This window comes from Acidobacteriota bacterium (assembly GCA_003225175.1).
Classification (GTDB): Bacteria; Acidobacteriota; Terriglobia; order Terriglobales; family Acidobacteriaceae; genus Gp1-AA112.
The window spans coordinates 1-57,671 of sequence record QIBA01000043.1; the positions used below are offsets into that span (position 1 = coordinate 1).

A 57,671-nucleotide genomic window follows, 5' to 3' on the forward strand; every position below is an offset into this window, starting at 1 on the left:
TCGGAGTCGGACCTAGCAATCGGTATCCCTGAATAGCCACCACACAAATATTTTCGCTGGATGAATCAAGAGACGAGAACCACAACCTGTAGTGGTGCGGTCAGTCAGCTATATTAGTACCCTAATTTGGACGTGCATGCAGGAAGTGTGTCTCCAAGTGTCTAAGCACCGGAACTAGTTGCTTTCAAGACGCACATGGGAAAGCTGCTGAGCAACTCCCGACATAAGATAGTTCCATTCTTAGCCTGCACTCGTTCGCCAGTGAAGATGTTCTCAAACTCTGCGGGAGCCTGGACGGAGAGGCTGATTGCCGCGTCTCCCCAGAGCTCCCCGATCGGCGGCTGAATCTTGCCGCCTGTCAGGGTGTACGAGAAACGGGGGGCAGCGACGATGGCAAACTCCGAATTTCCTTCATGCTCCAGCACGCGAGCGAAGGCGCAGACGTGCTGATTGAGACTTGTAGCTTCAAGCGGAATGTAAGTTCCTAGACGGAACAAGTCCGGGTGCTCACGACGGAATTCAAGGCCGCGCATGGTCAGCCAGAGCTTGATTCGACCATCCTCGTAATTGGCCAGCAGCTCTTTGCATAACTCAACAGGATCGACGCTTCTGCGCAGCTCAGAGAGCAGCTTGCGCCGTAGGCCGAAGTCCACTGGGCGACGATTGTCAGGATCCACCAGACTGAAATCCCACAGCTCGGTTCCCTGGTAGATGTCGGGATTGCCCGGAGCCATCAGCTTGAGCGTCGTCTGTGCCAATGAGTTCATTGCGCCGAATAATCCGATAGACTGCACGAGCTCTTCGAGGAAAAAGACGAAGTTTCTGGCGCGTGGCCGCCCTGTGATTATGCGCGACACGAACTTGCGCAGCGCTTCCACGTACTCCGGATTTGGATTTACCCAGCTCAGGTTTACTTTGGCTTCGTGTACCGCTTTGGTCATGTACTCCTGCACGCGCTTCACGATCTCGGCTCGATCTTTTACATCGCGGCTGAAGCCCCATATCCCAACCAGCGTCTGGTACAGCAAATATTCTTCATTTCCATCCGGGACAACGCGGCCATCGCTGATGGTGATTTTCTTGTTGCGGTTCAGGCGGCGAGCTCGCATTACAAAGGCTGACCACAGCTTCGGCATCTCCGAGAGTACGTTGAGCCGCGCGCGAACATCCTCGCTGCGCTTCGTATCGTGCGTGGAAGTGGCCAACATCGAGGTTGGCCAGCGCTCCGCCCGTTTCCTGTTTTCGGAATGGAACGCAGCCAGACTCATGCCAAATTGCTTTGGTGTGCCTCCCACTTCATTCACCGAGACAAACCGGTTGTAAACGTAACAAACGGTATCCTCCAGGCCTTTGGCCATCACCGGTCCGGTGAGTTGCTGGAACTTCAGAGCGAAGTAAAGACGTCGCCGATACATGATTTCGTCGAGCCGCCCTCCCTTCAGCAGGAGGGTGTCGTGCAGGAAATCAAAGACTCGATCCGACATTCCAGGATTCAGACGCTTAGCCTTGCGGATCGCAACCTGCACATATTCCCGGTCGCGCGCAGTGTACTCGCCGCGTTCATCGATGTAAGAGCGGTAAACCGGGAAGCAAGCGATGGTTTCACGGATACTGTCGCGCAGAGTCTTGAGCGTGAAGTCGCGGGCGCGGCGGTCGCTGGAGGAGAGTTCGCCAAGCAGGTGCGTAAGTACGTTCACCTCACTGGCCAGCGCCGTGTGCATGATCAGTTTCTTGCTTTGGTAAATCAGCGTGTCGACATCCGCGATCTGCCCAACGCAGCGCAGGTAAATGCGGGTAAAGGCACGTTCGCTCTCCTGATTGAGGAAGATGCCGTTTACCAGATTGTTGAATTCATATCCGCTGGTGCCGTCGACCGGCCACTCTTTCGCCAGTTCCTCGCCAGGCTCGAGGATTTTCTCGACCACCACATACAGCGGATGCTTTCTTTCCAGCCAGTCGTGTTGTGCGAGGGTTTGCTGTATTTCCAAGGAAATGCCGTTTTCGCCGACAGGGTCAACCGGCTCTGGGCCGTTTACGCGAGCATCGGAGTAAAGCAGCTGCAGGCGAATCAGATATTGTCGTGGATTCAGCATGCCATCGCAGTGATCCACGCGGACGCCGGTGATCATCTTCTCTGCGAATAATCGGCGGAGCATGCGGTGGGTAGCAGTGAAGACCTGCGGGTTTTCCATGCGCAGCCCGACCAGGTCGTTAATATCAAAGAATCGGCGGTAATTGATCTCCTCGCCTGAGACGCGCCAGTGTGCAAGCCGGTACACCTGAAGTTCAAGCAGCAGATGCAGCAGATCGAAGCTGCGCGGATCCCCGGCCCTGCCGTTGATGTGCTCAAGAGCGCGCCCGGCAAGTTCCTTCACGGTGGGCGATTCCTGGAGAAGTGCTTGCCAGCGTGGGCGTAACTTCTCCCAGGCGCCACTTCGTTCGTTTCGCTGTTCCGGATCGGTACTGCTATGTTGCGGCAGGGTCCGGAGCTGCTCAATGATCCCCGAGAATTTCTGCAGGTCTCCGTTCGCGGAGGCTTCCCCATTCGGGAGTGGCCCAAGTCCTTCGAAGATCAAAGGGAGTGTCTGCGGATCGAGGGGGAATTCGTGGTCGTAATATTTGATCACGAATTCGTCATCTTTGTTGACGACCTGCAAATGACCCTGTTCGAGTTCGTCGCCATACTGACCGCCGAGCACCGGCAGCAGAAGCTTGTTGTGCAGCTCCGGTTTGAGCGGATTCCAATCGATATCGAAGAAGTCCGCATAATTCGAGGTGCGTCCATGCTGGAGCACATCCCGCCACCACGGCGTGCTGGTGCTCACTCCCATGTGATTGGGCACGATATCGAGCACGATCGACATGCCGCGCGCGTTCAGGTCGCGGACCAGCGCGTGCAGTTCTTCTTCTGTGCCGACTTCGGGGTTCAGACGCTCGTGATTGATGATGTCGTAGCCGTGCATGCTGCCGGCGCGCGCCTCGAGAAATGGAGACGAATAGAGGTGTGAGACACCAAGATCGTGCAGGTAGTCGACGAGCTCCCGTGCTTGCTCGAGCTTGAATCCATTGTGGAACTGAATGCGATACGTCGAGAGCGGCCTGGTGCCGATCTCGTTAGCAATCTGTTCGAGCGCTTCGGTGAGACTGTGCGACTCAGGGAAGATAGTACGGTCGGTCACACGCATGCATCCGGTTAGATGCATTTTTCTTGACCAGAACAGGAAGGGCTGTGTGGAAACCGTTTAGAAATGTTGCGGGATCGGAGAACATCCCGATCCCGCATTCAACAGATTAGAAACTGAGCTTGAGGCCCATTCGCATATTGCGCTGCGTCAGCGTGGCGTTGGTCTCCGAGCCATCGCCATTGCTGAAATTCAGGAAGTTCCCCTTGGCTGCGTCGCGAACGATGACGGTGGAGGCTCCTCCGCTGAGGAACGGCGCAAAGTTGAAGTTCTGGTTGTTCAGAAGATTGAAGATCTCGGCCCGATACTCCAGGCCGACCCTCTCGGTGATCTTAAAGTTCTTGAGAATGTTCAAATGCATGGTCACGGAACCGTCGGTGTAGAGGGAGTTCCGGCGGCCAGTACGCGGGCTGTTGGGGTTGTAAGCTGCAACCTGGATCCAGCGCACATCGTTTGTCGTCACACACGCCCCCGTATCAGGATTGATCAGACCCGTGCTGCAAGTGGTGCTGATCTTTGCCCTGGAGTTAAATGGCGCATTCCAATTGCCTACTTCTGGACGATCGCCGGCCAGGGAACCATCAAGATCGCGGTCGGTACCATTGATCACCGTGTACGGCTGACCTGAGGAGACCGGGATGATGGTGGCCAAAGTCCATCCGCCAAAAGCCTGTCCCAGAATTCCGGTCTTTGGCCCCCGTACCTGCCACACGGCCGTTGTCTGCCAAACATGACGGCGGTCGTTGTCTGACGGGCCATAGTCGGCGCGCAAGCCATTCGGGAAGATAAAGGGATTTACCGCCGGGTTCGAGCTGTTCTGATTGTTAGTCACGAAGACTTCGCTGGTCTCGTCCATGTTTCGCGACCAGGTATAGGCGCTGCGGAACTCAAATCCACCCACCAGCGTTGGGATCAGGTGGTTACGGACTTCCAGCTGCATCGCATGATAGTTGGAAGTGGCTTCACTGGCCCTGATGGTGCGCGGCCCGAAAGCCGGATTCAGACGGCTTCCCGTTGAGGTCTTGGTAGCGTTCGGCAGAAAAGGGTTAGTTGAGAAATTGTTGAAGAGATGACGTCCAAGACCGCCGACGTACGAAAGATCAATGACTGTCCCGCCCGCTACTTCTCTTTGAACGCCCAAAGAGAAATGGTTATATCGCGGGTTTGTGATGTTCGGATCAAATTGGTTGGAGCTGCCGGCCAGGGGGTTCAGCGGTCCGACCGTAACCGTGGGCAGCAGAGTCTGGTTCAGTCCAGCCAGCCCGCGAGGAGCCGAGGCACTCTGAGCGCCAATAATGGGTAAGTTCGCCGGGTTATTCGGAGCACCAGCGGCCATGTTCGACAACAGATTGTTGAAGAACGTGTCATAGGTGAGCTGATAACCCCCACGAACGACGGTCTTGCCGGTGCCGCCGTGCCAAGCCAGGGGACCGCTTTGCGGGCTCCAGGCAAATCCCAGCGATGGTCCAAAGTTCTTGTTGGGTGAATGGACCTTGCTCGGCACTGTGAACTTCGCGGGATCGTCTCCCGAGTAGGCCGGGAAGGGGAAGATGTTAGCTGGCTGCCCGAAATTCTCGTAGCGCACTCCAGCATTGAGCGTGAAGGTCGGAGCCAATTGCCAGCTGTCCTGCACGAACAAAGACCAGCGGAACAGGTTTGGACGATAGATCGGGCTGCCGAACTGCTTCGCGATATTGCCTTGATCGCCGGAGAAATCGTCGATGAAGTTCGCGAACGCTTCCACACCGGTGCTTGGGTTGTAGGTCATGATGGACCGGCTATTGATCGGCGCCGACTGCTTCGCCAATTGCCGCAAGAATTCCACTCCGGTACGGATGGAGTGTTTCCCGCGAACCATCCCAATAGTGTCCTGATACTGATAGTTGTTGGAGACGCGTCCCTGGGGGAAGGTGCTCGAGGTGCCGAATGAACTGATTCCAGACACGACGAAGCGTGGCAGCGTCGCGCCTATTCCGGGTTGGATAGGAACGTCGAGGTGAGCGCGTCCGTAGCTGAAGCGGAATTCGTTCGTGGTTTGCGAAGAGATCACATACGTGTCAGTGAAGGCGCCGCTGAGCTGTCGGTTGGTCTGACTGGCGTCGAAGGTCGGAGAGAGTCCAGCGGTTCCGGCCGTTACTCCACCATTGAAATCGATCCAGTACCAGCGGAAGCTCATGAATTGGCGGTCTGACGGGTTGTGGTCAATTCGAATCTGATTGTTGTTCGTGAGCTGAACTGAGGGGAAGGTTCGCGTGACCGGTCCCATGGGTACAGTGAGTCCAGTGCGAGGCGCGCCATTGCAGGACCCAGTCGAGTTGAAAACGGTTGCTGGAAGGGAGATATCGATCGCTCCCGAAGCGGTCGGCGCGGTGAGTCCCTGCAAGGAGTTTAGGTAGAGAGCGACGTTGGGACACTTCGCTGCCAGACCTTGGAGCACCGCGACACCTTGTGCCGTTGGGACATTGCTGAATTGTGCCTGGTCTGCGCCGGCGGAAAAACGATCCCACTGTCCAGCAGCAAAGAAGAACGTCTTATTGCGGCCATCATAAAGATGGGGAATCACCACGGGGCCGCCAATCGTGAATGCTGGAAGATTTTCCTTGAACGGTGGCTTGATTTCGTGGAGTGAAGCTCCCGGACCGGCGCCGGCGCGCTGCGGCAGAGTGGTTGCGTTGAAGACTTCGGAACGATAAACCCACGCCCCCGTCCCGTGCAGAGAATTGGTTCCCGCTTTGGTAATTTGATTTACCACAGCTCCGCCGGCGCGCCCGTACTCTGCGCTGAAATTGGAGGTCTGAATCGAGACTTCCTGAATGGCGTCGTTATTAGTAAGTGTTGCTACCGGCCCAGCCACTGAAATGTCGTTGTTGTCCATCCCATCAACCAGGAAGTTGTTGGAGCGGGCACGCGCACCGTTGATGGATCCGATGCCGCTGTCCAACGATCCTCCCAATTCGGTCTGAACTGCCCCGGGAACGGTGGTGATCAGATTGAGCGAATTCTGCCCAACCAGGGGAACGTCCTTCAGCTCAAGCTGAGAAATTGTCACGGCGCGTCGCTCTTCGGTGCGCTGTAACTCGAGTCCGGCGAGACTCCCTTCAACGTTGACAACCTCCTCCGCTGTACTGGCAAGCTTCATGCCGATCTCGACAGTTGTGGTTTTGTTCGCGGGGACGTCGACGTTTTGCAGCTTGTATGCTGCGAAGCCCTGCATGGTTGCTGTGATTTCGTACGCCCCAAGATCGACGGCGTCGAAGCGGAATGCGCCTTCATTGTTGGTATTCGCCTGACGGACGATACCCGTCGCCAGGCTTTTCAGTGATACTTGCGCGCCCCTGATGACCGCACCGCTAGGGTCGGTGATGGTCCCAGCGACGGTTCCGCGGCTAGTTTGAGCCCACAAGGAGGCTGTGACGAGCAGCGAAAAAATGATGAGCATGGCCGTAGCACGATCCGACCAGTACCTGTTCTTCATGTGAAGGTCTTCTCCTGTTCTCTGGCGAAAAGTTTTTAGTCCGTCGGGAAGAGCCGACGGAATGTGATGGTTTTGCGAGAACAGGTGCAGATGGATTTCCAAATTCGGGACGAATGTTTACGAATGTAATGAATTGTGATGAACAAGGTGCAGTGTGATGCGCGGTCGGGACAAGGTACTACCTTGGGGAATGACGTACGGCTAGTCCAAAGAGTCATTTTTCAGAGGAAATCTAAATGGACGGAGAGGAGCTACCGAAAACCATAGAGAGGTTCTCTACAAAGTATGCAGGCGAGGCTGGGATATGGTGTCTGCCTTCGAGGTCCAATGGCACCGGCGCAGGTGCCACGCATTTTGCTCTAATTCGCGGTTTGGGTTGTTATGTTTTGGGGCCCACGTAGATAACGCTGGCTGCTTTGCCCACCACGTCAATGAGCGGCGTGTTGTTGTTTAAGAGCTCCTGGTTGGTCGTTAGATCGTAAATGCGGACCTCACCGCCCTCGGTTGCATATACGACCTTGCGCGGCGTGATCGCAGTAATTGACGTGACATCGCCCTTAGCCGAATCCACTACTGCCGTGCCAGCACTTGGATCGATGATCGACATGCAGCCCTTGGAGCAGGTGCGCGCGCCAATGATGAGCTTGCTCTGAAACAGAGCGATTACCTGGTGGAATCCATCTCCAATGCCGATTGCTTTTCCCGGGGTTAGCGACGACAGAGGAAGCACGGTGGCGCTGCCGCCATTCGGTCCGGTTCCAGCGATGTACAGATTGTTTGTATCGCTCATGCCGATGGTGGCGGCATCCACGTTCACAGTTTGAGTAATCGTCAGCGCAGACGTGTCGAGGACCGAGACGCTGGCCTGCGTTCCTCCGCATTCGGAGCCGCAATTGAGGATGTAGGCTTTGCTGTCGTCTGCAGAAAAGACTGCATAGCTGGGATGATCAAGACCCGTGCCCGTAACTGTCTTCACAGAGTTATCGGAAGTATTGATGACCTCAAACTGATTCAGGGCTTCATTGAAGACCAACAACTTGGAGTTGTTATGCGATAACACAAGCCGATGCGCGCCGGGCAGGCAGTTGTTGGTTGCGGCACAGTTTGCAGGAGTTGCCGGGATGTTGGTCACAGTGATCGGCGGGCCCGCAGTTAAGGCCACGACTGCAACTTGACTTATCGTCGGAAGGGCCGCGTAGGCGAACTTTCCGTCCGAAGATGCAACGATGCTCTCGGTATCTGCGGACAGAAAGGGAACGCATGTGACGCCAGACTGGCAGCTCGTCTCACTGGTTGCCAGGACTTCCTTGAGGTTGTCTACGATGGAAACGCTGCGGTCACCGGAGCCAAAGACCAGCGTGGTATTGTTCGCTCCCGGAATCATGAGCGAGGGCGCGGAGCCCACGTTGGAAACAGAATTGGCGGAAAGCTGATTCTTGTTTGCATCTGCGATGGGCAGACTCGAGATGCCGGAATTTTGAATGGCTATGAAGACGCGTTCATCAAGACCGCTCGCCGGAGTATTGCCGCTGCCGCCGCCTCCACATCCGGATTGGATTACCAACAAGAGAGCAAAACTCGCGGCCAGGGCAGCGAGGCTAGCGCAACGTCTCAAATGTTTTCCTCAGAGAAGCTGATTTCAGTGCTGAATCCCATTATAAATTGCCGCTGAGGAGAAAGTTGCCACGTACCCAGTGCCCGGCATCCAATACACACGTCATGGCGAAACAGCTTGCGACCTCCGCAGCCGACTTTCTTCCTGAACGCCGAACGCTCCCCAGCTTGCGCGAAGCTGCACAACACTGCAAAGGGTGTGACCTCTGGAAGCGTGGGACTCAGGCGGTATTCGGAGAGGGAAGCCCGGGAGCCGAAGTAATGTTAGTGGGGGAACAGCCGGGTGATCAGGAAGACCTGCAGGGGCGTCCATTTGTTGGGCCGGCGGGGAAGCTGCTGGACCGCGCTCTCGAGGCTGCGGGAATCGATCGCGACGATGTTTACGTAACCAACGTCGTAAAGCACTTCAAGTGGGAGCCTCGCGGCAAGAGGCGCATTCACAAGAAGCCCAGCGGGATGCAAATCGCAGCGTGCCGGCCGTGGTTCGATGAGGAAGTACGAGTCGTCAAACCCAACGTAGTGGTTTGCATGGGGGCAACGGCCGCGCAGGCGCTCTTAGGCCGAACTTTCAAAGTCACTCAGGAGCGGGGAAGAGTGATTTCCGGCCAGGGCGGGCTACGTTTTGTCGCCACGGTCCATCCCTCTTCGATATTGCGCGCACCTGATGATGAGACGCGTCATGCGGAGATGGCAAGGTTCATAGACGATTTGCGGGTTGTGGCCGGGCAGATAACTGGACATCGGAGGGCGGCCTAGCCGCCGATGCTCCTGACATCGAAGATATGGGCGCCAAAGCTCGCTAATTTGATAAACAGCCCCCACCGCTTCAAATCAGCCCCCTGTCTTTCGTAGCTGCGATCGTTGAGCAAGTCATCGAAGCGCAATCCAGTCCCACGGAGAATGTCGTCGCTGAAGTAGATCCGGCCGGTGGAGTTGCTTGCACCCAGATTCACGACCACAAGCTTTTGTCCTGAACTATCCCCCCATGCGTAGGCAATGAGATCGGAGTTCGTGTGATCTCCCGAGTCCTTAACTTCCAACAGTTTCCACGGCCCATTATGAAACTCGGGCGAGTCCGCGATGGTGAGAATCTTTTTGTATATGCGCTGAATTTCAGCTTCGGGACTCTCTTCCTGCGCACGTGAGAGCTGTACGATGAGCTGGTTTTGGAAGCCTTCAAACTGACCGTCATTGAAGAAGTGCATTCCCGGCACGGTTGCCGCTAGTACCGCGACCGCCGGAAGTCTCGACTTACCAAAAACTTTCGCAGCGCGAGCTTCGTCATGATTCTCGAGAAAGCGAATGGAGCGTCGCTGGAACTCCCAATCGGCTTTCAAATGCAGGTACACGTCGCGAACAAAGCCATCGCGCAGGCGATCGTAAAGACGCTTGTCGTAGGTGAAATTAAATCCCAGCTGCTGCAGCGCCCATTCCGAATCGCTGTAGGCCTCCGCGATCCAAATGAAGTTCGGCAATGCCTGGGTAGCTTCGTGCCAGAACTCCTCGCGCGGAGGAGTGGTTGATCCCAGCTGCGATTCCCATGTCTGATGAAAACTGTCATTCAGCATCAACATGGCCATATCGCATCGAGCCCCGTCGCAGATTTCTGCGATCCGCTTGATCTGTTCGATCATCGCCTGACGCAACTCGGGATTGAAATAGTTGAGTTGAGCGGTATCCGTCCACGGAGCGAAGTAGGGATCGCGTCCATAGGCAATCACTTCAGCGCCGCCAGTGGAATTGTCAGCAATAAAAAAATTGCCGGGGTTTTTGCGATACTGCGCTAACGTCCCGCGAATGTAATACTCGGGATGTTCGCTCACCCAATAATGGTCCGGACCAGTATGGTTGGGAATTACATCGAGGATCAGCCGCATGCCGAGGTCATTAAGCTGGCGATGGAGCGCGTCGAAGTCGTCCCAGCTTCCAATGGAGGCGTCAGGTTCGTAAGCCTGAATGGAAAATGGCGAGCCGGGCACATCGTTGAGGGTCCAGCCCGGCAGGCTTTCGTCATATCGTGTGAACAGAGGAATCTGAGTGCGCGAAAGCTTTCGTCCTTCTGGGCTGCGCGTCCACACTCCCATCAAATAAATGAGGTCAATGCCGAGCGCTCTTAGCCGCTCCCACTCAGAGCGCGGCACGTCGGAGATGCCGATTGCGCGGCCGAGCTGTTTGCTCAAACGCAGGAGCCAGGGCAATGTGCTGATCTCATAGAGCTGAGGATGAGGTCTAAGCGGCGGCAGCATGTCTGCACCCGCTTCGGCAGGAACTGTCGCGGTAAGTCTGTCCAGTTGAGCCAAGCAGGTTCTCGCGTTCGATCTTTGGAAGAACAGCGGAGTGTAGAGCTTCAAGTAACGCCCGGTCAAACCATGCTTGAAAGATTTGGCGTTACCTCCCAGCTGAGGCCGAGTCTGGCACACAAAGATGACATCATCTTCCTCACCGTCTTACACTTAAGAAAATGAAGATTGCTCTCGGCCAAATCAATCCCACGGTGGGGGACTTCTGCGGCAATGCCTCAAAGATTATCGACTATGCCCACAGAGCAAAGGTACAGGGAGCTGATCTCATACTCTTTCCCGAATTGGCGATTTGCGGATATCCACCGCGGGATCTGGTTGAAAAGTCTTCCTTCGTCACGCAAAACGCAGAGACGCTGGAAGACATTGCGAAGCAGACGAACGGTATCGCCGTCATTTGCGGATTAGTCACGCCAGCAGAGAGCGAAACAGGAAAATCGGTCATGAATTCCGCCGCGCTCGTCCGCGACGGGCGCCTCGAGTTCATGCAGTCGAAGATGCTCTTGCCGACGTATGACGTCTTTGATGAAGACCGCTACTTCGCGCCTGCGCGCAAGCAGGACGTTGTGAGCCTCAACGGCTCAAAGCTCGCGCTCACGATTTGCGAAGACGCCTGGAATGACAAACATTTCTGGCATAAACGCCTTTACAGCATCGATCCCGTGGAGGAACTTGTTCGTGCCGGCGGGAATCTAGTATTGAACATCTCCGCTTCGCCATTCACAGTTCAGAAACGTGAGATCCGCAAAAAGATGCTGCAAGCGATTGCCGCCGACTTCCGAGTGCCGGTGATTATGTGCAATCAGGTTGGCGGCAATGACAGCCTGATCTTTGACGGCTCTAGCATCGTTGTCGGCCCGGATGGCCGAGTGTTGGCGCAGGCCAAGTCGTTTGAAGAAGATCTGGTGTTCTTTAACAGCGACACTCTTGAAGGAGATTTACATGAGCAGCCGCGTGATACTGAGTCGGAGGCTTATGCAGCGCTGGTGCTGGGCACCCGAGATTACGTTCGTAAATGCGGGTTCAAAAAGATAATCGTAGGCCTGAGTGGCGGTATCGACAGCGCCTTGACCGCAGCCATCGCAGTCGATGCCCTTGGTAAAGAGAACGTAATGGGAGTTTCGATGCCGGGCCCATATTCGTCGGAGGGCAGTAAGGACGATGCAAAGGCGCTCGCGAATAATCTGGGCATTCGCTATGACATCATTCCGATCTCGCCGGTCTTTGAAGAATTCCGCAAAGCGCTTTCCCCAACATTCCGCGGCTTTCCCGAAGACTTCACCGAAGAGAACATGCAGTCACGCGTTCGCGGCTCTACCTTGATGGCTTTGGCGAACAAGTTCGGTGCCCTGGTGCTCACCACGGGAAATAAGTCGGAGATGGCGGTTGGCTATTGCACGCTCTATGGCGATATGTGCGGAGGCCTGGCGGTGATCGCTGACGTTCCAAAGACCATGGTATATCGGCTTACTGCGTACCGAAATGGGATTTCACCCGTCATCCCGGAAGCGACCATCAAGAAAGTCCCATCAGCCGAGCTGCGTCCGAATCAGACCGATCAAGATTCGCTGCCACCGTATGAAGTTCTCGACTGCATCCTCGAAGACTATGTCGAGGACTACAAAACCGCCGAGCAGATTTGTAGCGAACGCGGATACGACTGCAAGCTCGTCAAGTCCGTTATCCGCATGATTGAGCGAAGCGAATACAAACGCCAGCAGGCAGCTCCAATCCTGAAAATCAGTCAGAAGGCATTTGGCCTGGGCCGGCGCTTTCCCATCGCCGCAAAGTACGAGGCTCAGTGCTGATTGCAGCATTTTTCTGTTCACCTTTAAATCGAGGAAATACTTTGAAGAAGAGTCTCGCCCTCATGATCGCTGTTCTGTCCGTCACCGTTACGCTTGCGCAGTCAGCGCCCGCTCCCGCGAAGAAACCCGCCGCTCCAGCTAAGCCAAAGTCGGCGCCTGCCACGAGCGAACGACAGCCGAGCACGGAACAGCTCAGCGGCTTCATGCATTACATGTTTGGCTACGATCCGACAGTCAAGTGGAAGATCGAAAGTGTGAAACCATCGGAGGTTCCGGGTGTGACCGAAGTCGTCATAACGTTCGGCGATCCCGTACAGCAGCGAACACCATTTTATGTAGCCAGTGATCTGCAACATGCTTTCATAGGCGAGATTATTCCCTTTGGCGCTGACCCCTTCGGGCCTGCTCGTCGCAAACTGGCAGAAGAAGCTAAGGGCCCGGTGAAGGGCGCTGCGGATGCCCCGGTTCAGATCGTCGAGTTCAGCGATTTTCAGTGTCCGCACTGCAAGCGGGCGTGGCCGAAGGTTGAGCAGTTGATGAGTCAATCTCCCAACGCCCGGCTCGTGTTCGAGAATTTCCCGCTTTCGAACATTCATAAGTGGTCAGATCGCGCGGCTGGTTACGCGGATTGCATCAGCCGTAAGAACCCTGATCAGTTCTGGAAATTCGCACAGGAACTCTTCGATCAGCAGGAACAGATCAACGATCAAAATGCTGTCGAGAAGCTGAATGCTATTGCTACCGATGCAGGCGCAGATGCAGCGGCAAGCGCGGCCTGTGCCGACTCCTCTGAGACGAAAGTTCGGGTCAACCAGCAATACCAGCTCGGAGTCTCATTGGGCGTGACCGGAACGCCGACCCTGTTTCTGAACGGGCGCAAGATTGGGAATGTGAATGACACACCCATCGAAATCATGAAGCAGATGGTGGATTTCGAAGCTCAGGAGAGCGCGAAGAAGTAAACATCACTGAGCAGGAGCGGATACAAACGCCGTCCCTGCCTCGGGATCGTGAATTGCCTCGCGTACTAAATGCGGCCGGATGGTGACGATCAGTTCAGCGTCATCAATTTGCTTGTTGCGAAGGGATGTTGCCGCGCCGAAGATCGGCAACTTCGAAATCCCCGGAAGTCCCTGCAAGCTGAGTTGTTCGGATTTCGACAGCATGCCGGCTAATATCGCGGTTTCGCCTATGGGGATACCAATCGTTCCGTTGTACTCGCGGTTGGTAATCACCGGAACGCCGTTTAACTGCGTTGCTCCCAATCCGCGCAATTGAAACTCAAGCTTCAGAGAGACATCCCTTGATCCGTGAATGGTTGGCGTAGCCTTCAATGTCAATCCGAGATCTTCATAACTGAACGAGGGGAATGGAGCCCGGAAGCTCTGGTTGCCGAGCACCTGAGAGATCTGAGCGGTGTTGAAAATCGGAGCAAAGCTCGCGTTGAGGATGGGATAACGCGTTCCGTTTCTTATAGTGGCTGCGTCCCCCTGCGCAGCCCGCAGCATCAGGTGTTCGATAGAACGAAAAGATGACTCATTCAATGAGGCGTGGACACTCAGCGGGGGAATGATCACTCCACTCTTGGTTAGCCCGCCACCAAATGTCGCGATTGGTTGGTTAAGAATTGAGCCTTGTCCGGCCGCCAAAGCGCCGAGCAGTGCGGCAATCGACGAGCTGTTCGCCTGGTTGATTGCGCCTGACGAGATAAGCTGATTAATCAGGTCCTGATTGGCGCCGCTCAGCAGTTTTCGAGCTTCCGTGCTGACGTTAAACAGCGTGAACTGCAGGGGAAGCGCAATGCCCAAGTCGCGCGCCAACGTTTGCTCAACCTGATAAATATTGACGTCGAGCAATACTTGAGGTTTTCCGGAATAGAGGTCGGTAAGGATTCTGGTCGCAGCGTCGAGCAAGGCAACCGGGGCACGCACCGTGACCTGGTTGGAGGTAGCGGCGGGAGTCACATACTTGAAGTCAAAGACAGTTCGGAGAAGAGTTACGACGTCATTGATCTCCCCTTGCGAGGTGGCATCGCTGATGTAGAACGTTCGCAGAGCGAGCCGTTCAAAGTTTTTTTTATTCTCCGGGTTGTCGGAGACGATGAGGGCCTGGGTTGCCGATATGGGTACGTAGAAGGTCTTGGTAACTTTGGAGGCGATCTCTGTCGCCGTGGCGAAGTCGGCTCCCTCGACGTCAAATCGCAATTGTTTGCTGACGACAGAATTGTCGATCAATGGATGGATGTTGTAGGCATTCCAGAGTTGCTGCAACAGGCCGCGGCTGTCGCCTTTGTAATGGAAATCGTGCTTGGCGTCACTTGGATAGAGCTGAATATCATCCGCGTCTCGATAGCGGATTTCTGGTTTCGTGTCGCGGGCAGGCGTGGTTTGTGCCAGGGCAGAACGGAGACCTTCCTGCGCAGCCGCATTGGATGCATCGAGAGTCAGCGCCCGGCGAAAGCCGTCGATAGCCTTTTCGGGATGATTGGCCGCGAGCTCCTGATTGGCTTGGGAAAGTCTTTCCTGAATGTCCTCCTGCCGTATCAGCTCGCGTGCCGTTAGCGCGCCCAGGTTGCGAGGATCGAGCTGCAGTGAGTCATCCAGCAGGGCTCGCGCCTTCAGCGTATTGCCCCCGCGAATCAGCTCCAACGCTTCCAGGTATTCCTTTTGTGCGCGCTTCTGATTACGCCGTTCTGCTTTGCTTAACCCGCTCTCAGCCACGGCCGGAGTGAGCAGACAAACAGCGGCGATCAAGGCGAGAAGACTGCGCATAGGTAATGATTCTAATTCGACTCTGAAAGAACGAGTAGCGGGAACGATCTTGCGGGTCAGATTCTCAGCAGGTCCTCGCAGCACTGCACACACATCTCAGGGTCGCAGGCGACAAGTTCCTCAGTCCCGTAGATCCCGGTAGCAATCGCTATTGCAGGCGCGTCATTGGCATGCGCCGACCGAATATCGGCCGGAGTGTCGCCGATGACGCAGACTGTTGTATCTGAGCCTTGCAACCTGCGCGCCTGTTCGATTCCGTGGGCGATGATGTCATCTCGTTTTTCCAGTTCGCCGGAGAAGCCTCCGAAGGAAAAGTATCGGCGCAGTCCACAGGCCTTAAGCTTTGCCCATCCCACACGCTCGAGATTTCCGGAAGCAACGCCCAGCAACTTGCCCGTATCCGAGAGCCTCTGAAGAACGTCAGGAATGCCGCGACAGACCTCCGGACAAAGATCCTCCGCGTTGCGTTCGACTTCTGCGCTCATGAATTCGAGCGCCTGCGGCAAGCGAGAGCGCCATTCCGCAGCGGGCAGGCCGGCTTGCTCAAAGTAGGCACGCAGAATTCCCACATCCGTATTGCCGTGCACGGGAACCCCATCGAGCCGGAATTCGAGTCCGAACACAGTTGCTACAGCACGATGAAACGCATGGTAATGAACCGCGTCGCGGCTGTTGAGCAGAGTGCCATCGATGTCGAAGAGGTAGCAATGCGACGCGGTCCAGTCGAATCCAGGCTGGATGTATGTGAAGGATGCTGGTCCTAAGCCAGTGCGGTCGGCGCTGACCCATCCCATCTTTAACGCGGAAGGCGAGGCTTGCCCTTGAGGGTCACTGAGTTGCCGATCGCTGGTTGCCTTGCTGGCCTTTTCGCGCAGCGTCATTCAATCATCGTACAGCTTTCTTCTCCAGCAGCTCAGGTTCAGGCCGGGCACTTCGGGGCGGGCGGCGGAAGCTGTTACGCAGCTCGCCGAGGTCGAGATTGAGCTCTGAGATCGTCCGGCTCAGAGTATTGCGATGCATTCCAAGTTCGCGAGCGGCTTTGCTCTGGTTTCCATGATTACGATCAAGCACATTCATGATGAAGCGCTTCTTGAATTCGCGAACTGCCTCCGAATAGAGAATGCCGGACTCGTGCATTTGAGCAACGAGCGCCTCAAGCTGGTTCTTCACAGAGCCTCCAAAATCACACAGAAATCGAGTCAACTACGCACAGCCACCAGGGCCGCAGGATATGAAAGGGGCGATGACTACTTAGCTGTTCCTGCCGGAGAGGTCTTCTTCTCCGAGTCGGCGCGTAAATCGGCATTCGCCTGCAAGTTGCTGATCGCCTGTGCCCCGGAGCGCACGCGAGCTCGCAATTCATAAGGCGCAACCCAGGTCGCAGTGCGGGCGGCAACAAGAAAGTAGCCTCCCATACTGGAACGGGCCAGCGCCTGATTGTCAGGAGAGAATGCCGCAATGGCCAGCACGCCAACTGTGACGATAGCGACGCCTCGGACAAGCCCGAAGGCTCCTCCGAGAAGACGGTCAATCGAGCTCAAGCCAACTCCCTTCATTGCCCACCGGGCAATGCGCCCGATAATGCCCGCAACAATGAGCACGGCGAAGAAGATCGTCAGGAAAGCTGCGATATCCGCATATTGGGTTGCGTTTACGTAGGGGCGATAGACGTCTGAGAGGCGATGGTATCCCCAAATCGCGCTCAAGTAACCGAGAACGACTCCGGCCAGTGAGAAGATCTCGTAGAAGAATCCCTGTGCTGCGGACATCAAGATTGAGAGAACAACCACGCCGACAATACCCCAGTCAAGGATCGTCACAGTTCGAGTTCCTTTCCCGAAAGTTGACGAAAAGCCTGGATGTATTTCTCTCGCGTCTTGCGAACAACATCCTCGGGCAACGCGGGAGCAGGCGGGTTCTTATCCCAATGGATAGCTTCCAGGTAATCACGAACAAATTGCTTGTCGTAAGAAGCTTGTCGTCCACCCGGGCGATAACTCTCGGCCGGCCAGAAGCGCGATGAGTCCGGGGTCAGTACTTCGTCAGCGAGAACAATTTCGCCGTTCACCAATCCAAATTCGAATTTCGTATCCGCAACGATGATTCCGCGATTGTTCGCGTGCTCAACCGCAATGCCATAAATGCGAAGTGAGAGCTCGCGAAGCCTGTCCGCGGTCGCGTTGCCAACCAGCCGTGCCATTTCACCGAATGGGATGTTTATGTCATGGCCAGCGTTGGACTTAGTAGCCGGCGTAAAAATCGGCTGCGGCAGCCGGTCCGATTCCCGAAGTCCTGCCGGCAGGGAAATGCCGCAGATCGCCTGCGTTTGTTTGTAATCCTTCCATCCAGAGCCGGAGAGGTACCCTCTAACCACGCATTCCACGGGGAACATCTTCGCCCGACGTACCAGCATCGATCGGCCGCGTAATTGATCCCGGAAGTACCGCAAAGGTTCGGGATATTGTTCTACCTGAGCGGCAATTACGTGATTCGAAATGACGTTCCGTAGATAGTCGAACCAAAACAGAGAAAGTTGCGTGAGAACCTTTCCCTTATCGGGAATCTCCGTAGCAAGAATATGATCAAAAGCCGAAATCCGATCGGAGGCCAGGAACAGCAGATCGTCTCCCGCCTCATAAATATCCCTTACCTTGCCCCTGGCGTGCAGCGTCAACGCAGATAGGTCGGATTGGGTCAACAGTGAGCTCAAGGTCGGATATTTCTACTCAAGAAGTGTAAGGAAGCATTCGTATTCTAACCCTCACAGAAGTTTTGTCAACGAGTGTGAGGGTGACTTCGTAAACATCAGCAGTGAATCCAGCGCACGCCGGAAAAAAAATTCATTGCTTCACCAAAAAAATTCGCTCCACCACTTTTCTTTCAGAGAATCTGCAAGAAGATGTTGCAGTTTCCCTTGAAGAAAAATCCGCGGCTGTTTCTTTTTTGATGCCGCAATCCTCCGGCCAAGCTTCCACAGAATCAACAGGACTGGAAGAAATGCCGGAGAGGAAATTGCCCATTTTTATTGGACACCGGAGAAGCTGTGAGTTTTCCAGAGATGTTTGCTCAGCGCTCGAGAGAGTTGTGGCTTACAGAAGCTGATGAAGAATCATGACTTGTCTCGCATCAGCTCCTCCATAGCGCGTGCGACCGATATCCGAGTTGCGTCGAGATGCTCTGAGTCACGATATTTTTGTCGCGGCCAGAAAAATCCTTTCAGTCCGTCTCCCTTGGTTCGTGGTACCACATGCACGTGAAGGTGAGGCACACTCTGACTCACACGATTGTTGATTGCCACGAACGCGCCCTGCGCACCCAAGCCTGTTTCCATCGCAATAGCTAGCAAGCGGGCGTTTGCCGAGAGCCTCTCCAGGAGAGGCGAGGCAATCTCGTTCAGCGTCTCTACATGTTCCTTGGGTATGAGGAGGCAGTGACCGGGAAAGAGTGGTCGGTGATCCAGAAAAGCGAGCGTTAGTTGATCTTGAAAGACAATCGCGGCCGGAACTGCTTGGCTGACTATCTGACAAAAAGCGCAAGCTGGCATCGTATCGGGAGAATAGATTAGATGAACGTTTGTCGCACCGTAGAGACGCAGCATGCTGCGTCTCTACCAATGAAGTCCGCACCTACTGCTGGACGAGGTCATCCTCTGCAGCAACCGCGGACGCCGGGCTGGGGCAAGCGATCCCTAAGACGGCGCAAACAGTCTTCAACGTATTTTCGTGCTTGTAGAAGTTTGCTGACTGCGCTGCTGGCTTGGCTTTGGGGCCGAAGGCAATCAGAGGCACGCGCCCACCTCCATTGCGGATGTCCGCAATATAAGACTCGTCGAAGGTAATCAAGAGCACGCCGCTCGATTGGAATCGGGGAGTGGAAAGCAACGCACTAACATTCGATTTGAGCCACTGATCTGCTCGCCCTAAGAGATCGTTGTCGCTGCAGATTGTTCCCGAGGGGCACGAATGCGCGTCGTCGATGGCATTAGGCAAGATAAAGATGAAATCGGGCAGAGTGCCGGCACTCACGTCGCTCGCTAGTTGCGCGAAAGGCACGATCTTCGCCGCTTCGGCGGAATTATTCACAACATCGCTGAAATAAGCGAAGGGATTGTGATGCTTTTCGTAATTGCCTACTGTACCTCCCAAATATCCAGGCGATGGGAGATCTTCTGCATACACCTTCCACATCTTTCCGGCGGCTGAGAGTTCACGCGCGAGATTGTCAGCCGAGAGTGGTCCGGGAAAGTTGTTGTCGTTAGTCTGCATTGCGCCGGTTGTGAGTGCGAAATAGTTTCCGATGGAAGGATGTGTATTCGCGTAGTACTGTGTGGCCAAGGCTCCCTGCTGCGCCAGGCTGTTCAAATAAGGCATTGCAGAGTTGCCAATCACTTGTTCATAGGAATGGTTCTCCTCCGCGATCATTACGACTATGCTGTGCTGCGCAGTAGACTGCGCGGGAGTTGGTTGCGCACTCGATGCGGGTGAGCCGGCGCCTGTGCCTCCACACGCGGTGAGAAGAACAAGAGCGGAGTACAACGGCCACAACAGTACGACGGTTCTCGCCTGCTGATTCATAAGCTTGAAAACTGCTCTTAATGCAAGAGGCAGAGAGCAGGTATCGGGTTGGTACCAACAGGCAAATCTTTGTTCAGGATTTCAATTACCGGAACGGCAACTCAGAAATTAGTAACTTGGTGGATGTGACCGCCCTCAAACACTCGCCCGAGAGAATTGTGGTAGCAGATCGAGCGTCTCGATCATGTGCTGCTGATCGAGTACGCGGCTCTTCCCGGCACGGGCAGCTCAGGAGCGCAACCCTTCCCGCGTGGAGTCGCTTCTGAGTTCCTGCTCGCTCGAGCGGATCACCTGCTCTGCGAGATTCAGGTAGCGGCGCGCTTCACCCGGCATATCCCGCTGGAACTTGCGAGAGAATGCGTCTTCGATATTGCGAAAGAATTCCTGGAGCTCAGTGTCGTCGATGCGGGATTGCTGTCGTCTTTCCATTCGCCCTCGATTGATGCAGGTTGGTGGCTGCGGCTTATGTCTTCTCGTGCTCAGATTCAGCACTGATCTTATTATGGTTTGCCCGGCGCGACTGAACTTCTGAGGAGGAGCAGGTGACGATAGATGTTGGTCTAGTCGGTTTCGGCTTCGCCGGCCGAGTCTTCCACGCTCCCATCATCTCCGCCGTTCCGGGGCTTCGCCTCCGAGCCATTGTCCAGCGGAGCGCCGGTGACGCCGCAGTACTCTATCCTCAGACGACGGTCGTGCAGTCCGTTGAGGAATTACTCGCCATCGACGAGATCAGATTAGTGGTCATTGCGACGCCGAATACTTCCCATTATGGTCTTGCGAAGCAATCCCTTCTCGCAGACAGGGACGTGGTAGTCGACAAGCCTTTTACTACAACCTATCAAGAAGCATCCGAACTCATCGGAATGGCGAAACAACATGGTCGGTTGCTCACGGTCTATCAGAATCTACGCAGCAATGGCGACTTCCGCACCATCCGCAACCTGGTGGAAGGACAAAGACTGGGGCGAATCGCCCTTTACGAGGCACATTTCGATCGCTATCGGCTGCAGACTCGTCCGGGAGCCTGGCGGGAGAAAGTTGAGCCGGGGAGCGGGGTATTCTTCGATCTCGGCGTCCACCTGATTGATCAGGCCATGCAGCTTTTCGGACCGCCTGCCACCATCAGTGCCGACATAAGAATTGAACGCGAAGCGGCGGTAGTAGACGATGCCTTCGACGTCGTCTTGCATTATCCGCGCATGCGGGCGCTGCTTCGGGCCAGCATGGTCGCCATAGCTCCGGACCTACGCTTCGTAATTCGGGGCGAAAAGGCAGCATTCGTCAAATATGGAATCGATCCGCAGGAAGAGGCTTTGAAGCGAGGCGAGATTCCGCGCGATGATAGCTGGGGCAGAGAAGCCAGAGAGAAGTGGGGAACATTGTATTGCTCCCAGGATGCAGCCGTGACTGCTGAAACCATCGAGACGCTGCCCGGAGATTACCGGCTCTTCTATGCGAACGTGCGCGACGCGATCCTTGGCAGTGCCAGCGTGGATGTCACTCATGAACAGATGCTCGATGTAATGCATGCGCTTGAGTTGGCTCGAGAGAGCAGTGGGAGGCAGTGCACGCTCAATTGGCGCAGTCTTTAACAACTGAAACTGGATCTGTTGCTCCTGAGAACCCTTACATGAAAGGCTTGTTAATCTGAACTTATGAAATACACCGCCTGGAAAGACGTAGAACTTGAACAGTTGAATCCTCTCCTCGACCGGCAAATGATCACCGGCGACAAGGTCATGCTGGCCCGTGTTCTCCTCAAGAAAGGTTGCGTGGTCCCCGAGCACAGTCACGAAAACGAACAGGTGACTTACGTCCTGGAAGGCGCGTTGAAATTCTGGATTGAAGATAAAGAAATCGTCGTGCGAGCTGGGGAAGTGCTGTGCATCCCCTCGAAGGTTCCGCATAAGGCGGAAGCGGTGGAGGACACGGTGGATCTTGACGTTTTCTACCCTCCACGCCAGGACTGGATTAACAAAACCGACGGCTATCTCCGCGGAACGGCCGCTATTAAAAAATAAGACACAGACGAGGAGCGTGGCGCGATGAAAGCCATTCGTGTTCACCAGTTCGGCGGACCGGAAGTGCTGAAGCTCGATGAGGTTCCAGACCTGCATCCGGGAGAGGGTCAGGCAGTAGTAAAGATTCACGCTGTTGGCGTGAATCCCTTCGATACGTACATGCGCACAGGAACGTACGCTATAAAGCCGCAACTCCCATATACGCCCGGAGCGGATGCTGCCGGCGTGGTGGCCGAAGCAGGCTCAGGCATAAGGAGATTCAAGTCAGGCGATCGCGTTTATGTTGCCGGCACGCTGAGTGGAGCCTATGCCGAACTTGCGTTATGTCAGGAGTCGCAACTTCATCCGCTTCCAAAGAGCGTTACGTTTCAGCAAGGTGCTGCTGTTGGCGTCCCATATGGGACTGCGTATCGCGCGCTGTTTGATAAAGCCCAGAGCTTCCCGGGCGAGACTGTGCTCATCCACGGCGCGAGTGGCGGTGTTGGATTAGCAGCCGTACAGTTGGCACGAGCTCATGGCATGACGGTTATCGGCACAGCGGGTACCGAAAAGGGAAAGGGTGTTGTAAAGGAGCAAGGGGCGCACCACGTTCTGGACCACACTCAGGCGGATGTTCCCGCGCAAGTAAAGAAGCTCACCGGGGATCATGGCGCAGACGTCATCATCGAGATGCTGGCAAACAAGAACCTCGCGCAGGATCTCTCGATGCTTGCTCTCCGCGGACGGGTCGTAGTGGTGGGGAATCGCGGGACGATAGAGATCAATCCGCGTGATGCCATGAGCCGCGACGCAGCGATCCTGTCGATGACGCTGTTCAATCTGTCTGATGCAGATCGAGCTCGCATCTATGCGGCGCTGGATGCTGCCCTGGAGAGTGGTGTGGCGCGTCCTGTCATCGGAAAGGAATTTCCGCTTGCCGAAGCGGCCCAGGCACATGAAGAAGTGATGAAGCCGGGCAGCTACGGCAAAATTGTGCTCATTCCCTAATCGCTTTTCCCACGCAGCATTGGAACGCCGGGCAAGGGTGCCGGGCGCTCCGTTTTATGACTTAGCGCGAACTATATCGGTGGGCCTGCAGGCGCGCCTGAAGGCTTCAGCTTCGGCACATTCTGCTTAGGATCACGCATGAAGGCCTCGATGCGGCGCGCGATATTGCCGGCAGCTCCTGCGCGCGTGGTCTTGATACTGCCATAGATCTTGTTAACGGCCGTCCAGGCATGCGAACGCACTTCTGCTGTGGCGTCGTCGTTAGCAGCCAGAATCATCAATCGGTCGGCCAGTTCGTTTTGCACCACATTCGACAGGTCGTTGGAAGGCGAGCCTGCAGCGCTTCCTGCTCCTCCTGCTGCAGGCGAGGAGAACGTACTGCTGACCAGCATCGAGAGTACTTCTTCGCTGGAAGGTGACGCTGAGACGAAGTGATGGATCGAATCCATGCGGGCCAGACGCTCAGGATCGAGAAGCCCGCCAAAAACGATCTCGGCGATTGACCGCGCCCCATCATAAGGACTGAACACATAGCCGGCGCTGGATTTGTATGCCTCTGGATCGCCTCCATCATTCTCATACTGGACCAGTCCAGCCCAAAGGCGCGCGGGAATCTCCATCTCCGCTGGGCGAAGCGCCTGCAAGCACAACGTGATGGTTTCGCGCTGAGCCTGCGGATTCCATATCTCAAACGGTTTTTGACCATCACCGGCAATGGACGGAGGAATTTTGGCGCTGCCCACTGTGTTGATCGCCGAAGCCAGCGCGTAACGATGGAAGAGGTAGACCAGAGCAAGTCGCGAGGCGAGTCTGGACTGCGGCTCTCCATTGCGCAGCTTTGCGGAACTGTATGCCGCGAGCAGAGCGTTCCGCACAGGCACGATTTGCCGCAACCAGGTCACCGGATCGGGACCATCATCGTATGCGTTCCATCGCGGATCATCGTAGTTGCCCCAGAAGATGCCCTGCTTAAGCGCCTTTTGAACTATGGCATCAAGTCGAGCTCGCTCGCGAGGATCTTGTGCTGCTGGCGCTGGCGCCGAATTGCTGGTGCTATATCCCCACTCGATCGCAAACTTGTCGTAGCTGCCGACGCCCTGCATGTACGCGTCACTCAAGTCTGCGCTGCCGTCGTTCCGGACCAGGATTCGTGGCGCGAAGTAGTCCATCACCGAACCCCGGTCGAAGGTGCTGGCCGCGAAGTTGTGCTCGAGGCCGAGGACGTGTCCCATTTCATGACAGGTGAGCAGAGCGATTCGGCGCACCATCACCTCGTCTTCAGCAAGCTGCGGATCGGCGCTATCGAATTCCGCAAACAGATCCATACCCGAGTCGTCGCGTCCGGACGCAGGTGCGACAACATTCCAATAGTTGTTGACCGTACGCATGCGGTGCGAATCGAGTTGCACGACCGCGTGCAGTATTTCGCCGGTGCGTGGATCGGTTTGCACCATGCCCACAGACCAGCCGCGTCCGCTGCGGTTTGTCCATTGGATCGTCGGATAACGGACGTCCAGGGGATCTGCCCCTTCGGGAAGATCCTCGACTACCAGCGCGTTGCGGAACCCGGCCTGCTCGAATGCCTGATTCCACCAGAGCGCCCCCCGGCGCGCGGCTGAGCGCATCGGTTCAGGAATGGCGCGGTCGAGGTAAAAGGTAATGGGCTTGACCGGCTCGCTGACCGCGGCCGTCGCATCCTTCTTCTCCAACCGCCAGCGATCGATGTAATGCTGATTTAACGATTCCTTGTAGGCAGTGGAAAAATCCTCGAAGCGTTCGCCGAAGAATCCAACCCGCAGATCAGCGACGCGCGGCTGGTATCCCGTTTTGGGCAGAGCCAAAAGCGAGATGTGCTGGTGTACGGTGACCACGCCCGCTTCGGGATTATTGATCGAACGTCCGGCCGAATCGCTCGCAAAGGTGAGGATGTTCTCGATCTCGGTATTCATGGGAAAGCCGCGAGTGTGATCCAGGTCGACTGCGCTGCGCTGCTCGTCAAGCCGCCAGTTCCCAGCGTTCTCGGCCGCAGCGGGGCGAATCATGCCGCCTATCGCGCGCGATGGGCGCCGCAATTGTCCCAGCAATCCGGAGGCGTCACGTACCACTAGAGGGTTGGCGTTCACCATCACGTTCTCGCCGTCCTCCGCTTCAACCGGCAGCGAGGCGAGAACTGAAGTAGGGAAGCTGCGCTCCACAGAGTGCTTTAGCTCGGCGCTGCCATTCTCCGCTCGGAAGCGAGTGTTCTCGGCGATTATCAGTACCTTGGGCCCCGAGCGTACGAACCGGCAAAGCTGCGACCCTCCAACGCTGCTGCGATCGGCGAACATCTCGATGGAGCCAACGCCGCTGCTCAATCCGGTGAAGTAGATGAATTGTTCGTTCAACCGCTGCGGCGAGAGCTCAAAGAGCAGAACGCCTTTTTTGGCGTCCCAATAGAAGGGAATGAAACCGTCGTTCCGCTTCAGCCCCTGAAGGCGGTTTTCATCTTTGTGCGCCTGCGGGCTTTGATTCGTGGATCGTTGACTCTCGCTTTGTGCAAACGCCAGTGAGGAAAAAAGGACTGCTAGCAGGAGGTTTTTCATTTTCGCTCAGTAAGTCTTCAGTTCACCTCAGAGGATTCTCAGCGGCCGACCGCAGCCTTTCCGCAGCGCTCTCCGGCGTGATATCGCGCTGGGGCGCGCCCAGCATCTCATAGCCAACCATGAACTTGCGCACCGTCGCCGAACGCAGAAGTGGCGGATAGAAGTGCGCGTGGAAATGCCACTCTGAATGCTCCTCGCCGTCCGTCGGACGCTGATGGAATCCCATTGAGTAGGGAAATGGAACTGCAAAGATGTTGTCGTAGCGAGAGGTAATGCGCTTGAGAATGTCTGCGAGTCCCTTTTGAGCATCCAGTGAAAATTGGTCCATCGCAGTGACGTGCTCGTTCGCAAGAACCAGAACCTCGAACGGCCAGAGAGCCCAGAAGGGAACTACCACGGTGAAGAAATCGTTCTGGCAAACCAGGCGAGTGGCATGCGCCCTCTCCAGGCGCAAGTACTCGCAGAGCATACATTCGCCATGAGCCTTCTTGAACTCCAGCAGGGCGCTCTGCTCAGTGGCTGGATAATTAGGAACCGTCTCGGTGGCCCAAAGCTGGCAGTGAGGATGCGGGTTACTGGCGCCCATTATCTCGCCACGGTTCTCAAAGATTTGCACGTGGCGAACCCAGTCCGTCGCGCCTAACTCACGGTACTGCTCGCTCCATAGGCGAACGACGGTTGTAACATCGTCGAGTCCCATATTGGAAATCGTAAGATCGTGCCGGGGAGAAAAGCAGATTACTCGACAAATCCCTCGTTCCGATTCAGCGATGATCAACGAGGATTCATTTACCCTGGCGGCTGGAGAATCGGAAAGCAGGGCTGCGTAATCGTTGTCAAAAACGAAAGTACTGCTGTAATTGGGGTTCTTGTGGCCTCCAGCGCGAGAGTTGCCCGGGCAGAGATAGCAGTTTGGATCGTATTTCGGTGTCGGCTCCGCCGCAAGTTTTTCAATGTGCCCTTGCCAGGGTCGCTGTGTGCGCTGAGGAGAAACTACCACCCAGTCGCGTAACAGTGGATTCCAGCGCCGGTGAGGTGTCTTATGGAGATCGAGCATCAAGGCTATGCCACGCGGCTGGCACCATCCGCAGCGGGAGTAATGTACACGTCAGGTGCGAGCCCCGTCGCTTTTTCGTATTCCGAAGCGATGCGTTTGCGGAAGGCGTCGGCCTGTTCACTGGCAACCAGATTAATCGTGCAGCCGCCGAAGCCGCCTCCGGTCATACGCGAGCCATATGCTCCCGCTTGCTTGCTCGCGATCTCCACCATGACGTCAAGCTCGCGAGAACTTACTTCATAGTCGTCTCGCAAGCTTTTGTGGGATTCGCCCATCAGCTTACCGAAAGCGGGAAGATCATTCGCTTCAAGCGCTTCGGCGGCACTCTCCACCCGCACATTTTCGCTTACCACGTGGCGGCAGCGGCGGTAGATGACCGCGGGTAGCGCCTCGCGATGCTGCTCAAGCTGCTCGGGAGTAACGTCTCGAAGTGAACGAACGCCGGGCAGTTGTTTCCGAAGAATTCGGACGCCCTCTTCGCAGGCCGTACGCCGCTGGTTGTACTCGCCGCTGGCATGCTGGTGCTTCACCATGGTGTTGCAGATCACCATGCGCGCACTCGGTGCGAGTGGCAGAAGCTTGAATTGCAGACTGCGGCAATCAAGCATTAACGCATGGTCACGGCGACCATTGCAGGAGATGAATTGGTCCATAATGCCACAGCGCATGCCGACAAATTCGTTCTCGGCTCTCTGACAGAGCAACGCCAATTGCGTCCTTTCGATCGTTGAGTGTTTTGCGCTGAGCAGTGCGAATCCGACTGCAACTTCGATGGCAGCCGACGAACTTAGGCCGGCGCCAATCGGCACATCACCGCGGATCAGAATGTCCGCACCATGCAGGCATTCGCCCGAGCGCCTGATCTGGTCGATGACTCCCACCACATAGTCCGACCAGCTGTGCTTTGGCCGAAGGTCGTGGTCTAGATCAAACGAAACCGTTTCCTCGAAGCTTTGCGAACGAACGTTGACCTTTGTATCGGAGCGTGGAGCGATCGCCACGGTCGTGTAGAAGTCAATGGCAGCCGGCATAACCAAGCCTTCGTTGTAGTCCGTGTGCTCGCCGATCAGGTTCACTCGTCCCGGAGCACGAAAAATCTGCGGTTCCTGATCATAGAGTTTGCGGAAGTCTCTCTGCAGAGCCTCGATGTCCATCGGCCTAAGAGGATCTCGCGCCGGCGAGTTCGGCATACCCTTGAGGATGTTGCTGCATCCACTCCCAGGCGCTGGCAACAATGTCGTCGAGCTTCGGGCGTTTGGGTTTCCATCCGAGTTCTCGCTTGATTTTTTCCGAGCTGGCAACCAGCACCGCCGGATCGCCAGGACGCCGTCCGGTTTCGACCTCCCTGATTGGTTTCCCGGTGACCCGCCGAGCGGACTCGATGACTTCGCGCACGGAGAACCCAGTCCCACTTCCCAGGTTGTAGATGAGCCGATCGCGCGAGCCGAGAGCTTCCAGGGCCAGGACATGAGCGTCGGCAAGATCGCTCACGTGGATGTAATCACGAATGCAGGTTCCATCTTTGGTCGGATAGTCCGTCCCGAAGATCGAGATCTGTTCCCGTTTTCCCGAGGCCGCCTGAAGTATCAACGGAATCAAGTGTGATTCAGGATTGTGCAGCTCACCGGTGCGTCCGTCCGAACCGGCGGCATTGAAGTACCGCAAACTCGCGTAACGCAGGCCGTGGATGCGATGGAACCAGGTAAGCATCTGCTCCACCAGCAGCTTGGACTCGCCATAGACGTTGGTAGGCTGTAGCTCGTCATCTTCCTGGATTGGAACTCGCTTCGGATTGCCATAGAGCGCCGCCGTAGAAGAAAAAATGAATTTCCCTACGCCATGAGCCAACATTGCCTCGAGGAGCGTGAGAGTGGAGGCGGAATTGTTCCGAAAATACCGTTCTGGGACCTGCATCGATTCGCCGGCTTCGATGAGTGCGGCGAAATGGAGCACCGCTTCGGGACGATGTTCGCGAAAGACGGCATCGAGCTGAGCGCGGTCAGCGATCTCTCCCCTAACGAGCTTCGCCTCTGCAGGAAGTGCCTCGGCATATCCTTTGCTTAGGTTGTCGTAGACAACTACTTTATGTCCGCTATCGAGCAGAGCCCGCACGGTGGTTGCGCCGATATAGCCGGCGCCACCAGTCACTACGACCCTCATGGTTTCTCCTCGGCAGTAGAGACGCAGCATGCTGCGTCTCTACCATGCTGATTGCGCGAAGCATCTAGTCTTACACACCGTGATTATTGATCCTGGTTACGGGTTTCAGTACGCGAGACCCAGCACTCCGGAAGCCGGGCAGTTACGAAGCGGCACTTGACGGCTCGCGAATTGTGCACTAGGATGACGAGACTTTGATGAACTCCCGCCGAATTACCATGTCGATGACAACAACAGGGACAATTATGTCCACTGCTCGACCGGCGGAGGGGGATATCTAAGCACTAATAAGTTCTAGAGATACCAAAACCCACCGCCAAAAGGCGGTGGGTTTTTTATTTCCCGGAACTGTGAACCTGGAGTTGCCATGCTGGTAATGAAGTTTGGCGGAACCTCGGTAGCTTGCGCGGAAAACATCGCTCGCATCGCGAGAATCGTGCGCGAACGGCTTCACCTCCAACCTGTGGTCGTCGTCAGTGCATTGGCCGGGGTTACCGACGGCTTGCAGAGGATGGGTGCGCTGAGTCGTGATGGCGAAGTTGAGGAGGCGTTATCGCTTCTTCAAGTCTGCGAAGATCGCCATTGCGAAGCCGCTAGAGCATTGCTCTCGAACAAGAGCGAAGCATTTTTGCAGAACGACCTGCGGCCGCTTTTTGACGAGGCTGGTGCTCTGCTCAAAGCCGTCTTCGCCGTTCAGGAGCTGACTCCGCGTACCCTCGATCGGCTGCTCGGCTTTGGCGAACGCTGGTCGAGCCGTCTGGTTGCGGAAGCATTTCGCGCTGAAGGTCTTCGCGCGGTTCACGTGAATGCCTGCGATGTCGTGATCACCGATGCGAACTATTCGCATGCCGCGCCGCTGGTGGATCTCATCAGAGCCCGCGTAGCCACCAAGATTCGTCCGCGAGTGCAGAGCGGCTGCGTTCCCGTGCTCGGCGGATTCATCGGATCAACTGAGGACGGTATTCCCACTACGCTAGGTCGCGGCGGCTCCGATTACACAGCATCGATTCTCGGCGCCAGCATCGACGCCGATTCCATCGAGATCTGGACCGATGTAGACGGAATGATGACCGCCGATCCCCGCATTTGTCCGGACGCGCAAAACATTGAATCCATCAGCTTTGATGAAGCCGCCGAACTTGCGCATTTTGGAGCCAAAGTATTGCATCCGAAGACGCTGCAGCCTGCCGTGAATCGTGGCATTCCCGTTTATGTCCTTAACTCGCGGCATCCGGAGAACTGCGGGACGCGCGTGGAAGTTGCAGAGCCGAGTGAAGAAGGCCGGGTTCGATCCGTCGCCTGTAAGCGCGGCATCACTCTGGCAGAGGTATTCGCACGCCAGGGACTCGAGGCAAAACTCACCTCCGCGATCTTCGATGCCCTCGAACGGCAGAAATGCCTCGTCGATCTCGCCGCGATGTCGCGCTCGAACCTTTCCTTGCTGTTGAACTCTCGCAGCTCGGCAGACGCGCTTTGCGAATTTCTCGAAGACAAGGCATCGGTCAACGTCGTCGATGGCAGCGCGCTGGTCTCGCTCGTTGGCCGCAACGTCGCGCGAAATCCTGCCATCTGTGCCCGTGCTCTGAATGCCCTCCCCGACCTGCCCCTCAGGATGATCTTCCACGGCGCCTCTGACATGAATCTCAGCTTTGTCGTGGCCGAAGAAGATGCCGATAAGGTTGTGCGCTGTCTGCATGCCGCGTTGTTCCCGCGCCAGCCTGCAGCTCGCCAAGCTGAGGCTCAGGTTCCGCCGAACAAGTCGCAAGAGCCAGCGTTAGTCCAGGCGGAGGCATAGAGACATGGCAACCCAAAGCGTACTCATTGAGAAAAGCGCGCACCTGGTTGCGTCGCTGAATTCACGGAGGGTAGCAATCCTTGGATTCGGGACCGTGGGCAAGTCGGTAGCTCGCATTTTGTCGGAAGGAAGAGTGGCTGCCCTGGAACTCAGCCAGGTCTTCAACCGCAATGTTGAGAGAAAGCGTGTTCCCTGGGTGAACCGCAAGGTTCAGTGGACCGAGAACATCGACGATGTACTCGCGAGCGACGCAGAGTTTGTCGTCGAAGTCATGGGAGGTGTAGAACCCGCGAAGCAATGGGTTGAAGCCATTCTGGAATCCGGCCGATCAGTGGTTACGGCAAATAAACAACTGATTGCGCGCCATGGCGCAGAACTTTTGGAGATCGCACAGGAACACGACTGCCAATTGCTCTTTGGCGCTTCCGTAGCTGGTGGAGTTCCGGTCATCACTGCCCTTGAACACGGACTCGCAGGCGACGAGCTCCAATCTGTTTGCGGCATTCTCAATGGCACCTGCAACTACATCTTGAGCAAGATGGAAGGCGGAGAATCTTTTCGCGTTGCTTTGGAGGAAGCGCAACGGCTGGGTTACGCCGAAGCCGATCCCACTGACGACATTGCCGGATATGACACTCGCGCCAAGCTCGTAATCCTCGCGAGAGTGGCTTTGCGTACGGAAATCGCGATCGAAGAGGTTGTTTGCCAGCCGATCTCCAGCGTCGATCCAGTTGATTTCGAATACGCGCGGGAGTTGGGCTGCACCATCCGACAGATTGGACACGCCGAGCTCGAAGGAGACAGATGCTGTGCCGCCGTCGAGCCGATGCTGGTTCCCGCGAGTTCACCGCTGGCCCGAGCGCAGGGCTGTGAGAACGTGGTTCTTACCCAAGGCAAGTTTGGAGGCAGCACTGCGTTCTCTGGTCCAGGTGCTGGTGGCGACGCGACCGCGGTTGCTGTGATCTCAGACCTCGTAACTCTTGCTTCTGCATCTTCAGCTCCAGTAATTCGCAAGATGCGAGCCCTGCCTGTCTCGGGTGAATATACCGCGCCATATTTCTTGCGGTTCGTCGTCCGCGACCGGCCCGGCATCGTCGCGGCAATTGCTGCGGTTCTCGCGAAGTTTGAAATCAATGTAGACGCCGTGTTCCAGAAGCCGGGTTACGACAAAGCCCACTTACCGTTTGTAGTTACGGTTGAGCCGTGCAGCAGCGCAAAGCTTGAGGCAGCTCTTAACGAAATTGCGCGCTATGAATTCCTGGTTGAACAACCCGTCAAACTGAAGATCTTCGGACGCTGATATGCAACTGCAATGCAGTAATCAACGCTGTGGCGAATCGCTACCCCGCGATTTTGCAGCTTTCGATTGTCCCAAGTGTGGCGACCTGCTGGAGCTTAGCTGCAATGGCTTTCGGCCTGATCCACTGCAGCTTCGGGCCTTGTGGCGCGATCGCCGTCTTTCTAACGATCCTGCGGATCGCAGCGGCGTCTGGAGGTTTCGAGAGTTCCTGCCTGATTACTCCGTTGAGCAGATAGTTTCGCTCGGCGAAGGAAATACTCCGCTCATTGCCGGGAACAAGACAGCGGCATTCGCCGGCTTAAGTAATTTGCGGTTCAAGCACCTGGGTTGGAATCCAACCGGCTCGTTCAAAGATTTAGGAATGACCGTGGCGGTGACCGAAGCGCATGCGCGAGGAGCCAAGGTCGTAGCTTGCGCGTCGACGGGCAACACCGCGGCTTCCATGGCTGCCTATGCCGCTCGAGCGGGTATCGCTGCTCGGGTCTATTTGCCAAAAGGAAGACTCTCGGCTGCCAAGGTTGCTCAGTCTCTCGATTACGGCGCTGAGATCGTTGAGGTCGAAGGAAACTTCGACCAGGCTCTCGCAATGATGACCGAGCAAAAGAGCTCGTCAGAGTACTTCCTGAACTCCATCAATCCATTCCGCGTTGAGGGTCAGAAGACGACGATCTTCGAGCTGATGGAACAGCTCGACTGGAATCCGCCCGACTTCATTGTTGTTCCCGGAGGGAATCTGGGCAATTCTTCCGCATTTGGGAAGGCGCTTCGGGAGCTCTCTGCTGCAGGGTTGATTGATCGCGTGCCGCGGCTCGTGATCGTCCAAGCGCGAGGTGCAAATGCGCTGGTGAAAACACTGGCTGCCGGCAGCGGTGAACTTGAAACGGTTGTCGATCCGAAGACCTGTGCCAGCGCCATTTCGATCGGCGCTCCACGATCGTGGCGCAAAGCTCTCACCGCTCTCAATTTCACGAAGGGCAACGTTCTCGACGTCAGCGACGAGGAGATCCTCGAAGCAAAGTCCGTCATCGGGCTTGACGGCATCGGATGCGAGCCCGCCTCCGCGACTACTCTCGCCGGCATCCGGCGTCTCAGGCGAACTGGAGAAATCGGCGAGCGCGACAGAGTCGTCGCCGTTCTCACCGGTCACGTTCTGAAGGATCCCGACATCATCTTGAAGACGCACAGTGAACGGCTGGCAGCGGAGGTATCAGCATGATGTGGAGCGATTGCCTGGAAGGCGTCGAAATTAGTGTGCCGGGATCGATTGCGAACCTCGGTCCCGGCCTCGATACGTTAGCGGTAGCCGTGCAGCTTTACCTGAGAGTTCGCATTGTAGGGGTTAGCAACGCAAGACGTGGAAAGCTCGAGTTCTATTTCGAATCGCAGACTCCGCCCGGCGAGAATCGCATCGAAACATCATTTTTCAAGCTGGCGCAGAATAACGGCGATTTTCCTTCCCTAAAGATCAGCGTCAGCAGCGACATTCCCATGGGTGCCGGACTCGGCAGCAGCGCCGCCGCGACCATCGCCGGATTTCGTCTCTATGAAGTTCTCTTTGGTAAGCAAAATGAGAATCGACTACTCTCCGCGGCTTTGCAGTTGGAAGGACACGCTGACAATGCTGCCGCCGCGCTCCTTGGTGGGCTCTCGGTCTGCTGCCAAAAAGATGATGGTTCCGTATCTGCTTTCTCGCTTCCATGGCCGGAGTCGCTCTGCCTGGTTGTCTTAACTCCGGAGGTCCGGCTGGCAACGCAGACCTCGCGTCAGGCTCTGCCGCAGTCAGTGAGTTTGAAAGATGCCGTGGCCAACATGCAGCGAGTGTTGCTCCTGCTGCAGTCCATCCAGAGCGGCGACGATGGGGATTTGGCGGAAGCGCTTTGCGACCGCCTTCACCAACCGGCGAGAGAATCGATCGTGCCTGGGTTGAGTGCTGCGCTCAAGCTCTCACATCCCGATCTTCTCGGAGTCTTCCTTGGCGGCTCCGGGCCATCGATCGTGGCCCTGGCGCGCCAGAGTTGCGACGACATTGCCGATGTCTTGGCGGAAACCTACCGGCCGCTTGGCATTCCGTTTCGAACTTCCACGCTGAGCGTTCATAACCAGGTGAGCCTTCCTGCCTGCGCTGCGATCAGTTGCAGCTGAGTTAGACGATCTTAAAGCCGTTATCCTGAGGCGCCCTTGCCCGAAGTTTGAGGATCGAGCAACAAGTCATGTTAGCTTTTGTGTTTGCTCATGAAGAACCTCGCCCTGTGGGTCTTACTGCTCAGTGCCCTATCGTTCGCCTTCGTTCCTGATTCCACTGAAGCTCCAGCCTCGGCGCAGCGCGTGTCGCTGGAAAAGAACTGGCACCTTCAGTCCGCGTGCAAGTTGACTGATGGCGGCGAGAAGATCTCGCGGCCGGGATACAACCTGCAGAGTTGGCTTGCCACTACGGTTCCCCATACGGTCCTCGGCGCGCAGGTGGACGCGAAGATGTTTCCTGATCCGTTCTATGGCATGAATCTGCGGGCGATCCCAGGAACTACCTATCCCATCGGCAAACTCTTTGCCGAGCTGCCGATGCCCGACGACAGTCCGTACAAGTGCTCCTGGTGGTATCGCACCGAGTTCCATCTTGGGTCGCAGCATCAGGGAAAGAATATCTGGCTGCACTTCGATGGCATCAACTACCGTGCGAATATCTGGCTAAACGGAAAGCAGATCGCCAACAATACGCAGGTGGCGGGAGCGTATCGCACGTATGAGTTCAACCTCCGCGAGGCGGTCCACACAGGTGAGAACGCGCTTGCGGTGGAAGTATTCACCCAGACTGAGACCGATTTGGGAATCAACTTCGTCGATTGGAATCCGGCGCCGGCGGACAAAGCTATGGGCCTTTGGCGTCCCGTGTATCTCACCTTCAGTGGACCGGTTTTTGTTCGTTATCCCATGGTGAGCACGCATTTTCCAGATGATTCGCTCACCACAGCTGAGTTGACCGTGATCGGCGATGTGCAGAATGCCGGGGATCGGGAAATATCTGGAACGCTGGAAGCGACCCTCGAGGGAATCGGAACTGTCGAGCAGCAGGTAACGCTGGCCGCGAATGAGCACAAGAGCGTCACATTCCTGCCTGATCAGTACCCGCAACTCCGCGTGAAGAATCCGAAGCTGTGGTGGCCGTATCCCCTGGGCCCGCAGAACCTCGAAACGGTGAACTTGCGTTTTCGCACCGTAGACTCGGCGTCCGACATGGCTACCGGGAAGTTCGGTATTCGCGAGATCACCGCGGAGAAGACTCCGGAAGGCTATGAGCTCTTTCGCGTTAACCACCGCAAGATCCTGATCCGCGGTGGTGGCTGGTCGCCGGATATGTTTCTGCGGGTCAACAGCGAGCGCATGCAGGACGAGATGCGCCATGTCCGCAACCTGGGGCTGAACACGATTCGGCTTGAAGGCAAGCTGGAGACCGATGAGTTCTTTGATCTGGCGGACCGTTATGGGATTCTGGTGATGGCGGGCTGGTGCTGCTGCGATCACTGGGAACACTGGGATAAATGGAAGCCGGAAGATCACGAGATCTCGAAGGCTTCGTTGGCTAGCCAGCTAAGTCGCCTCCGCAGCCATCCCAGCCTGTTGGTGTGGCTTTATGGCAGTGATAATCCCCCGCCAGAGGACGTGGAATCGGATTATCTTGCGGTGCTGAAGGAGCGAAACTGGCCGAATCCTTATGTATCTTCAGCCAGCGCAAAGCCGACCACGGTTACCGGAGCGAGCGGAGTGAAGATGTCCGGGCCGTATGACTATGTTCCCCCTTCTTATTGGTTGCGCGATCCCGGCCAGTGGGGAGGAGCCTACGGCTTCAATACAGAGACAAGTCCCGGACCGGCGCCGCCGCTGATTGCATCGCTGCAGAAATTTATCCCAAAACAGAACTTGTGGCCGCATGACGATGTTTGGAATTTCCATGCCGGCGGTGGCGAATTCAAGCAAACCAATATCTTCGATAACGCGATGACGGTCACGTACGGGGCGCCAATTTCCCTGGCCGATTACGAGAAGAAGGCGCAGGCGATGACGTATGACGACGAGCGCGCGATGTTCGAGGCCTACGCTCGCAATAAGTACAAGTCGACCGGAGTAATTCAGTGGATGCTCAACAACGCCTGGCCGTCGGTGATCTGGCATTTATATGACTATTACCTCGTTCCCGGCGGGGGTTACTTTGGAGCCAAGAAGGCCAACGAGCTAGTTCACGCGCAATACTCGTACGATGACGCCTCGGTAGTGGTCGTGAACAGCCTTTATGAGGCGCAGAAAGGCCTTAAACTGCGCGTCAGAGTGTTCGATTTGGCCGCGAAAGAGCTGTTTAGTGACTCGCGAAGCGTCGATATTGACGCCGATAGCGCGGTCCGAGTGCTCACTATCCCGCAAATTAGTAGTCAAAACGCGCCTTATTTCGTGCGTTTGGAGCTCACAGACATGGCAGGGAAGAGCGTTAGCACGAACTTTTACTGGCTTCCAGCGACGCTGGAAGAGCTCGATTGGGAGAAATCTAACTGGTACATAACGCCCGCGAAGTACGCCGATATGACCGCATTGGCGACTTTACCTGCCACAAATGTCGAGTGGAATAGTCAGTTAGAGCGTCGTAATGAGGAGCAAATCGTGCGCGTAACCCTCCATAACATAGGCACAAACATCGCTTTCCTGGTGCATACAGAGCTCAAACGCGGGCACGGAGACGACGATATCGCGCCGATTTTGTGGGACGACAACTACATTTCGCTGCTTCCAGGCGAGTCCAGAACGCTTACTGCAGTCGTCAAATTGCGCGATTTGGGGGGTGTTGTACCGGTAATTCGTGTGGATGGATGGAATATTAAGGCGCTTGCTAAGTAATTATCTGCGGCCTGGAAACCTCTAAAAGGCACTTAATGAGCGACTCAACAGCAGCAGTTCCAAAGCTTCGCCGCGTTCTTACCCTGTGGGATCTGGTGTTCTATGGCATCGTTTTGATCCAGCCAATCGCGCCAGTTCCGCTTTATGGCGTCGCGCAAAAGCTCTCAAACGGGCACTTTGCGACGATTATTTTGATCGCAATGTTCGCAATGATGATCACGGCAGTGAGTTATGGGCGCATGGCAGCGCTTTATCCGGCCGCCGGATCGGCTTATACCTACGTTGGACGGGGCTTAAATCCGCATTTGGGGTTCCTTGCGGGGTGGGCGATGTTCCTCGATTACCTGCTCCAACCCCTTATTAATACGATTTGGATATCTACTGCGCTGCATGAACGCTACGTCCACGCTGTGCCATTCTTTGTATGGGCGGCGATGATTGCCGGAATAATTACCTTATTGAACCTGCGTGGAATCCGCTCATCGGCGGTTGCAAACAAAGCATTATTAGCCGTTATGTCCGCAGTTGTGCTGCTGTTTATCGCGCTTGCAGTCCGATTTTTACTTAGCGCCAGGGGTGTTACGGGCCTCTTTTCGATCCAGCCTTTTTATGATCCGCGCACCTTCGATTCTCACCGGATTTGGAGCGCAACATCTTTCGCTGCTCTCACTTACATCGGCTTCGACGGCGTAACCACTTTGGCTGAAGATGTAGAGAATCCCAAGCGCAACGTGCTGTTGGCAACTGTTCTGGTTTGCCTCTTTACCGGACTGTTTGGTGGCTTGCTGGTGTATCTCGCACAGCTTGTTTGGCCAGACTGGCATGCATTCCCGAATCTGGAAACGGCATTCATGGACGTGTGCAGGCGGGTCGGAGGAGTCTATCTTTTCAATGGGATGGGGCTAATTCTGATTCTTGCTGCCTTTGGTAGTGCGCTGACTGGTGGTCTTGGGGCGGCGCGTCTGCTCTTCGGCATGGGACGCGATAACGTGCTTCCGCGTCGCGTCTTCGCTTATTTGAGTCCCGGGAGCAGCACTCCGACATACAACATCCTTATCATTGGCGCTTTGAGCTTTCTCGGCGCAGTCGTGCTCAATTACATCGGCAATGCTTACGAGCATGCTGGAGAACTCCTCAATTTTGGAGCTTTTCTTGCGTTTATGGGCGTGAATTTGGCTACCTTTTGGCAGTTTGCGGTGACTCCTCGAGAGGGATATCGCAGGATGATCCTCGCCGATGTTTTGCTTCCGTTGATAGGTTTCGTCTTCTGCGCGCTGATCTGGTGGAATCTGAATGTGCTTGCAAAAAGCATTGGCGGCATCTGGTTCGCGATTGGATTGGCCTATCTCGCTATTACTACGCAGGGTTTCCGCAAGGTCCCGGTGATGATCGACTTCAGCGAATCGTAAGCCACGATGTCGGACTCGCTCAAGCCCCGAAACTACGTCAGTCGATTCTCCTAACCGATTCATAAATCATCTACTTACACCTGACTTTGCTCCCGTTCCGCCATCCCGAACCGTTGAACAACGGTGTCTTTGTTTTGCCGCCCGATATACTGCTCAGTCCGCTTTTCAAACAAAACGCAGCCGGGCTGCGAGCAGGGGAATCTACAGCTCTTCACGAACCAGAATGACTTCGACCGGATCGCCTCGTTTTTCGCGCAGTCTTACCCAATTCCTGCACTCTTTTCTTCTGGCGCTTCTCGTGGGTGCCCTGCAGATTCCCGCTGGCGCGGAGAAACCCGCTCTCGCACAAGATCAAGGTTACATTGCGTTGCAGCAGGAGCTGCAACGGCTGCGAACAACTGCACGCCTGATGCATACAACCGCGCATCCAGATGACGAAGACGGCGGCATGCTCACGCTGCAGTCACGCGGCAAAGGAACAACCGCGCTGCTGTGCTCCCTCACGCGCGGACAAGGCGGACAAAATAAATCAGGCGACGCCTTCTCTGACGAGCTCGGTGTGCTTCGTACTCTAGAACTCCTCGCGGCGGATGAGTACTACGGCGTTGAGCAGCGTTTCACTCGGGTTGCCGATTTTGGCTTTTCAAAGACTCCTGAAGAGACCTTCGAAAAGTGGGGCGGACACGACGTTGCACTGGGCGATTTAGTGCGCGTGATCCGAACCTTCCGGCCCGATGTTCTGGTTGCGCGTTTTTCGGGAACGTCGCGCGACGGACACGCGCATCATCAGGCTTCCGCCATCGTGACTCGCGAAGCATTTCGCGCAGCGGGGGACCCCAATCGCTTTCCTGAGCAGATTAAGGAAGGCCTGCTGTCCTGGCAGCCTAAGAAGCTCTACGTCGGCAACTTTGGAGACCCTGAAGGCTCAACCTTAGGATTTGACATCGGAACTTACTCTCCCCTTTTGGGAAAGTCGTACACGCAGTTCGCCGTTGAAGGACTCGCGAGGCAGACATCGCAAGGCACAGGTGGCTTCCGTGTCTCTCCCGGACATCGCTTCACATATTACAAGCGAGTGGATTCTGTACTGGCGGGAGGAGAGGAGCACGAAAAGGACTTCTTCGAGGGCATCGATACCACACTTCCCGGATTGGCTTCCCGGCTGGGATCTGACGAGAGCAAGCTGCCGGCTCTGCGGAAAAGTTTGCAATCACTGCAGGATCTCGTGAACGAAGCCGCGGACAAGGCAAAACCTCGCGATCCATCAGATGCCGGCGCACCTCTCATCAAAGGCCTGAAGCTGACCCGCGATTTGATTAAACAAGTAGATCAATCAAGCCTTACACCGGCAGAAAAGCTTGAATTACTGACGAATCTCAAAACCAAAGAAACCCAGTTCGAGCGCGCAGCGAATCTGGCTTTGGGCGTGTTGCTCGATCTCAGTGTCGATCCTCCCGAAGCTTCGCAGGGAGGCTTCATCCGGCTGGAGCAAACATTCCAGACAGCAGTGCCGGCTCAGACGTTCACTCTCACGGCGCGTCTCTATAGCCGTGGAACGGCCGATGTCGAGCCGGAACAGATCATGCTTGACGTCCCCGATGGCTTCACCTCGGAGATCGTAAAGCGCGATCTCAAGCCTCTTCACTCGGGCGATATGGCTTCCGTCCAATTTCGCATAACTATCCCTCAGGATGCTCAACCCACGAAACCCTATTGGGGACGTTCCAACGCATACACCGAAACGGTGGACAAATTCAGCAATCCCGCGTATTCAACGTTCGCGCTTCCGCCATGGCCGGTGCAGGCTCATGCGGTGTACAACGTCGCCGCGGGCGAGGGAGTCGCTCGCGCCATCGCCATGGCCAAATACATCGATCCCATTGCGGGACAAGGACAGCATGAGTTGGCGATCGCTCCCGCGCTGTCACTGGAATTTTCCAACACGTCTCAGATTGTGAAGGCCGATGCGGGCGAGCCTTTTCACGTATTCGTGCGCGTTCGCAGCCAGCTGACCACTCCCGCGAATGGCAGCCTGCACCTTGACGTTCCTGCCGGATGGTCACTCAACCCGGATAATCGACCGGTTCACCTCGAGCATGAAGGCGATGTCGCCGAGCTCGAATTTGCGGTTTCGCCCAAAGCCAACGGTGAAAAGCATTACGATTTGAAAGCAGTTGCTGATTATCTGGGCAAGCAGCTCAGCGAAGGATTCCACGTCGTCACCCGCCCAGATCTCGATACTTTTTATTACTATCGTCCCGCGAGCCTCGACGTAAGTGCGATTCGTGTGAATGTTCCGCCTGGATTACGTGTGGGCTACATCATGGGAGCCGGCGACGAAATTCCGGCCACGCTGAAACAGCTCGGTATCAACGTGGAAGTAATCGCTCCTTCAGATCTGAAGCGGATCGATCTGTCGCGCTTTCATACATTGGTGACAGGCATTCGGGCTTATGACGTCAGCACAGACATAAGGGTTCAAAACGGGAAACTCCTCGATTTTGTAAATGGGGGCGGAACGCTCATTCTGCAATACAACTCGAGCACGGGGGCCTTCAATGCAGGCCGTTACACGCCGTATCCTGCCACTGATAGTAATCGACGCATCACCGTGGAGGAAGCGCCGGTGGAAATTCTGGAACCGCAGAATCCCATTCTGAACTATCCCAACAAGATCTCAATGCATGACTTCGACGGATGGGTACAGGAGCGAGGGCTCTACTTTATGAGCGATTGGGACTCGCATTTCCACCCATTGCTCGAGAGCCACGATCCCGGCGAGCAGCCACTCAAGGGTGGGTTGCTCGTTGCCCAGTATGGGAAGGGCACATATATCTACAGCGGCTATGCATTCTTTCGCCAACTACCTGCGGGCGTACCCGGGGCTGTTCGCCTATTCGTGAATCTGCTGAGCGCTGGGAGCGCAAGCCATTGATTCACCACGAAGGCACGGGGTCAGGGAGAACGCAGGGCTAATGAAACCACGAAGGTATGCGAAGGCTAAAAAACCGAAGGTTTGTAGCCGATGCCTGGTTTATCCATTAGATCTTCCTTCGTGCTCCTTCCTGACCTTCGTGGGTGGCTTTGGGAATTTCACCACGTGCCGCGTGTCTCCGTCGTGAAAACGGAACTTCGCTCGGAGCAACGACTGATTCGCGGGATCGGTCTGCGCGAAGGAATCTCGCTCAACGTGATTGAGATGATCGGCATTGGGCCGTTCATTACCATTCCTCTGATCGTCCACGCTGCTGGTGGACCGCAGGCGATGCTGGGATGGATTTTTGGCGCTGTGCTTGCGATGTGCGATGGCATGGTCTGGGCCGAACTCGGAGCGGCGCTACCCCGAGCCGGAGGATCGTATGAGTATCTGAAGGAGATCTACGGACCACGCAGCGTGGGTAGATGGTTATCGTTCTTATACGTATGGCAATTGATGATGAGCGCGCCACTCTCCGCGGCGTCGGGCTGCGTGGGAGTTGCACAGTACGCCGGCTTCATATTTCCATCGCTGCAAAGGGTGATTGCGGCTCACAGTGTCAATCTGGGATTCGGTGGATCACGCTTTTCCAGTGTGGGCATTACGATAACGAATGGCACACTCGTTGCCGTGCTGGCTTGCGTGTTGGCAATTACGTTAGCGTATCGTCGCGTTGATGTAGTTGGAAGAATCTCGACCTGGCTCCTTGCCGGTGTTTTCGGAGCGATTGCCTGGATCATCTGGGCAGGCATTGCGCACTTCAACTCGGCGCGCGCATTCGATTTTCCGCCGGGAGCGTTTCACCTGAACCATGCATTCTTTCTTGGCATGGGTTCGGCGATGTTGATTGCGACCTACGATTACTGGGGCTACTACAACATCTGCTATCTCGGGGCGGAAGTGCGCGATCCCGGACGAACGATTCCGCGTGCAATTCTCTATGCGATTCAGATCGTCGCGGCCATTTACATCATAATGAACGTCAGCATTCTCGGAGTGGTGCCCTGGCGTGAGCTGGACCAGGCAGCTGTTAGTGAATCGCGATTTTATGTGGTTTCCACCATGATGCAACGGCTCTATGGCACCCATGCTGGACAGATCGTCGCCGTGCTGATCATCTGGACTGCCTTTGCATCCATTTTTTCTGTGCTGCTTGGCGTATCGCGAATTCCATATGCCGCCGCGCTGGATGGGAACTTCTTTCAGGTATTCGGCAAGTTGAACCCACGTGGAAATTTCCCTTCCGCTGCGCTCCTGTGCATGGGAGCTCTCACGTGTGTGTTGTGCATGTTTCGATTGGCTGATCTGGTCGCCGCGCTGGTGGTAATCCGCATCATGATGCAGTTCATCCTGCAGGCGTTAGGAGTGATGATCTTCCGCGGACGGGATCCGTCGCATGAACGTCCGTTTCGCATGTGGCTCTATCCGCTGCCCGCGCTCCTTGCTCTGGCAGGATTCGTTTACATCCTTCTGATGCGAGAAAATTTCGAACGACAAGTAATACTTGCGGTAATCCTGATCATTCTCGGAACGCTGGCGTATCTAATGCGCGCTCGCACTCGCCGAGAGTGGCCGCTACTGCCCAACAGCTCTGCCCGTTAGTCCCAGATGATATCCTTTTCGGTTTCCACTTTCGTCCAGGAGAGCTACTGTGAAGAACATTAGAGCGATTGCGATTTTTATTATCGTGTGTTCCGTATCCTCAGTTGCTGCCTTCGCGCAAGCCAATGCCGCGGCGAAGCCGGCTGAGCCTCCAACGATTGCCTCCGTTCTGGACCGTCAGCTAAGCGGCATCGAACGCAACATAATGGGAGCGGCGGAAGCTGTGCCCGCCGACAAGTACGATTTCTCCCCGGCGACGGCGAACATTCCCGGAGACTTCAAGACTCCGACTCCGGTACGCACGTTCGGCGAGCAGTTGAAGCACATTGGTGATGACCTGGAGGCGTTGGGGTCGGGGATCTTAGGCGAAAAGCGGGCTTCCACAGCAGATGAGAACGGCCCGAAGAACGTTAAGACCAAAGACGACGTTATCAACTATCTGAAGGCTGCCTTTGCCAAAGGCCACAGCGGGATCAAGACCATCAATCAGCAAAATGTGGTTGAAGAGATTCAAAGCCCATTCGGAAACAACAAAGTGACTCGCCTGGCCCTCGCTGTGAGCATGGTTGGACACAGCAACAATCACTATGGCCAGCTCATCGAGTATCTCCGCATGAATGGCATGGTTCCTCCCGAGAGCCAGCCGCGTAAGTAGCCGAAATCCGCTTGGGAGGGCGCGACCGTCCTCCCAAAGCTGCCCGAGTACATCTTTAGCTAACGCCGCCAGCGCGTGCACGTCTTAATTTCGGGAACGCTCGGCATCTTTCCGCCGTATTCAGGTATGACGCGCTCCAATTCCGGTGCCGGAATTCGGTAGGTGCATAGCATCTCGCTGAGGGAAACTGATGTTGGAATTGAGCAGAAAAGCGGCCGGAGTTTCCCAATCCGAGATCCGCATCATGTCAGTGGAATGCGAGAAGGCGCGCGGCATCAATCTCGCCCAGGGAATCTGCGACACCGAGGTTCCCGAACCGGTTCAGCGCGCCGCGGTCGATGCCATTCATTCACGGCAAAACTCATACACGCGGCTGGATGGAGTTGCTAATCTCCGCCGCGCGATCGCGCGCAAGATGCGCGAGTACAACCATGTTGAAGCTGACCCGGAACGGGAAGTCGTAGTAACGGCGGGCTCGACTGGCGCCTTTTATTCGGCTTGCATGGCGTTGCTGAATCCTGGAGAGGAAGTGATCGTCTTCGAGCCGTACTACGGTTATCACGTGAATACGCTGCGCGCTCTGGATTGCACGCCGGTATACGTGACTATGCATCCTCCAGAATGGATCTTCAGCCACGAACAACTTCGGAACGCCGTTACGCCGAAAACGCGCGCAATTATCCTGAACTCACCGGCCAATCCGTCGGGGAAAGTCTTCACGCGCGAGGAACTCGAGTTTATTGCTGAGATCGCGGTACAAAACGATTTGTTCGTCATCACAGACGAGATCTACGAATATTTTCTTTATGACCAGAACCAGCATGTCAGTCCGGCTTCATTGCCTGGAATGGCAGAGCGGTCGATAACCATTTCGGGATTCTCGAAAACCTACAGCATAACGGGATGGCGTATCGGATATGCCGTTTGCGATGCACGCTGGGCTCAGTCCATCGGCTACTTCCACGATCTCGCGTACATTTGTGCTCCTTCGCCGCTCCAGCACGGAGTGGCCGCTGGCCTGGATGAACTCAAGCCAGAGTTTTACAAGGAATTAGCGAAGGAGTACCGTGCCAAGCGGGATCTGCTCTGTACCAGTCTGGAACAGATTGGTCTTGCTCCCTCCTGGCCGCAAGGCTCCTACTATGTGCTCGCGGACGCGTCAGCGCTTCCGGGAAGCAACAGCAAAGAAAAGGCCATGTACCTGCTGGCAAATGCGGGCGTTGCCAGCGTTCCTGGAGAAGCGTTTTTCAGCGGAGGAGGAAGAAATCTGCTGCGGTTCTGCTTTGCCAAGACCGATTCCGATCTACAGGAAGCGTGCCGAAGGCTAAGTCGATTGCCGGTGCCGATCGTTTCCAGATAGTACAGTTTCTATTTCTTAGTGGAGTGCTTTCACAAGTTCTTCCAAGTTGCGAGCGATTGCCTCCTCGCTTGTTCCATCCTGGAACTCCGCAGGGCTCCCGACAATCACTTTAATTTCCCCTCTGCGCGCGAAGCTACGATCTTCTTGCTTCAACGGGAATAAGCCGTCGATTCGCATAGGAACAATTGGGATCCTCAGCGTCTGCCCGAGAATTCCAATACCCACACGGAATTGCGACATTTCTCCATCGTTTGTGCGCCGGCCCTCGGGGAAGATCAGGACGCTGTATCCACGGTCCACCGACTCGCCGGCGAAGGCGAAGCTCTCACGGAAGCCGGATCGTTGTGGGAGCGGGAAAACATCAAACAGCGCTGTGACCAGCCAATACGAAATCACCTCTATGGCATGCTGAAAGACATTCATGTTACCCGGTGGTTTGCGCATTGCAGTCAGCATTTCGCCTTGCATTGCAATGGCGAGACGATTTCGGTAGCGAGCGGGCATGGCGAACATCAGCAGTCCTGGGTCGATGTACGTAACGTGGTTGCTGATGAAGAGCAGAGGACCTTTGGCGTTTCGCAATCGCTCGCTGCCGATGACCGTTGGTTTTGCCATCAATAAGGTTGCAGGCCAGGTGAACAGGTAATAGATCGCAATGCGAATCCATCGCACCAGCTCAAGCTGTGCCCAGCGAGGAAAATAGTGATGAGATTCTGGAGGCCCAGCACTTGCCTGGTGCAGAATGCGTTCGATATCTGCGACTGTAGCCGCTTCGGCAAACTGGCTCTCATCAAGCTCCACCTGATAACGCTGCTCAAGAACCGTGAGCAGGTCCACGCGGTCAACGGAACTGAGGTTTAGATCATCATCAAGTTTTGTGTTGTCACCGACAACTTTCCGCCCCAAGCCGGCGATGGCGGCCTCTAAAGCTGTTCTGGGAACCTTGCCATTCGCGGAACTCGTCAGTTCGGCTCGGGCATAAGCCGCGATTAGATCTTGCCGCGGCTTTTGCGTAGAGGTACGCGGAAAATCTGAGTCAGGCCACACAACCCAGCTGCGAATTTGCTGGTGAGCTCCCATTTTGGAGTTGGCTTCGGTCACCGCTTGCGATGCCTCGTCTGCCCCATCGTTGACGACCAATACTGCACACGGTTCAGCGTTTCCCCCGCGATCCACACCGATGACCATGCAATCGTGGATCGCCGGCTGTGCGCGAAGCGCAGCTTCGAGGTCCTCGGGATAGACATTCATCCCCTCAGCGGTGATGATTACGTTCTTCTTACGCCCTTTGAAATAAAGATTGCCGGTCTCGTCCAAGGCACCCAGGTCGCCTGTGCGAAACCAGTCGCCCTCGTGCGCGGCAACAGGCTTGCCATTCACCCAATAGGTCTTCGCGATACTGTCGCCACGGACAAGGATCTCGCCAGATTCGTCGAGTTTGATCTCGCGTCCGGGCAAGGCTTTGCCTATCGATCCGCGACCGAGCTTGAAGGGATGATTCAAGCTCACTAGCGAAGTCGTTTCTGTAAGCCCGTATCCTTGAATAACGGCGAACCCTAGTCGGCGCCAGAACTCTTCGTCATCCTGATCGAGGGTTGCACCGCCGCTGATGATCGCCCAGAATTTCCATCCGAATCGGGAATGAAGGCGTCGGAATCGCCACCAGCGCCAGGCAAAGTGTTCTGCGCCGGCTTTTTCCATTTGTGCGCGTAGTGCCGGCTCCCCGATCCTGGCGCGCTGCTGAATTTCGAGCATCTCTCGCATCGATCCGAGCAAGCGTGGCACGGTGATCAAGACAGAGACACGCTCATCATGCGTTACGCTGACGACTTCCGATGGTTTGATTGATTCGAGAAATAACACTGTCGCGCCGATCAAGGGAGGAACGAAGATTCCCATGAACTGCCCGAATACATGGCTGAGCGGCAGCAGATTCAAGAAGCGTAGCGGATGGAAGATGCGCTCATAGCGCAAGTACTTCTGAATCTCGCGCTCGATGGGCTCGAGATTCGCGAGAATGTTGGCATGGGTGATCACTACCCCCTTCGGTTCTCCGGTAGTGCCTGAAGTAAAGACAATCTGAACTGCGTCGTCATTCGAGGAGGCAGCTGGCGTAAGCCACCGAGAAGAAGGAAGGGAACTGAAATCTTCGAAGTGCAGGCTGAAATCTTCCTTCGCAAGTGCCAAGCCACGAGAGGACGCTAGCATCTTGGCGCCGACTTGCTCATAAACGCGTGCGGCAAATTCCGGAGCGGCAGTGCGATCCATGGGAACCACAACTGCGCCTTGGAGCAGCGCTCCCCAAAACGCAGCAAGCCACTCGCCACAGTTGGCTCCCCAGAGCATGATCCGGTCGCCTTTACCAACGCCACGGTCCTCAAGCAACGTTGCGAAGCGCTGCGCGCTTGCGAGCAGCTCGCCGTAACTCCAGCGGATGGTTCTGTAGCCGCGCGGAAAGACGCAGGCATGGTCACGCTGATAGCGTGAGAAATAGGACAGATACTCAGTTACCGATGTGCGGGGCACGAGACAGTGTAGAAGAATCGGGTGATCGGGTCATCGGGGTGGTCGAGTGACGTAAAGGCGGGCATTCGGGTCTCGTCTGTCGGTGTTCAGTCAATTAGCCCATTGGTTGGTTCCACAAGAAAGCCTACGGCCGAAAACCAACAGCTGGAAGCTGACAGCCGCGTTTCTTTACTTCACCCGATCGCCCGATGACCCGATCACCCGATTCTTCTGGTTCGTTTGATTTCCGCTTGCATCTAGAGCCGACCCCGGTTACCATTTGAGTGTCTTCCGAATGCCGCACACCCAGGTGCCGGCACCCGCGCTAACGGCCGGGAATTCCGAATTGATTCTGCTGAATCTCGAACCGGAGCGCGCTGGAACACTAAATAGATCGCGAGCGATTTCCATAACTTAAGACTCAAAGCGAAGCTGGAGCTCCGCATTCTGACTAGAGACCGCTTGCAGGTGAAAGTAGCGAAGTTACTCGGTGGCATCCGCTTGTTACGGATCCCAGCATTCTCAGGAATACGGCTCTAACGGAAAACGCATTAGCAAGGCCAACCGACAGAGTACATGCGCGAGCCTACAAGGCTGAGCGCCTTCAGTTTTCAAAAAAGAAGCGTTACAGGATATCGATGAATCAAGGACCTAACCAGCCTCAGCACCCCGGCAGCCGGGGACATCGCCGTCATCGCCGCGGCAAGGGACAGCAGAAACAGCAGGGCGGTGCCCAGCACGGAATGCGTGGCCCCGGTCAGGGAGGCGGACAGAACCGTGGCCGTCGACGGCACGGAAATCCACAGTTCGTTGGTCCCATGGATCACAGCTACCGCAATGCCCAGGGAGGTGGCAATGAACTGTACCCGCAAAATGGTCGCTACCGTGGCCAGGTGCGAGGCGGTCTACAACAACCGGCTAACGGCGCTCCAGTAGAGCCGGCTCAGGCAGCAGATTCGCCTACTCGAATCGTTTGCTTCATCGATGACCTGTTCTTCCTGGCCAAGATTCAGGAGACGGCGCGCAAGTTGGGAGTCAAGGTCGAATTCGCGAAAGCTGAAAAAGAGACCCTCGACCGGCTCACGAGCGACGATGAAGACAAGCCATCGCTTATCATCTTCGATCTCAATAACGCCAACGCCAAACCGCTCACGACGATTCCCAAACTGAAAAACAGGCTGAAAAAGCAAACGTCGATCGTCGGCTTCCTTTCGCATCTTCAGGGTGACCTCAAGGTAAAGGCCCAGGAAGCGGGATGCGACATGGTGGTACCACGCTCTGCTTTCTCGCAGAACCTTCCCGCATTGCTCCGGCGACACGGATCAGATATGCAGGATTCGAACGAGGCATAGCTGCTGTCTGAAGGTCCAGCACGTAAAGCGAGCAATTAGGTGGTCCCAGATGACTGGGTTAATGGCTCAGTTGGCTAACTTTCTTGAATCCAGATGGAACCTGGAATAGGTTCGGATCTATGTGCTCCTCCGAGACGTCTACGACTTCCGTCGATGTGGTGAATTGATTTTTCTGCTTTTCTCCCGTTTGTAAGGCGTGGATCGCTGTGTTCGTTCTCTTCGAAGACAGAATTAAGCCCTGAGGATCCGGTCCTGAGTATTTGAATTCAGGGCGAATCTTCTCAACCGGAGTAGTGCCGTTGCCCCCGCCCCCAACGCCCACTCCAATGAAACCGCTTCCCGGATGCGACCGTGGCGTGCAGGTCCTCGGATCCGGTATATCCAAATACCACGCGTCTTCGACGGTCTCGCTGGGTTCGAGGCCCAATTCGGGAGATGAAGTCTGCTTTGTCGTCGTAATGTAGTGCCGGGCGGTGTGGCCGAAGGCAGACTTTGTCTCCCCGGTGTCGCGTACCGTCTTTTCGATAAAGAGATTCGGCGGGCCTTCACCTTGCTTTAATAGATTGTCCTTTGGAGATTCTCCTGGCCGGGGAAATTCACTGTATTCCTGATTATCGAGATTCAGCGTGAACATGACATGATCCGCACAGCGCTGGATAACGACCATTTTGGCACCGGCGCGACCCGGACGAGGGCCAGACACTGGCCATTCAATACGGCTGTTAGGACCTTGCACATAAGTCGTGGTCGTTTGGTCGGAGGCATCCATTAAATGATGAGCCCCGGTTGTACGCGACACCATTTTGATCCGGAGTCCGGTTTGGCCTAGTGCCAAGGTTGCGACGAGGAAGATCATCGAGGTAAGAACGCGAAATTGGAGATTTCTTCGTGGGGCCATAATTCCTGCTCATTCGAGCTCAAATAGAGCGAGCATACCTTATCAAAGTTCTCACCGAGTTGAGTTGGCTGCACATGGAAGATCAGGTTTAGTGACTCAGGAACGGGACTCACCAAGAATGCGGGCCGGAGGTCACGATCCAGCGCCAGAGCCACGGATGTTAAGGTGTGAGGAGAATTGAGGATGCTCAGTGACGAGTTATGATCTGAGCCGCTAATCATCCACTCTCAGATAGCCATTATTCCACCGTCTTGAGCGCGAGCTGAAGGGCAATCGAGGGCGCGAATTGGCCGGAAATCATGTTTTCCTGGAAGCGGGATGTTAACGCAACGGTGATGTGACTGGAAAATCTGGAGGTCACTTCGAAGCGGCCGGCGAGCAGGTGTTCCTGGAATGGTCTTTGCGTCTGCAACTGTTCGCCGATCGTGGAGATTAGAAGCCACTCGCGAGGATACCAAAAGAGCTGCGCGTAACTGGCGTGCTGCAGGAAGCTTGTGGTGGAATTTGTGAGGCTCCGGTTCGTAATATCGTGCTCAGCTAGTACACCCCATTTTCCGAGACCCAGGCGCAGATAAGGTCCCACCATCGTGCGATGCACGGCGCTGGCCGAGCCGTGCAGAATGTTGACGCCTAAAACGGTTGTGTGTTTCCCAAGCAAGCTGAACTCGGCGAATGAACCTGCGCCGGATTCTCTCGCAGGGGTTGGTTCGGCGCCACTCGGTCGAAATGCGTATGGTGCGATCTGGTAGTGTTTGCCCCACCAGAACATTTTGAACTGCAGCGGTGCATCGTAATATCCGTACCGGTTTCGCGCGCGAATGTATGTACTCAAATCGGGATTGTTGACTCCGCTTGGGAGTGGGTCGCGACCAGCGGAAAATTCGAGCGTGCCCTTGGGGCGATACGAGATCAGTGCGCTCGTGAGATATACGTCTTTCGGTTCTACTGGTGGTTCATAGCTGAGATCTGGGCGCTTGGCACTTCTGTTTTCACCGTTAATGACGGCTGAGATGCGCCAGCCTCTTCCCAACTCGGTCGCATTCCGGTAAAGGAACCGGGCACGAACCGTGGCAATCAAGGGTTCATCGGTAGCGGTGCTGATCTGTTCTTGCGTGACGGAGCGTAGATCCTGCGTAATGTGATCTCCCCAGCTCAGCCATCTGATAAAGCGGTTGTTCGAGGGCTGATAGTCGCCTCCTCGCAGACTCTGTGCCTGATCAATGCTTCGTCCATATGCGTTGAGGAGGCCGCCGCCTTGGGGAGAAATGTGGCAGACAGCGCAATTGCTGTATCCCAATCGAACCATTGTGGGAAGAGCCCTGGCCGGACGAGTAAAAGCCCAAAGCACCCAAACTCCAGGTACAAGGACCCAGCAGATGTAGGGTCTCATTACTGTCGTCCAGCCCGGGTATCGAGAGCTGAGGCCGGAGTCTCGGGAAATTCGAAGTGGAGCCGAATTTCATTATCGGTTTTGACCCCGAATTGAGTTGGTTGGTCGATGCCGTATTCGCTGAGCTTGACCATGCCATCGCCGCCAGCGCGGAAGACAGGCGCGCCGGCAGCCTCACGGATTTTCAACACGACGACGAAGCTTCGTGGTGTACCGCGAATAGTCAAAGTACCTGAGACCCTGCAGCTAGCCTCGCGGCCAGGGACAATCCCAGGACAGGAGACACCCTCGCCCTCGAATTTCACGTCGGGAGTCTGTCCATCTGGGGTCCGAAAGACATGCTCACGCATGTGCTGATCACGCAACGCTATGCCAGTGGCGAGAGTTTTGACTGGGAGTCGGGCCTCGATGCGCTCCAGCGTCACTCCATCAGCATTACGGCGTAGCTGGACGCGAGCCAGCAAGGCGTCGGACTTACCTTTAACGAACAGGCCCGGCATATTCGTCCCAACCTGGAAAGTCGCTGAGGCATGCTCGATCTGGATGGTCTCTGGCTTGCCCGGATCGCCGGAGGGTCCCGGGGAGCTCGAGGCCGGAATTCCCAGGGTCGCGAGGAAGAGCAGAACCGCATTCCACAACCTTGGCATGGCCTTCTCTGTTGGACAGGCAAGCTTAATGTGAAAAATCGGCGGGCATCCCCGCAGGATGCCCGCTGAAACGTGAGAGTCAACTAGCGATCGTCGTCGTCATTGTCGTGGTCGTTGTCACGCTCGCGCTTGAGTTGTCCGCGAATCTCTCCCCCTGGACTTCGCGAGCTGTGCACATTGGCGTAAGAGAGTCCCGCTTTGATCGCGCCCACCAGTCGCGCAAAAGCGTCTTCACCGTTGGGATTATTGGCTTCTACGCCCTGAGATGCGGGCCCGGTAATGTCGGCCGCTCTCCACGTTCCTGTTACTGCGTCATTGGGCGTACCCGGGCCGGCGGATGCTGGACACAACTTCTTTGTCGCCTCGGTATTCCCGCCGCCGCAGAAAAATACAGAAACGCCACCTACGACAGTGGGTCGGCCGATGTGAATGTGGGCTTGGGTGACTGTGCGACCGGTGCCGGTACTACCCTCCAGGCCGTTGTAGGTGAGTTCGTAGTCGATCGATTTTTCATCATGGCTGATCGTGATCTTCGCGTGCCCAGCCGCTCCGCTGATCACGATGGGGGTTTCTCTCAGACCAGCCAATTTGGCGCTGAAGATAGTTTGGGCAAGGGCATTCGTCGTAAACAGCGCGCTTGCCACCACAGCTGCGAAAACTCTTAATTTCATCAACACTCCTCCTGATTTGCCCCACTCGAGTTGTGGAATAGCCGGACGGCGACTCATCGAGGAGCGCAAGGCTAGCAAACAGGAGCAAGACGAATGTCAGAGTTCTGTCAACGAAGTGTAAGAAGTTTGCTTAGTAGGGATGAATGTGCTGGAAACTCGCCGCGTTCGGGTATCACGACTCTCATGTTACTGTTTGCTTTCCGTGCATTCTCATCTTTTTAGGATCCCTGGTTGGCTTGCCGCCTGGAGCGAGCTGAGACCGTCACAAACGCACGCCTTGCGGTATTTTGGAAGATGGAGGCTCGGATGCAGGGCAGCGAAATTCATGCGCTTGAGATCGTACTCCTGCTACTGTTGCTCTTCGTCGTCATTTTCGGCGATCTGGCCCGACGGCTAAATACGCCGTATCCAATTGTGCTCGTTGTTGCCGGCCTGCTGCTTAGTTTTATTCCGGGAATTCCCAGATTCTCGCTTAATCCCGAGGCGATCTTCTTCGTTGTTCTTCCTCCACTCCTGTTTTCGGCCGCGTGGCTCACCTCGTGGCGGGAGTTTTCGTTCAACCTGGTGAGCATATTTCTATTGGCGTTTGGGTTGGTTACATTCACCGTACTCGGGATTGCCTACGCCGCGCCGTGGTTCCTTCCTGGATTCGACTGGCGGATGGGTTTGGTTCTCGGCGCGGTAGTGGCTCCGACGGATGCCATCGCCGCGACTTCGATCGCCAAGCGCATCGGGCTACCGAAGCGTATTGTCGACATTCTCGAAGGCGAGAGCCTGGTGAATGATGCGACTTCGCTGCTCGCGCTCGAGTTTGGCCTGGCACTGCTCGCGGGGGACCAAACTCCCACGATCATCTCGGGCTTTTTGCGCGTTACTTACCTGACAGTCGCAGGGATTGCGATCGGGTTAGTCATAGGAGTGGTCGTGGATTGGATCGAGCATCGCATCGATGATGCTCCGATCGAGATCGCGCTGAGCATCCTTACTCCGTACGTGGCATACCTCACCGCTGATTCGCTCCGGGCATCTGGCGTGCTGGCCGTAGTGGCTTGCGGACTCTACCTCAGTCGGATGAGTTCACATTTCTTCTCGGCCAGCGTTCGATTGCAGGCATGGGCAGTCTGGGATTCGCTCACTTTTATCCTGAACGGATTTGTGTTCGTCTTGCTTGGATTGCAGCTCCCGTACGTTTTGAACGCGATTCGGGAGCACAGTCACCGCGAAGTGTTTCTCTACGGAGCTTTGTTCAGCGCGCTCTTGATTCTTTTGCGTCTAATCTGGATTTTTCCAGGTGGTTCGCTCGCTTATGTGATCCGCAAACATGTTCTGCAACAAAGAATGGACATGTTCACGCTGCGGCAAGCTCTCATCGTTGGATGGACTGGCATGCGCGGCGTTATCTCTCTCGCGGCCGCCATTGCCCTTCCGCAAACTTTCGGGGATCGTCCGTTTCCGCAGCGGAACTTGATTGTCTTTTTGGCCTTCAGCGTGATTCTCGTGACGCTTGTTCTGCAGGGACTCACGTTGCCTGCCGTGATCCGCGCTCTCGGGTTGGCCGGCGATTCGGGCGCGGATTCTGAAGAAAGAGAGGCGCGGCGACTGATTCTGGAGGCTGCGCTCGCATACCTCGAGGAAATCAGATCGAAGGACGTTTCAGAATTTGCCGAGGTCTACAACGACCTTGCACATCATTATCGGCATCGTTTGGCCACGGTGAGCGATGGTGGAGGGCTTGAGAACGATTCGGCATCGGCGCGCTATGCTCGCTCAATCGATATCTCACGCGATCTGCTCAGGGTAGAAAGACAAACGGCGGTTCGCCTCCGCAATCAGCGGCGCATAAGCGATGCAGTGCTCCGCCGGCTTGAGCGCGAACTCGATCTGAGCGAAGAACGTCTGTTTAACGGATAAACCATTAAATAAGCGACAAAGCCATCGTCAAGAGCAAACCTACCACCGAGATGATGGTTTCGCAGATGGACCAGCTCTTCATAGTGTCGGCGACGCTCATATTGAGGTACTCCTTTACCAGCCAGAAGCCCCCATCGTTGACGTGCGAGAAGACCAGCGAACCGGCTCCGGTGGCGATAGTCAGCAGTTCCGGCCGGACTCCCGTATGAGCGGCGATTGGGGCGATAATTCCAGACGCCATGGCCATCGCAACAGTTGCCGATCCGGTCGCGAGGCGTACCAGCGCGGCAACGAGCCAGGCGGAAAACAGAATGGATAAATGAGCGCGCAGGGCGAGATCGACGATCGCCTGTGATGTTCCACTGTCCTGCAGAATACGCCCGAGGCCTCCGCCCGCTCCGACCAGAAGTGTGATCGTTGCAGTGGGAGCGAGACACTCGTCGGTAAATTTCAAGATTCTTTCGCGAGAGAAGCCGCGCAGCTTTCCCAAAGTGACAAAGCTGACCATCGCGGCAATGAGCAGCGCAATATCCGCACCCCCAAGCAGGCGGAGACCTTCGTTGAATGGGCTGTGTGGCGTGGCCAGCTTGTCTGCCCAGCTGCCGATCAGCATGAGAAAGATCGGTAGCAGAATCGTGAATAGCGTCAGACTAAAGCTGGGTAAGTCGCGATTCGCAGCAGTTTCGACAAACTGCGCGGCGATGGGATTTTCGCCTACGATGCGAATGCGAGGTGCAATGAATTTGGCATAGAGCGGGCCCGCGATGATCGCAGTGGGAATCCCAACTATCAAGGCGTAAAGGACGGTGCGGCCGATGTCGGCCTTGTAGGCCGCAACTGCCAGCAGCGTGGCCGGATGAGGTGGAACGAGACCGTGCACGACAGAGAGTCCTGCGACCATCGGCAGCCCAACTAAGACCATCGATGTGCCAGTGCGACGGGCAACATTGAAGGCGATCGGAATCAGCAAGACGAATCCGACTTCGAAGAACACTGGCAAGCCGACCAGGAGCCCAACCGCCATCATCGCCCAATGAATGCGTTTCTCTCCGGCGACACTGATGAGCGTAAGAGCGATGCGTTCGGCGCCGCCGGACTCCGCCATCATCTTTCCCAACATGGTTCCGAGTGCGACTACGATCGCGATGTGCCCGAGCGTGCCTCCGACGCCTGTCTCGAAGGACTTGACGATCGTCGCAAGCGGCATTCCGCTCGCTGCGGCCAGCGCGAGCGAGACCGTCATCAGTGCGACAAACGGATTCAGTTTGAAACGCGCGATCAGGAGGATGAGGATGACAATTGCTACGAATGCAAGCAGGAGCAGGGATGCGCCATGATGGTCGGTCATTGTCTAATTGGCTTTGAAGAGAGTCACACCTCTCCCGATACCGGAGCTTTGTAAGCGATGGCATCGATTTCGACCTTGCAGTCCACCACCATGCTGGAAACGACGGTGGCTCGAGCCGGAGGGTTTTCGCCGAAGTACTCTCGAAACACCTCATTGAAGACTTGGAAATCCCGCGGATCATCGAGCCAGACTCCGCAACGTACCAGGTGTTCAGGACCATAGCCTGCTTCTTTGAGGATTCCCAGAATATTGCGAATTGCCTGATGAGCCTGAGCTACGATATTGCCTTCCATGAGTCGGCCATCCAACATCGGCACCTGACCGGAAACGTAAAGCCACCCGTTAGCCTGCACTGCACGCGCAAATGGTAGATGCTGGCCTCCTGGTCCTTTGGCGCCTTCGGCGCCATAACGCTTAATAATCATTCAGTTCCCCTCGGTTGCGGTAGAGTCGTGATTGTTTCGAAGGTGCTGGCAGCATCCTTACGAGATCGACTGTCGTAGCAGAAACCTACCAGCTCGTTGTCCAGTAGGTGTTCCATTTCGGTAACACAGAACGCCGTTCACCCAGACCCCATAGATGCCAGCTGATGCCTGCACCGGATTGGTGAAGCTGGCCATGTCACAGATCCGCTCAGCATCGAACAGTACCAAATCAGCAAAATAGCCCTCGCGTATCCAACCTCGATGTTTCAAGCGGAAGGTTTTAGCCGGGAGACTGGTCATCTTGCGAACAGCCTCGCTTAACGAAAACAATCGTAGCTCGCGACTGTAGCGGCCGAGTACGCGTGGAAATGTGCCCCACAGGCGCGGATGGGGCAACGGATCATTGGGCAGTCCGTCGGAGCCGATCATGGTCGCTGGATGCTTCAAGATCGCGCGCACGTCATCTTCGGAGATGCCGTGATAGATCGCTCCTGCAGGTTGCAATCTGCGCCCGGCCTCAAGCTGAGTGACTCCCCAAGCCTCCGCAATTTCAGCAAGACTTCGCCCCGCGATTTCCGGATGGGGCGTCGACCACGTGATCGTGATGAGCACGCGCTCGTCGACTTGCCGGAGATCGAGGGTGCTCGAGCTGGCGGCGTAAGGATAGCAGTCGCAGCCGACTGGCTGGGTTGTTCGCGCTCTCTCGAGTGATTGCAGTACTTCGCCACTGCCTCCCCAGTTGTCAATGCCCGCACACTTCAAGTGAGAAACTACTACTGGAACGTTGGCGTGCTTGCCGATAAGGAAGGCTTCGTCCATCGCCTGTAAGACTCCGTCGCTTTCGTTGCGTAAGTGCGTTGTATAGAGCGCGCTTGCGTTAGACAAGACCTTCGCCAAGCCTTGCACTTCGTCAGCCGAGGCGGAGTATGCCGACAAATAAGCCAATCCCGTGCTCAACCCAATCGCACCATGGTCGAGAGCCTCGCGCAGCTGGTCCTGCATGGCCGCGAGTTCAGTTCCTGTAGCAGCGCGGTCAAGGAGGTCCATGTGGTTGTTTCGCAGAGCGGTGTGACCGACGAGCGCAGCGACGTTCACCGCTGGTTCGGCCGCAGTAACGGCCGATACGTATTCAGGAAACGCGGGATAGCGGAATGCGTCTTCCTCGCCGAGCAGATTCATCGGATCCGGAAAATTACGGGATAGTTGCACCGGAGCGGCGCTGATACCGCAATTCCCAACGATTACGGTGGTCACTCCCTGCGAGAGCTTTGGGAGCATTTCCGGCGCCCGGATCAGGTAGAGGTCGTCATGCGTATGGACATCGATAAATCCCGGAGCGAGCACGTGGCCGTGAGCGTCGATGTTTTCTCTTGCTGAGTAACCATCGACATCGCCAACTGCTTGAATGCGGCTATCCTCAATCGCGACCGCGCCTGCTCGAGGCTGGTTACCGCTTCCGTCCAGAATTTGTACGTTGCCAATCAGGGTGTCGCAGGTGGGCAAGTCAGCTCCGCAAGACGAAGACTGCTGGAATTAGTTACCATCAGCTCGGGAATAAGAGCAGTACTGCGTCTGCATATAGAAGGATGAAGCCAATGAATCATACAAAGGAACGCGTGCAATATCCATTAACAGCCGAAGAGCTGAATCTGATTAATCCCTTGAATAAGGGACTTAATGCGATGAATGCCCCTCTGGCTTGCGCTGATATTCCCAAATTTGGATGGAACTTGCTGCGCGAAGACCTGAGCCTGCCAACAGCCGTGCTGTATGAAGAAAAGCTGCAACACAACTTGCAGTGGATGCAGGCGGTTGCGAGCGGCTATTGCGCGAAGCTGGCGCCACACGGGAAAACGACAATGGCTCCGAAGCTGTTCGCGCGCCAAATGCAAGCTGGCGCGTGGGGTATTACGCTGGCGACAGCTCATCAGACACTTGTAGCTTACTCGCACGGCGTGCGTCGCGTGCTGATGGCCAATGAGCTTATCGGCAGACAAAACCTCGAGATCGTAAG

45 protein-coding genes (1 of these 45 running past the window's edge) are annotated in these 57,671 nt (G+C 55.8%); 20 read left to right on the forward strand and 25 right to left on the reverse strand.

All coding sequences use genetic code 11. From position 1 onward, the window contains the following. Positions 1–161: 161 nt before the first annotated feature. From treY to DMG62_11010, 3 genes are all read right to left on the reverse strand, one after another. A complete protein-coding gene (gene treY / locus DMG62_11000) occupies positions 162–3,203 on the reverse strand; it encodes a malto-oligosyltrehalose synthase (GenBank protein ID PYY22852.1) in 3,042 nt (1,013 codons plus the stop codon). Positions 3,204–3,291: 88 nt separating this feature from the next. Continuing rightward, a complete protein-coding gene (locus DMG62_11005) occupies positions 3,292–6,657 on the reverse strand; it encodes a hypothetical protein (protein ID PYY22853.1) in 3,366 nt (1,121 codons plus the stop codon). 379 nt (positions 6,658–7,036) lie between these two features. Continuing rightward, positions 7,037–8,272 (reverse strand): hypothetical protein, encoded by a 1,236-nt coding sequence (locus DMG62_11010; protein PYY22854.1) that lies wholly within the window; start codon positions 8,270–8,272, stop codon positions 7,037–7,039. 104 nt (positions 8,273–8,376) lie between these two features. Here DMG62_11010 and DMG62_11015 point away from each other — a divergent pair, with 104 nt between their 5' ends. Then, positions 8,377–9,027 carry a uracil-DNA glycosylase gene (locus DMG62_11015; protein PYY22855.1) on the forward strand — a complete coding sequence of 217 codons (651 nt, stop codon included), beginning with the start codon at positions 8,377–8,379 and terminating at the stop codon, positions 9,025–9,027. Here the strand turns inward: DMG62_11015 and DMG62_11020 are convergent. After that, positions 9,024–10,691, reverse strand: coding sequence for an alpha-amylase (locus DMG62_11020; GenBank protein PYY22856.1), 1,668 nt, complete (start codon positions 10,689–10,691; stop codon positions 9,024–9,026). The genes DMG62_11015 and DMG62_11020 overlap by 4 nt on opposite strands. Before the next feature lie 41 nt (positions 10,692–10,732). Between DMG62_11020 and DMG62_11025 the strand changes: the two genes are divergently transcribed. Further along, entirely contained in the window at positions 10,733–12,379 is a 1,647-nt protein-coding gene (locus DMG62_11025; GenBank protein PYY22857.1) for an NAD+ synthase, read from the forward strand. Then, complete coding sequence (locus DMG62_11030) at positions 12,373–13,341, forward strand: hypothetical protein (GenBank protein ID PYY22858.1); 969 nt, start codon at positions 12,373–12,375, stop codon at positions 13,339–13,341. Before DMG62_11025 ends, DMG62_11030 begins: the two co-directional genes overlap by 7 nt. Before the next feature lie 3 nt (positions 13,342–13,344). Here the strand turns inward: DMG62_11030 and DMG62_11035 are convergent, their stop codons facing one another. The 8 genes from DMG62_11035 to DMG62_11070 all read right to left on the reverse strand — a co-directional run bounded on the left by DMG62_11035 (position 13,345) and on the right by DMG62_11070 (position 19,724). Then, the gene (locus tag DMG62_11035) at positions 13,345–15,150 is read right to left on the reverse strand and encodes a hypothetical protein (protein ID PYY22859.1); all 1,806 of its coding nucleotides are present in this window, start codon (positions 15,148–15,150) and stop codon (positions 13,345–13,347) included. A gap of 56 nt (positions 15,151–15,206) precedes the next feature. Continuing rightward, positions 15,207–16,031, reverse strand: a complete 825-nt coding sequence (locus DMG62_11040) for an HAD family hydrolase (GenBank protein ID PYY22860.1) — start codon at positions 16,029–16,031, stop codon at positions 15,207–15,209. 4 nt (positions 16,032–16,035) lie between these two features. Further along, complete coding sequence (locus tag DMG62_11045) at positions 16,036–16,320, reverse strand: histidine kinase (protein ID PYY22861.1); 285 nt, start codon at positions 16,318–16,320, stop codon at positions 16,036–16,038. A 77-nt stretch (positions 16,321–16,397) separates the two neighbouring features. Continuing rightward, positions 16,398–16,970 carry a hypothetical protein gene (locus DMG62_11050; GenBank protein PYY22862.1) on the reverse strand — a complete coding sequence of 191 codons (573 nt, stop codon included), beginning with the start codon at positions 16,968–16,970 and terminating at the stop codon, positions 16,398–16,400. After that, on the reverse strand, positions 16,967–17,860 hold the full coding sequence (locus DMG62_11055) for a phosphoribosylaminoimidazolesuccinocarboxamide synthase (GenBank protein ID PYY22863.1): 894 nt from the start codon (positions 17,858–17,860) through the stop codon (positions 16,967–16,969). The genes DMG62_11050 and DMG62_11055 overlap by 4 nt, the downstream gene beginning before the upstream one ends. Positions 17,861–17,990: 130 nt before the next feature. Continuing rightward, complete coding sequence (locus tag DMG62_11060; GenBank protein ID PYY22864.1) at positions 17,991–18,170, reverse strand: hypothetical protein; 180 nt, start codon at positions 18,168–18,170, stop codon at positions 17,991–17,993. An 89-nt stretch (positions 18,171–18,259) separates the two neighbouring features. After that, positions 18,260–18,694, reverse strand: coding sequence for an HIT family protein (locus tag DMG62_11065; protein PYY22910.1), 435 nt, complete (start codon positions 18,692–18,694; stop codon positions 18,260–18,262). Positions 18,695–18,776: 82 nt separating this feature from the next. Further along, entirely contained in the window at positions 18,777–19,724 is a 948-nt protein-coding gene (locus tag DMG62_11070) for an acid phosphatase (GenBank protein ID PYY22865.1), read from the reverse strand. A gap of 186 nt (positions 19,725–19,910) precedes the next feature. Here DMG62_11070 and DMG62_11075 point away from each other — a divergent pair, with 186 nt between their 5' ends. The 4 genes from DMG62_11075 to DMG62_11090 all read left to right on the forward strand — a co-directional run bounded on the left by DMG62_11075 (position 19,911) and on the right by DMG62_11090 (position 22,732). Further along, positions 19,911–20,219: a hypothetical protein gene (locus DMG62_11075; protein PYY22866.1), complete on the forward strand. Its 309-nt coding sequence runs from the start codon at positions 19,911–19,913 to the stop codon at positions 20,217–20,219. 47 nt (positions 20,220–20,266) lie between these two features. Next, positions 20,267–21,316, forward strand: coding sequence for an oxidoreductase (locus tag DMG62_11080; protein PYY22867.1), 1,050 nt, complete (start codon positions 20,267–20,269; stop codon positions 21,314–21,316). Between the two features lie 63 nt (positions 21,317–21,379). Then, positions 21,380–21,745, forward strand: coding sequence for a cupin domain-containing protein (locus DMG62_11085; protein ID PYY22868.1), 366 nt, complete (start codon positions 21,380–21,382; stop codon positions 21,743–21,745). Between the two features lie 24 nt (positions 21,746–21,769). Next, positions 21,770–22,732 (forward strand): NADPH:quinone reductase, encoded by a 963-nt coding sequence (locus DMG62_11090; protein ID PYY22869.1) that lies wholly within the window; start codon positions 21,770–21,772, stop codon positions 22,730–22,732. A gap of 71 nt (positions 22,733–22,803) precedes the next feature. Here DMG62_11090 and DMG62_11095 read toward each other — a convergent pair whose 3' ends face one another. From DMG62_11095 to galE, 4 genes are read right to left on the reverse strand one after another with little or no spacing between them, the layout of a single operon-like run. Beyond that, the gene (locus DMG62_11095; GenBank protein PYY22870.1) at positions 22,804–25,314 is read right to left on the reverse strand and encodes a hypothetical protein; all 2,511 of its coding nucleotides are present in this window, start codon (positions 25,312–25,314) and stop codon (positions 22,804–22,806) included. 22 nt (positions 25,315–25,336) lie between these two features. Then, positions 25,337–26,371, reverse strand: a complete 1,035-nt coding sequence (locus DMG62_11100; protein PYY22871.1) for a galactose-1-phosphate uridylyltransferase — start codon at positions 26,369–26,371, stop codon at positions 25,337–25,339. 5 nt (positions 26,372–26,376) lie between these two features. Then, positions 26,377–27,519 (reverse strand): galactokinase, encoded by a 1,143-nt coding sequence (locus DMG62_11105; protein PYY22911.1) that lies wholly within the window; start codon positions 27,517–27,519, stop codon positions 26,377–26,379. 10 nt (positions 27,520–27,529) lie between these two features. Further along, a complete protein-coding gene (gene galE / locus DMG62_11110; protein PYY22872.1) occupies positions 27,530–28,531 on the reverse strand; it encodes a UDP-glucose 4-epimerase GalE in 1,002 nt (333 codons plus the stop codon). Between the two features lie 367 nt (positions 28,532–28,898). On the opposite strand from galE, the gene DMG62_11115 reads away from it, so the two are divergent. The 10 genes from DMG62_11115 (at position 28,899) to DMG62_11160 (ending at position 44,510) form a co-directional block, all read left to right on the forward strand. After that, positions 28,899–30,326, forward strand: coding sequence for a lysine-sensitive aspartokinase 3 (locus tag DMG62_11115; protein ID PYY22873.1), 1,428 nt, complete (start codon positions 28,899–28,901; stop codon positions 30,324–30,326). Between the two features lie 4 nt (positions 30,327–30,330). Further along, positions 30,331–31,626 carry a homoserine dehydrogenase gene (locus tag DMG62_11120; GenBank protein ID PYY22874.1) on the forward strand — a complete coding sequence of 432 codons (1,296 nt, stop codon included), beginning with the start codon at positions 30,331–30,333 and terminating at the stop codon, positions 31,624–31,626. Position 31,627: 1 nt separating this feature from the next. Beyond that, entirely contained in the window at positions 31,628–32,842 is a 1,215-nt protein-coding gene (thrC, locus tag DMG62_11125) for a threonine synthase (GenBank protein PYY22875.1), read from the forward strand. After that, positions 32,839–33,768: a homoserine kinase gene (gene thrB, locus DMG62_11130; GenBank protein PYY22876.1), complete on the forward strand. Its 930-nt coding sequence runs from the start codon at positions 32,839–32,841 to the stop codon at positions 33,766–33,768. Before thrC ends, thrB begins: the two co-directional genes overlap by 4 nt. 90 nt (positions 33,769–33,858) lie before the next feature. Next, on the forward strand, positions 33,859–36,507 hold the full coding sequence (locus DMG62_11135; GenBank protein ID PYY22877.1) for a glycosyl hydrolase family 2: 2,649 nt from the start codon (positions 33,859–33,861) through the stop codon (positions 36,505–36,507). 35 nt (positions 36,508–36,542) lie between these two features. Continuing rightward, the gene (locus DMG62_11140) at positions 36,543–37,916 is read left to right on the forward strand and encodes an APC family permease (protein ID PYY22878.1); all 1,374 of its coding nucleotides are present in this window, start codon (positions 36,543–36,545) and stop codon (positions 37,914–37,916) included. Positions 37,917–38,139: 223 nt separating this feature from the next. Continuing rightward, positions 38,140–40,851 (forward strand): hypothetical protein, encoded by a 2,712-nt coding sequence (locus tag DMG62_11145; GenBank protein PYY22879.1) that lies wholly within the window; start codon positions 38,140–38,142, stop codon positions 40,849–40,851. Between the two features lie 90 nt (positions 40,852–40,941). Then, a complete protein-coding gene (locus tag DMG62_11150; protein ID PYY22880.1) occupies positions 40,942–42,495 on the forward strand; it encodes an amino acid permease in 1,554 nt (517 codons plus the stop codon). Between the two features lie 49 nt (positions 42,496–42,544). Next, positions 42,545–43,150, forward strand: a complete 606-nt coding sequence (locus DMG62_11155) for a hypothetical protein (protein PYY22881.1) — start codon at positions 42,545–42,547, stop codon at positions 43,148–43,150. A 190-nt stretch (positions 43,151–43,340) separates the two neighbouring features. Further along, positions 43,341–44,510, forward strand: coding sequence for an aminotransferase (locus tag DMG62_11160; GenBank protein ID PYY22882.1), 1,170 nt, complete (start codon positions 43,341–43,343; stop codon positions 44,508–44,510). 15 nt (positions 44,511–44,525) lie between these two features. Here DMG62_11160 and DMG62_11165 read toward each other — a convergent pair whose 3' ends face one another. After that, complete coding sequence (locus DMG62_11165) at positions 44,526–47,036, reverse strand: AMP-binding protein (protein PYY22883.1); 2,511 nt, start codon at positions 47,034–47,036, stop codon at positions 44,526–44,528. Positions 47,037–47,983: 947 nt separating this feature from the next. Between DMG62_11165 and DMG62_11170 the strand changes: the two genes are divergently transcribed. After that, on the forward strand, positions 47,984–48,367 hold the full coding sequence (locus DMG62_11170; GenBank protein PYY22912.1) for a response regulator: 384 nt from the start codon (positions 47,984–47,986) through the stop codon (positions 48,365–48,367). A 58-nt stretch (positions 48,368–48,425) separates the two neighbouring features. On the opposite strand, the gene DMG62_11175 is transcribed toward DMG62_11170, so the two are convergent. From DMG62_11175 to DMG62_11195, 5 genes are all read right to left on the reverse strand, one after another. After that, a complete protein-coding gene (locus DMG62_11175) occupies positions 48,426–49,223 on the reverse strand; it encodes a hypothetical protein (protein PYY22884.1) in 798 nt (265 codons plus the stop codon). Beyond that, positions 49,220–49,486: a hypothetical protein gene (locus DMG62_11180; GenBank protein PYY22885.1), complete on the reverse strand. Its 267-nt coding sequence runs from the start codon at positions 49,484–49,486 to the stop codon at positions 49,220–49,222. The genes DMG62_11175 and DMG62_11180 overlap by 4 nt, the downstream gene beginning before the upstream one ends. Before the next feature lie 17 nt (positions 49,487–49,503). Further along, entirely contained in the window at positions 49,504–50,613 is a 1,110-nt protein-coding gene (locus DMG62_11185) for a hypothetical protein (protein PYY22886.1), read from the reverse strand. Positions 50,614–50,654: 41 nt separating this feature from the next. Continuing rightward, positions 50,655–51,302, reverse strand: coding sequence for a hypothetical protein (locus DMG62_11190; GenBank protein ID PYY22887.1), 648 nt, complete (start codon positions 51,300–51,302; stop codon positions 50,655–50,657). Between the two features lie 83 nt (positions 51,303–51,385). Next, positions 51,386–52,030, reverse strand: coding sequence for a hypothetical protein (locus DMG62_11195; protein ID PYY22888.1), 645 nt, complete (start codon positions 52,028–52,030; stop codon positions 51,386–51,388). A gap of 249 nt (positions 52,031–52,279) precedes the next feature. Here DMG62_11195 and DMG62_11200 point away from each other — a divergent pair, with 249 nt between their 5' ends. Beyond that, entirely contained in the window at positions 52,280–53,884 is a 1,605-nt protein-coding gene (locus tag DMG62_11200) for a Na+/H+ antiporter (protein ID PYY22889.1), read from the forward strand. 4 nt (positions 53,885–53,888) lie between these two features. Here DMG62_11200 and DMG62_11205 read toward each other — a convergent pair whose 3' ends face one another. From DMG62_11205 to DMG62_11215, 3 genes are read right to left on the reverse strand one after another with little or no spacing between them, the layout of a single operon-like run. Continuing rightward, positions 53,889–55,232 (reverse strand): permease DsdX, encoded by a 1,344-nt coding sequence (locus tag DMG62_11205; protein PYY22890.1) that lies wholly within the window; start codon positions 55,230–55,232, stop codon positions 53,889–53,891. A gap of 23 nt (positions 55,233–55,255) precedes the next feature. Continuing rightward, positions 55,256–55,657, reverse strand: a complete 402-nt coding sequence (locus DMG62_11210) for a reactive intermediate/imine deaminase (GenBank protein ID PYY22891.1) — start codon at positions 55,655–55,657, stop codon at positions 55,256–55,258. A gap of 57 nt (positions 55,658–55,714) precedes the next feature. After that, complete coding sequence (locus DMG62_11215; GenBank protein ID PYY22892.1) at positions 55,715–57,160, reverse strand: D-aminoacylase; 1,446 nt, start codon at positions 57,158–57,160, stop codon at positions 55,715–55,717. A 92-nt stretch (positions 57,161–57,252) separates the two neighbouring features. Here DMG62_11215 and DMG62_11220 point away from each other — a divergent pair, with 92 nt between their 5' ends. Beyond that, a protein-coding gene (locus DMG62_11220; GenBank protein PYY22893.1) for an amino acid deaminase crosses the window boundary here: on the forward strand, positions 57,253–57,671 show its 5' portion. Its footprint extends 877 nt past the window's final position; 419 of the gene's 1,296 nt are visible here — the first part of the coding sequence; the start codon lies at positions 57,253–57,255; its stop codon lies off the right edge, out of view.

Bases quoted from the DNA above. Each gene is read 5' to 3' on its own strand.
- treY (PYY22852.1), bottom strand. From the start codon at position 3,203: ATGCATCTAACCGGATGCATGCGTGTGACCGACCGTACTATCTTCCCT.
- DMG62_11005 (PYY22853.1), bottom strand. From the start codon at position 6,657: ATGAAGAACAGGTACTGGTCGGATCGTGCTACGGCCATGCTCATCATT.
- DMG62_11015 (PYY22855.1), top strand. From the start codon at position 8,377: ATGGCGAAACAGCTTGCGACCTCCGCAGCCGACTTTCTTCCTGAACGC.
- DMG62_11025 (PYY22857.1), top strand. From the start codon at position 10,733: ATGAAGATTGCTCTCGGCCAAATCAATCCCACGGTGGGGGACTTCTGC.
- DMG62_11035 (PYY22859.1), bottom strand. From the start codon at position 15,150: ATGCGCAGTCTTCTCGCCTTGATCGCCGCTGTTTGTCTGCTCACTCCG.
- DMG62_11040 (PYY22860.1), bottom strand. From the start codon at position 16,031: ATGACGCTGCGCGAAAAGGCCAGCAAGGCAACCAGCGATCGGCAACTC.
- DMG62_11060 (PYY22864.1), bottom strand. From the start codon at position 18,170: ATGGGCAATTTCCTCTCCGGCATTTCTTCCAGTCCTGTTGATTCTGTG.
- DMG62_11065 (PYY22910.1), bottom strand. From the start codon at position 18,694: ATGCCAGCTTGCGCTTTTTGTCAGATAGTCAGCCAAGCAGTTCCGGCC.
- DMG62_11070 (PYY22865.1), bottom strand. From the start codon at position 19,724: ATGAATCAGCAGGCGAGAACCGTCGTACTGTTGTGGCCGTTGTACTCC.
- DMG62_11085 (PYY22868.1), top strand. From the start codon at position 21,380: ATGAAATACACCGCCTGGAAAGACGTAGAACTTGAACAGTTGAATCCT.
- DMG62_11090 (PYY22869.1), top strand. From the start codon at position 21,770: ATGAAAGCCATTCGTGTTCACCAGTTCGGCGGACCGGAAGTGCTGAAG.
- DMG62_11095 (PYY22870.1), bottom strand. From the start codon at position 25,314: ATGAAAAACCTCCTGCTAGCAGTCCTTTTTTCCTCACTGGCGTTTGCA.
- DMG62_11100 (PYY22871.1), bottom strand. From the start codon at position 26,371: ATGCTCGATCTCCATAAGACACCTCACCGGCGCTGGAATCCACTGTTA.
- galE (PYY22872.1), bottom strand. From the start codon at position 28,531: ATGAGGGTCGTAGTGACTGGTGGCGCCGGCTATATCGGCGCAACCACC.
- DMG62_11115 (PYY22873.1), top strand. From the start codon at position 28,899: ATGCTGGTAATGAAGTTTGGCGGAACCTCGGTAGCTTGCGCGGAAAAC.
- DMG62_11120 (PYY22874.1), top strand. From the start codon at position 30,331: ATGGCAACCCAAAGCGTACTCATTGAGAAAAGCGCGCACCTGGTTGCG.
- thrC (PYY22875.1), top strand. From the start codon at position 31,628: ATGCAACTGCAATGCAGTAATCAACGCTGTGGCGAATCGCTACCCCGC.
- thrB (PYY22876.1), top strand. From the start codon at position 32,839: ATGATGTGGAGCGATTGCCTGGAAGGCGTCGAAATTAGTGTGCCGGGA.
- DMG62_11135 (PYY22877.1), top strand. From the start codon at position 33,859: ATGAAGAACCTCGCCCTGTGGGTCTTACTGCTCAGTGCCCTATCGTTC.
- DMG62_11140 (PYY22878.1), top strand. From the start codon at position 36,543: ATGAGCGACTCAACAGCAGCAGTTCCAAAGCTTCGCCGCGTTCTTACC.
- DMG62_11145 (PYY22879.1), top strand. From the start codon at position 38,140: ATGACTTCGACCGGATCGCCTCGTTTTTCGCGCAGTCTTACCCAATTC.
- DMG62_11150 (PYY22880.1), top strand. From the start codon at position 40,942: ATGCCTGGTTTATCCATTAGATCTTCCTTCGTGCTCCTTCCTGACCTT.
- DMG62_11160 (PYY22882.1), top strand. From the start codon at position 43,341: ATGTTGGAATTGAGCAGAAAAGCGGCCGGAGTTTCCCAATCCGAGATC.
- DMG62_11175 (PYY22884.1), bottom strand. From the start codon at position 49,223: ATGATCTTCCTCGTCGCAACCTTGGCACTAGGCCAAACCGGACTCCGG.
- DMG62_11180 (PYY22885.1), bottom strand. From the start codon at position 49,486: ATGATTAGCGGCTCAGATCATAACTCGTCACTGAGCATCCTCAATTCT.
- DMG62_11190 (PYY22887.1), bottom strand. From the start codon at position 51,302: ATGCCAAGGTTGTGGAATGCGGTTCTGCTCTTCCTCGCGACCCTGGGA.
- DMG62_11195 (PYY22888.1), bottom strand. From the start codon at position 52,030: ATGAGTCGCCGTCCGGCTATTCCACAACTCGAGTGGGGCAAATCAGGA.
- DMG62_11200 (PYY22889.1), top strand. From the start codon at position 52,280: ATGCAGGGCAGCGAAATTCATGCGCTTGAGATCGTACTCCTGCTACTG.
- DMG62_11205 (PYY22890.1), bottom strand. From the start codon at position 55,232: ATGACCGACCATCATGGCGCATCCCTGCTCCTGCTTGCATTCGTAGCA.
- DMG62_11210 (PYY22891.1), bottom strand. From the start codon at position 55,657: ATGATTATTAAGCGTTATGGCGCCGAAGGCGCCAAAGGACCAGGAGGC.